Genomic DNA, 57,671 nt, shown 5'->3' with positions numbered 1-57,671 from the left:
AATAACCTAAAAAAAAATATCATATGAGCAATTCGAACAAACATGCATATTTCATCGGAGGCGGATTGGCAAGTCTTGCCGGTGCCGTGTATCTGTTAGAAGACGGAGGCTTTAAAGGCGAAAACATTCACATCATTGAAACCCTGCCGATTTTGGGCGGTAGCAACGATGGTGCGGGATCTAAAGAAAAAGGGTTCATCTGTCGTGGCGGGCGTATGCTCAACGAAGAAACCTATGAAAACTTTTGGGAATTAACATCCCGTATCCCTTCTCTGGATGTCCCGAACATTTCCGTAAAAGACGAAATTCTGGCATTTGACCACGCGAATCCTACCAATGCGAAGGCGCGGTTGATTGACAAGAACGGAAACATTTTACCCGTAACGGATATGGGTTTCAACACTCAGGACCGGATGAAATTTTTGAAATTGTTTTTTGCCGATGAAAATGATTTAGACAACATTACCATTCGTGATTGGTTTGACGATCATTTTTTTACGACCAACTTCTGGTATATGTGGCAAACCACTTTTGCCTGGCAGGAATGGAGCAGTATTTTTGAATTTCAACGCTATATGAAACGTATGCTGTTGGAATTTTCAAGAATCGAAACACTCGAAGGAGTTACCAGAACACCATACAACCAATATGAATCCGTTATCTTGCCGTTGAAGGCATTTCTGGACCAGCATAAAGTGGACTTTTCATTAAGAAAAACCGTTACCGATTTGGATTTTGCCGATGATGATGGCATTACCGTAACGGAAATAGAATGCATCAATGCAGAAGGAAAAACAGAAAAAATAACCGTGAATGAAGGCGATTTGGTATTCTTTACCAACGGATGCATTACAGACAATTCTAATAACGGCGATTATTACACGCCTGCAAAATATTTGCCGTCAAATCCGCCAAGTTTTGCATTATGGCGTAAAATTGCCAACAAGAAACCCGGCACGTTGGGTAACCCAGACCCGTTCTTTACCAAACCGGACGAAACAAAATGGTATTCATTTACGCCAACATTCAAAGGAAATAAATTTCTGAAACTTATTGAAGAATACACTGGAAACAAACCGGGCAGCGGAGCTTTGATGACGTTTAAAGATTCATCGTGGCGAATGTCAATTGTGGTGGCCGCACAACCGCATTTCAAAGCGCAAGGCGATGATACTACCATCCTTTGGGGCTACGGATTATATCCAGATGCAGTGGGAGATTATGTGAAAAAGCCGATGATTGATTGCACGGGCGAAGAAATTTTGACAGAGTTGATTCATCATTTGCATTTTGAAAAACACGAACAGGAAATAAAAGATAGCGTTATCAATGTTATTCCGTGTATGATGCCTTATATCGATGCTTTGTTTCAGCCGCACGCTAAAGCAGACCGCCCTGCAGTTGTTCCTGAAGGCAGCACCAACCTAGCAATGATTAGTCAGTTTGTAGAAATACCGGAAGATATGGTTTTCACAGAAGAATATTCGGTTCGTGCAGCACGTATCGCGGTATATACCCTACTCGGCCTCGATAAAAAAGTAACACCAGTAACAGAACACTGGAAAAAACCAGACGTTTTGGCAAAAGCCATCCATACCTCTTACAGAAATTAAATATAAAAAAAGAGCTGCCTTTACACTTTATCGAAGTTCTTTCTTGCTAAAGGCGTATCTCTTTAACCTATAAAAGAGATTGTCTATAATAACCAATTTATCTAACTTTATTCTGCTCTTGCTTTTATCAAGGGCAGAATTTTTATTTTTGTACAAAATCAACCGACTATGGCAAAACATACACCAGGCTATATAAAAAGGCAGAAAATTGCCAACTCAGGTACGCACAATCTTTTTTATGAATTATTCGAACCAATAAATGAACCTCCAAAGGCTACTGTCCTTATACTACACGGGATGCAGGAGCATAGCGGTCGTTATAAAAATTTTGCAGAATATCTGGCGAACAACGGTTTTGCAGTTCTATTATATGACCATCTGGGACACGGAAAAACGGCGGAAAATCGGGAAGAACTTGGCTATTTTCAAAAAGAAAATCCCAAGCAGCAACTGATAGACGATGCCGCAACGATGGCTGCATTTTTAGAAAACAACTATCCTAACATTTCTCACTTTTTACTAGGTCATTCTATGGGGTCTTTCATTGCAAGATGCTTACTTCAGAATCAGGAAGCTGATTTTAAGGGCGCGGTCATCGTGGGAACGGGAGGAAAAATCAACGGAATCGGTTTGGCTAAATTTTTCCTGTCCATTAAGAATATTATTGCCCCAAAACACAGGAGCAAATTCATCAACCAAACTTTTTCAAAAATTAATAATCAACATTTTAAAGGCGAGAAAGATGGCGACCTTAACAGTTGGCTGAGCCTCAGCAAATCCAACCGTGAATCATTTTGCCGGGACAGCCTATGCGGAGTACCTTTTACCAATAATGGTTTTTACGCATTAGTTTCTCTAAACCAACAGGCAACGGAAAGAAAATGGGCAGAAAAAATACCAAAAGAATTTCCCTTTCTTTTTGTAAGCGGAGCTGATGATCCGATAGGAAACTTCGGAAAAGGGGTTGAAAAAACGGTAACACAAATGCAAAAAGATGGATTTACAGATGTTAATGCAAAAATTTATCCTGCTATGCGGCACGAAATACTTAATGAAGATATTAAAGAATCTGTCTATGAAAGTATAAAAGATTGGCTCTATGAAAAAATATCATAACCAAAAAAGTATTTTAATTAAAAATAATTGATTAATAATTAAAATACTTAGTTTATAATGGAAATTTAGCATTTATCAAGCTTTTAAAAAATCCTTGCTTTGCCATTCTGGATCAGGATATTTGTAAAAACCTTCGCCGGATTGCTGACCAAGTTTTCCTTTGTCGATAAGTTCGGCTTTTAGCTTTTCTGCTATTTTCTGTGTTAGTTCTCCCGGGATTTCTTTTAAGATGTTATAATTGGTGTTCATCCCATTCAAATCTAAAATGGCCATTGGTCCAAAAGGAGCACCTGTTGCAATTCTCCAGGTTTTATCAATGGTTGCAGGATCGGCAACGTCATTCGCCCACAGCGCAAGGCCAGCCACCAAAAGCGGAATCAACAAAGAATCCAGAACGTAGCCCGATTTTTCCTTCTTCAGTTCCACGGGAAGCATAGCAATGGATTTTGCAAACTCTACAATCTCGTTATAAACCGTTGGGTCGGTTTGATCAGAACCCATTATTTCTGCTGTATTGCGAACCATTATATGATTGGCAAAATGTAAATGGATGAATTTTTCTGGACGATTGGTAAATGTGCTTAATCTGCTCGGCAAAAGTGTGGATGAGTTGCTCGCAAAAATGGTTTTTTCCGGCGCGTGCTCAGAAGCTTTTTCCCAGAAATCTTTTTTGATATCGATGCTTTCCGGAACGGCTTCTATCAATAAATCAGCATCTTGTAAAGAAGCTTTCAAATCTGTCGAATAAGTGAGATTATTTTTGGTATTTTCGATTTTTTCTTCATCAGCTTTCAGGTAGTTTTTATATTCTTCAGCCAAGACATCAAAACGGTTTTTTGCCTTACTTAAAGCTTCATCATTAACATCATAAACCGTGACTTCATAGCCGAAATAAGCGCATTGCACGGCAATCTGAAAACCGAGAACACCACTTCCAGCCACCACAATATTTTTGATTCTGATTTTAGATAAATCGGCTTCCGGCACTTTCAAAAAATCTGGGCTTTGCCACGAAGGATTTGGATATTTGTAAAAGCCTTCGCCAGTAGAAATTCCCAGTTTATTTTGGTCTATGAAGGTTGATTTAAGTTTATCCAGCACAATCTCATCATCTGTTTTGCCCTTCTCTACTTGCAGTTTGTAAATGTTGTATGGTGTCGTCAATCCGATAATATCATACAAAGCCATTGGTCCGTAAGGCGAACCAGTTCCCAGCATCCAGGTTTTGTCTATGGTTTCTGGCGTAGCATAATCGCCAATCCAAAGCTGCATTCCGGCATTCAGAAATGGATTTAATAAAGAATTGAGCACATAACCTGGAACTTCTTTTTTTACCAAAATAGGCACCATCCCTATCGCCTTTGAAAAATCGACTATTTCCTCAGATATTTTTTCGTCGGTTCCTGGATGTGGCATAATTTCCGCCGTATTTCGCAACCATATTTGATTGGCAAAATGCAGGTTAAGGTATTGAGCAGGTCTTCCTGTCACCTCTGCAAACTGACTTGGCAACAAGGTGGATGAATTACTTACAAAAATGGTTTTCTCCGGTGCAATCGCGGAGAGTTGCTTATAAAATTCCGTTTTTATTTTAATATCTTCTGGCACTGCTTCTATCAAAAGATCGGCATCTTTCACAGCAAATGCCAAATCGGATGAATAGTGCAGTCTTTCCCTCGCTTCTGTAATTTGTTCTTCGGTGGCGCCAAGATCCTTTTTATGACTTTCGGCCAAGCCGTCGAACTTTGCTTTCGCCTTTTCCAACACTTCATCACTGATATCGTAAACAGTGGTTTCAAATCCGTGAATTGCTGTTTGAAAAGCAATTTGGAATCCTAAAACACCACTTCCGGCTACCGTTACATTTTTTATTTTGCTCATAATTTTGGTTGATTTTTGGTAATTAACTTTACGGAACTAGGACTCAGCAATCTTCATTTTCAATTATAATTGATAAAACTCCGGACTGAATGCTTCCTCCAAATTCTTTGGTTCTTTACGTTTTTTGTGGTTTAGCTCGTGTCGTGAGGTTGAAGATGTTACATACGCTGATTGCCGTGAACGCTGTAAATTTCCGATCGGTGAATTCTCTTCGATGGTTCTGAACGGTGTAAAAGACAGATTTTCCATAATTTCAAAATTACCATCCTCTGGAACCGTTTGTTTTGGTATTGTGATTTTTGCCACCGTACGGAATGGTGATAATTCCTGCGACCATTCTTTTGTAAGGTCATTCACAGGCATTTCTTTCAGGTTTTTGCAAAGTTGTATTTGCAACTCAAACGTAAGGTTTTTTTGAGCTATTTCTTTGATAATTCCTTTTCTGTACGGCCATTCTGCGCTGTCTAGATCAATATCTTTTTCCGTGATGGCGTTCGTGGTCTGCTCAGTTGGGATCACTCTTACTTTGGCGATATAATCACCGTGGCGTACCGCTCCCATACTGTAAAATTCATAAAGAAAACTGTTGATTGAAGGGATTTTTTTAAAAGTTTTAAGAGCGCCCAATTCCTTCAAAGCCTCAAAATTTGGAAATGCTTTTTTATTTTCGGTGACCCAAAGTGTGGCAAATTCCAATTTTCCCAAGGCTCCCTTTTCAAAGAAATCATTTAGCTTTAAAAAAAGCTTTGAAATGAAAACATAATGTTCTGCCGAGTTACAGAAAAACACGGGATTATTAATCAGGTTAAAATCAACATTGGGAGAATCTTCCTCTCCGGGAGATAATTTTTTGCCATCTATCCCAAAAATCTTTAAAGCAAATCCTTGTGCATTACCGCTTAGTTTATCGGGCAAAACTCTGGACGAACCATTGGAAAAGCGAACTACTGCCTGGTGTTTTCCGGGTTTCGCATAAATGCCCTGCGCCAGTTCTTCGGGCAGATTATCCAAAATTTCAACCTCTGCTTTCAGCACTGCATAGCCATTGGCGTGCGCATCTCTGGTATGATGGGTCGCCCTGCTTAGGTTTGGCGTATTTTTGATGTATTCGCGGATATCGTTATTAATGGTGGTAATATACTCATCGAAATTTTCTGGAATTTCTTCCACTTCGTAACTGTACTTGATGTATTCTTCCATAGTGCTTTTTTTTATTTTAATTCGCTAATCCATTTTAAAGCAGAAATGCTTGGGATAAAACAATATTCGCCGCCTTTCACGATGTTGTAGGTCTGCAAACCACGGTATCTTTTGATGAGGGGTTCTCCAGGTGCAGAAAACAGTGCGTCTTCGTCCTGTACACCGATCATAGGATCTTTTTCTGTTCCCAGATTTTGGGCGTTACCATCGTTTGCCCATTGTTTTTGAAGAAATTCCAGTGTTCCCATTGCATCGGCACTAATGCCAATAAAATACTGTCCACGTTCCTTACCGTCATTTTTAGTTACCTCCGGCGGAACAATGTCGCCAAAAGTTACACTTTTTCTGATGATCCTGTGCAAACGTTCATCCTCCAAAACAAAAGATTTGGAATCTCTTGGGTTCATCCTGCGGATATGCGAACTGAACGGACACTTTTTACCGTACTCATCATTCTTGAAAGAAAAATCATTGTTTTTTTGCATATCATCTCCTAGCGATTTATCATCCTTTTCGGGAGCTAAAACCAAAGGTGCACCACTTCGCCAGCGACCTACCATTTTAGCAGCCAAGAGCTCTCCCTCTTCCGGCGAAGAAGAATTTTCTTTAACGAACTGATTAAATTCCGCCACTTGGCTCTGGTACTTTCTGAAAACCATAAAAGAACCGTTCTTTCCTAAAACTTCAGGTTGTGGAAATGGCTTTATGAAGCCTGCTTCTCCAGGATAGCCCATTATAAATTCGCCTGCTTTAAGTGGACGATCAAATCCGGGCGGCACATCTATCCCACTGCCTTCAATCTCCGGATTACTGATGCCATCCCTGAATCCGAATACATTTTTAACCTCTTCAGATACGGCGAAATCGTGGCTCATTATTACTTCTACGCCGCTGTTATTCGCCAATTTAGAACGAAATTCCTCCAGCTTGCTTTTCCACGCCTCTTCATTGTTGGCGATAATTGCCGCTGCGATGTGAATATGTGATCTTCTAAAAACCTTTTCCCAGTTTTTAGGGTCATTGACTCCAATGTCATACAGAAACCGGGAACGTTCTGCCATTCCTTCCTTGAAGGATTCGGGGAAAGTCTCAAGCGACTCTTTAGGCACGCCGATTTTTTCCAGACCTTTATAAGTGAACGTCAACGTAACCGATGCCCCTTCATTCTTATGCCAGTCTTCCGCAGAACTCACAATCGGCAAGAGTTTTTGGAGCATTTGTCTGGCTGCCACAGCATCTTTGATTTCAATAATACCCATTGTTCCGAAATATGGTATAGGTCGGCTTCTGAGAATTAAGGCCTGTATTTCATTCAGCTCAATTTCTACTTTATTGGGATTAAAAATCCGCTTTAAAAATTCCAGTGCCATAGATTAGATTTTATTTGCTTCGTCAATTGCCTTATTCAGTCCTTTAATGATTTTATCATTTCTCCTTATATCATTCACCGTAAGATGCGGAACACCAACATACCAGCCGGTCGCGGTAATCTGATGGTCTAGAATGAACTGCTTTACACTCGGGTTTTTTATGCCTGGCCAGCCTTCAACATTCCCAAAAATGATGTCCATCAGCTGCGGAATTTTTGTAGCGAAATCATCAATATAAGCATCCCAATCACCATCGTAAGCCGTGCAGAAAAGAATCTTGGTATCGTTATCAAACAAAACTATACGAAGATCATGCAGCGTTCCTACTTTGGTTGCACCTTTCAGATCTCCGCCTGCAATTTCCATTATGGTTTTGAGATTTTCTGCACCTCCGGGTTTTAGGTCTGCCATCGCAGTTAACTCAGATACACGACCGGATCTTAACCCTTTTTTTCCGGCAGATGTAGTGGAATGGTCGTAACCATCATCGATACCTTCACTGAAATTCGCCTTTGCTAGCTGGGCAGCCAATTTTACTTTGTCTATAAAACTCATAATTAAGATTTTTATTAATGATTTATATTATTTTGTAAATCAACAATAATTTTGAGGAGAATTGTACAAATGTTATGCCATAGCAATCTATCGTAATGTACCGAAATTCGTATTTTATGTACTGAAACTATGAATTTTTAAGCTTTATTAAAATACTTCAATTGACAAATGATAAAATCTTATGTCTACTCATTTTTTAATTATTGACAGAATTAATTACCTTTAAATATGGCAACACCCAAAAAGAAACCGACCTATAGCATTTAAAAGAAACTCGACTGTATCTATTCAGTGTACGTTTTGCTAATTCAATTCCAATAAGCTTCTCCTCACGGTCATTATGGTCTTTGAAAATACAGATTAAAGTTCGTAGCCGCTCACATTTACTTAACAATTTATTTCTTAAGCATTATTACAGGTAACAGCGTCGTCCGTTCTCAACAAAGTATTGTAGGCGTCGTAAATTTTTAGCGCAAAAGTTTTGAAATATGAGTTGTACGATTTGGTATCTTCTGACGAACCGACTAATCCCTGCGCTCTAGATTCGCTAATTTCTATTAAATTCTATAGGTAACTGAAATAAATCATTTCTTTAGTCACTAATCTTAAAAAAATACTCTTAGAAAGACCGAATTGATCATTGACCTATTTTATCAAATCTTTTTAGGAAACTGAATGGTAACTTTTATTCTGTTGAATTAGTCCACTTGAACAGATATAAAACATAAAACGCTTTAAAAACTATGTTTTAAAGCGTTTTGAACTATTTTGCTGTAATAGTTGCGATCCGGACGGGACTTGTTCATATTTGAAAAACTCCCTATCCATAAGCTTTATATCGTTCTCTTATTTTTAGGTCACCGAATAGGTCACTTTTTAAACAAGATTTAAGATTGTTTGTTTTTACTGGTGCAAATATAGGTCTTTTTTTAGTTTTACCAAAAAAAAGACAATTTTTCAAGACTAAATTTAACTAGTCGTTCCTTAACAAAACCCACTATTTAATTTATTTTTAAAAACAGGATTAGAAAACAGCATAATTTGTATCTTATAAAATAAGAAAATAATTTTCTGTTTCAGTAGTTCCATCATTTTCTTCATGTTCCAAGCGGTTGCAGCTAGTAATGCATTGATTTGTGGTCCCGTTTCTCCCATGAAGTAATTTTTTGCCAGCCTAAAATCGGTTTTTAAATGTCCGATGATAGGTTCTATTGCCGCTCTGGTTCTAAATTTTTTGCGCTTTGTCTGCTTTTGATAAGCAGTGTCTTTTTTTCTTGGAGTGCTTGGGATGGAGATTTTCACGCCCTTTATTTCTGATTTTCCTCTGCCACCTCTATCGTAAAGGAGTTCTTTTGGGAGCTTTTGACCACCGGTTTCCATCTGTTCCAAAAGTGGTTCTATGGTGTGACCATCGTAAGGAGTTTGCAAAAATGCTTTAATCCCGAGAATGATTTTCTTGCCTTTGTTGGCGGTGGTTATCAAACCTACCTTATTCCCAAATTCATACTGGCTATGCGCTTTTCCTTTGGCAATACATCGGGTAAAAGGCTTGTGAATGCTGTAAATTTTATCGGCATCGTTTCTTTTTTGTGTGACAACCTTGGTGTACAATGTCATTAAATCTTTATAAAATTCTTGCTGTTCTGCATTAAAATTCCGTTGCAATTCACGAATCAGTCTCATGGCGATGGTTTTGAGCTGTCTTTGAGATTTCCTTGCCGCTTTTGCCCGCTTGGGATGTTTTCCGTTGTAGGTGTTGCGCACCATTTGTTTGCTGACTTTTGTGTAGCGTTGTCTTTGTTTTATGCCTTCATTTCCGGCTATTTTGTTGCAATAATCGATCACTTTTTTGCACAATTTTGCATCGGTAGGAAAAGAGGTATTATTCTCCTGAACGGTAGTATCGGACAAAACAAAATTTGAGGTGTTCGTCTTGGCATCGTGCATTCTTACGCTGTAGGCAAAGATTTTTTCGATGCCTTTTTCGCCAATTCTTTTTCGGAAATGAACAAAATTACTCGGGTCACAAGGAAATTCGTGTTCAAAGAAAACCCTGCCACAAAAATGCTGCATATAAGGATTCATGATCCAGGCTTTTTCCAACGTCTCATCGCCCAAATTATACAAATGTTTCAGTAGCAAACAACCCACCATAAACCGAATCGGATGGCTCGGATTGCCCACTTTGGAATACAAGGGCGAAAATTCTTTCTCAAAATAATTCCAATCTATTTTTTCTGAAAGTAGAACAAGTTCATGCTCGTGGTCAATAAAATCCACCAACATTGGGCGGAATAATTCTGGCTTCTTTTCTGGATTTTTCCCCAACATATTTGCAAGGTTTTAAAGCTTTAAGATACAAATTCTTGCAATAAAAAACAAGCTATTTTAAACCCAAAATACTAATAATCAGTAAATTATAGGTGGTTTAAGGAGAGACTATTTATATAAATAGGTTTTGTAGAAGATACTTTTTCTGTATCTCATATTTTTGCAGTGATTTTTTTTCAATATTTATTTTTTCGTCAATAGTTGATAATAATTTCTCTATTTTATCTTGTTCTTCCGAAGAAGGACAGAAAATAGTAGACTCTCCGTAGTCTTTGAAGTAAATGTGTGGGATTCCAGAACCAACTTTGTATTTTTCAAAGTTAAAAAATTTCAGGCAGAAGAAAATATATCTTAAATTAATTTCAGACTTTGCAGTTAAATAGTTTAGAGTACCAATAACCGAAAATTTATCCGCTCCAAATTGCACCTTTCCAACTCCAGAGCCATCTTTGATTATTAAAACGGCATCTTCATTAATTTGTGGATTTTCCGTAAATGCAATAACACCTGTAGCTCCATAAACTGGATAAACTCCATTTTTATCAATTACATTCGATTCTGTTAATGATGATGAATAACAAGAAACACAATCACTTAATTTTTTATTTGGCACTTGCTTTAGAATTAGTTTTTGACAAAGCCCTTTAATTAGGGATTTTATTTCCTTTGTGATTACGCTTCGCTATCAACTATACGAACAAATTCTTAATCAAGAAAATGAATATGTTCAAGTTAAGGATACTTTAAACTATGAACAGCCAACTAAATATTTGGTAACAAATACGGATTATTCATCTGATATTTCACTAATTCCAGTTCTAACAGCAAATAAAGCTTTTGTATTAGGATATACCAATGAAGAATTTGGTATTTATGACAAAGGTCAATGTATCATTTTCGATGATTTTACAATGGATATAAAGTTTGTTAATTTTTTATTCAAAGTAAAATCTTCAGCAATTAAAATACTGACAGCGAAACCAAATGTTAACCTAAAATTTATATTTGAGTATTTGTCATTTTTAAATCTATCATCAAATGAACACAAACGGCATTATATCTCCGAAATTGAGCCTATGGAAATGCAATTACCAAATTATATTCAACAAACATATGTTGCAGATTTTCTATCAAGTATTGACGATAAAATAAAAACTGAATTTGAAATTCATACGCTATTACTTAAGCAGAAACAATACTTGTTAGCTAATTTATTTATATAAATAAGTTAGCTAACAAGTATCTCTTTTGTTCTTCAAATTTATGCAATAGTTGGCTTTCAATATCAATCTTTGAATCTATAGATGAAAGGTAATCAGCAATCTTTTTTTGCTCTTCAATACAAGGTAAATCAAATTTAATTCTCGCAAAATTGTCGTAGAAAAGATAATCTCTTACTCCTCCTTCAACATTTTTTAAAACTTCTCTATTAAAAAAATCTGTCTTTAGATATTGATATAGAAAGTTGTCATTTACGGTGTTATCTGTTTTAAAACAAACATACAATGAACTGATAATAATATTCTCTAAGTTTTCACTATAGCCAATAGATCCCACATTAATTCTTGCTGGATTATAGGCAAAGGTGTTCTTGTCAATTATTTTGTATAATTTAATATCGTAGCCTCTATCTTCGCTATCAACTCCCTCGAATTGCTCACTTTGCGGAACGAATCCTAATTTGTTATTTATAGAATAAACAGGAAGCTTTTCGTTATTTTTATTTCTCTTATTTATAAGAGTTGTAACCTCTCCCAACTTTTTAGTATTCCAATCTATATAGTTTTCATTGTTTCCATTTTTAAATCTCAATTGACGTAAGAATAATTTCTTACTAATCGTAATCTTTAATAATTTCAACTCCTCAATTATTTTGTTTTGGGTTTGAATTCTTTCGTCAATTAGTAACAGAAATGACGAAATCTTTTCTTGTTCTTGGATTGATGGAATGACTATTGGTAACAATTTATATTCTTCCGCATTAATCCCTGGTTGCCCTGAGCGCATTGACATTGTTAGTACCCATCTTTGATATTTTTCGGTTAGTGTTTGTGAAAAAATAAAATATGGGTCTTCATCTCTCACATTAAGACGAATTAAAAAGCCTGCAAAGTAAATCTTACCATCCTTATCATTATATAGATAAGACTTTCCGACACTCGCTCCTGTCCTTGCAAAAAGTATATCTCCCTTATGTAACAAGTACTTATTGTCTAACTCTCCATCTGGAGATGATAACGGATTAGGACAAAATAATCTAGTTTGTTCGTCGATATCTGTGATTCGTATATACTGATTTTCGCCATCATAATTAGTTGCAGCAGCATTCATACCGTACATAACATTTGTTGCTACTTCCCCCAACTTCTTAGTTTCCCATTCCTCAGTAAATTCAGGAAATCTCAAATTAGGAACGTTACCTACTTTTAATTTTTTATTTATCATCTCGATGATTCAATTTTCGTTAGTAAAAACATTAAGGATGTAAAAAATTAAAAAACAAGTCCCAATTCTTTGAAGTACACATCGATCTCTTTGTCCAGTTCCGCTCGTTTAGCTTCTAAAGATTTGATTTCCTGCATTACGGATTGGATATCGATTTCTTCTTCAGCTTCAAACGTATCTACGTAGCGAGGAATATTGAGATTATATTCATTCTCTTCAACTTCTTTCAAAGTAGCTAAGTGACTGTATTTCTCAATAGTCGTTCTGTTACGATAGGTTTCCACAATCTTATCGATATGTTCTTCCCGCAACATATTTTGGTTCTTTACTTTCTCGAATTCTTTGCTGGCATCAATAAATAAAATATGGTCAGGATCTTCCTTACACTTTTTAAATACCAGAATACAAGTCGGAATACTTGTTCCGTAGAAAATATTGGCAGGTAAGCCGATGACTGCATCCAAATAATTTTTCTGTTCAATCAGGTATTTGCGGATGTGCAGTTCTGCTGCGCCACGGAACAACACGCCATGAGGCAGAACAATAGCCATTGTTCCATTTTCTGCCAAATGATAGATCATATGTTGAACAAATGCAAAGTCAGCTTTGCTTGATGGTGCTAATTTTCCATATTGGCTAAAACGGTCATCATTTAAAAATAATGGATTGGCACTCCATTTCGCTGAAAAAGGAGGATTTGCGACAATTGCTTCAAATGGCATATCGTTTAGATGCTGCGGATGTTCCAGAGTATCTTCCTGCTTAATGTCAAATTTCAGATAATGTACTCCATGCAATATCATATTCATTCGAGCAAGATTGTAGGTGGTGCGGTTCATTTCTTGTCCGTAGAAATTATTGACATCTTTTACTTCTCTTGCAACACGTAATAATAATGATCCTGAACCACAAGTTGGGTCATATACCGATTTTAAACGATTTTTACCCGTTGTAACAATTTTTGCAAGAATTTTGGATACTTCTTGAGGTGTATAAAACTCTCCTGCTTTTTTTCCTGCACCGCTGGCAAACTGACCGATCAAATATTCATAAGCATCACCCAATACATCTAATTCTGTGTCATTCAATTTGAAGTCAATTTCATCGAGATGCTTCAAAACTTTTACGATAAGTGTATTTCTCGCATCAGCAGTTCTACCCAGATTATTACTATTCAAATCCATATCAGAGAACAAGTCCTCAAAGTCTTCTTCACTTTGTGTACCCATTGTGCTGAGCTGGATATTGGTCAGGATTTTTTGTAAATCTTCAAGAATAAAATTGTTATCACCTCTTTTGGTAATTTCGCTAAATAGCTCAGAAGGTTTTAAAAAATACCCTAATGTTTCCAGAGCTTCTTCTCGAATGGCTTCAATATATTCTAAACCTTTGGGCGTATCTTCTTTGATATCTCTGAATTGGATTTGATCTTCTTCCAAAATGGAATTCGCATAGATTTCCATTTTTTCAGCCAAATATTTATAAAAAATAAATCCCAAAATATAATCTCGGAATTCATCTGCATTCATTTTTCCACGTAACGTATTGGCTATATTCCAGAGCTGTTGCTCTAATATTTTCTTCTGTTCTTCTGACATTGAAATAAGCGTTATTTGATTAGGGATTTTTAATCCTTAAGAATCCACTAAAATAGTAAACTTTTAGATTCTAAAAACTATACTTTCTATTAAAAGGCAGATAGATATTGGCAAGCAGAAAATAAAGTCCAGATTGCAAATCTCTCATTATTGTTTGTTACAAAATCTATGTCCTAAATCCAATACTTGGTCTATCATTAGCGTTATTACTTTCTCCATCCATTTTTGCTTTTATGACCAAGTAACTATTTAACTCCTGTAATGAAATTGACGGTTTATTGTTTCGAATTGTCTCCAAAACAACGATTTTTGTAATTCGTGTATTTTCTTTTAAAGCCTTTCTTGAAGCCTCATCACATAAAAATTTGATGTCGCTTGATACGTAATTTTCAGTGGCTTTGGCTAATTCTTCGTAGTTCAAACCGATTTCTGTTGGACGCTTTTTTAAGTACAATTCAAACATCAATTTACGGGCTTCAAAGTCAGGTGGTGGCAAGTAAATATGTTTATCCAATCTCCCTGAACGCAAAACTGCTGGGTCAATAGCATTGGGTCTATTAGTAGCACCAACAATAAAAATTCCGTCTTCTCCGCAATTATTCATCTGTGCTAAAAATTCATTGACTGCACTTGTGTTCATATGACTGATGTTGGATGTGTCTCGACTAGGTACAAGAGCATCTAATTCATCTATGAAAATAATGCTTGGTGCATTTTGCCTTGCTTCATCAAACAAATTTTTGATATTTTCCTGTGAAGCATTGACAAACTTACTTTGAATATCAGAAGGTTTTATCTGATAAAAATTAAAACCAATTTCTTCTGCCATTTTCTCAGCAAAAAACGTTTTGCCACAACCAGGCGGACCATACAATAACATTCCATTGGGAATGGTCAAGCCATATTCTGCATATCGCTCTTTATCGTTCAAAGCATCTATTACATCTAACTGTATAGTTTCTTTCAATTCTTGCATTCCTGCTATGGCTGAAAATCCTTTGCCCTTTTTCTTTTCTTTAAATTGAATTTTTGTAGCTTTTTCTTCAGGAACAGAAAGTTCAACTTCTAATTCTCCGTTTAAAGCCTGTATAAATTCTTTGGCTGATTTAAAACGGTTTTCCGCTTTTGGCTGTAATGCTTTCACGATAATACGCTGCGTTTGTTCGTCTATTTTATCCGAAAATTTTAAAGGTTTTTTCCGTTCCTCCAAAATCGTTTCTTCCAACTGTATTTTATCGGATTTGTATTTGGATATTTCTACGAAGTAAGGTGGCAAGCCTGTCAATAAATGATAATACAAAGCACCAACCGAATAAATATCGCTTTTGAAAGAAAAGACCTTGTTAAAAGTTTCGTTAGCTGTATAAAACAAATTCAAACCGTCTTTCAAAAATTCTTTGTTGGATTGTTGCAAAAAACGAGCGTAGCCAAAATCTATGATTTTTGGAATGGCAACCTTACCTGATAAATCCAACATTATGTTTTGGTTTGTAATATCGTTATGAATGATTTGTTTGTTGTGCAAATAATTCAAACCATTTAGAACACTCAAAATGATACTTTTTGCTTCATACGGACTTAGTGTATTTTCACGCTTCATTTTGTCGGCTAAAGTTTCTCCACTAATAAAATCTAAAACTGCATAAGCATTTTTACGACTGTCAATAATAGTATTTCCGCTATCGTTGTACCTAACCAAATTGGGGTGTTTGACTTGCTTTAAAAGTTCAATTTCTAAAATATCTCCATTATCCGTAAACTGTGTACGATGTAATTTGGCAAGGTCAAATAGTTTGAGAAACTTCGTTTCTTTCGCTTCGTTTTGCACACGATACGTTTCGGCATAGCTTCCTTTTTTCAGAAAGAAGCTAACCGAATATTTATTGTCAATAGTTTGACCTTTGGATAATATAGATTTACTCATTTTTTATTATTTTTCGCTAAACTTACCAACAATCCAACGCCTACAATCACATCTACAATATTCCATAATTCTCGTCCTAGTGCAATTTTGAAAAACGGTTGAAATAGGAATGCTAATGCTCCATAGATAAACATTTCGGTTTGTCTGCTTTGCTGACTAGCTTGATAAGCCAAAACAGCAAAGCTGATTAACGCTATAAAATGCATCAGTTGATAATAACCATACGGCATATCCAAAAGGCAACCAAACATTAAAAAGGCTAAGCCTATTTTTATGATTTTTTCCATTCTATAATGCTTCTTCGGAATTACTGGTTTTTCTAACCAACCAAAACAGAATCGTCTCCGCTTGGTCTTTCCTCATTTGGCAACAAATTGATTAAGTCAACAACAATTGGATGTAAGTCATCTGTATTGGGGTTTTCTCCGATTTGTTGTAAGCCTTCATTTAATAATTGTCTTGCTCTATTACTGTCCTTCCAATGGTATGAAGCAAAATGTTGATTGTGTTGTCTGATGAAATTAATAAGTTGATATACTAATGTCATTTGGAAAAATACTGAATGGATTTCTTCTGCCAATGCTTTACCTAATTTGATGTCTTGTGATTTCAAAACTTCTTCTAATTGATTTCGCAACTGATTAACAACTTGTGTTGAACGGTCGTTTCCTAAATCTTTATTGGCTTTTTCTAATCTGTAAAATTCTTCTTTTAGTTCTTCTTCCAGTTTTGGCCATTCTGTTGTTTCGCTTAATTCGTCAATAGTTTTAAGCGTTTTCCTAAGATTAGTCAATACTTCTTGTTTTCCATCCACATCGTTTTTGCTGTTTTCAAACTTTCTCTCCAGTTCGGCTATTTCAGTTTCTGCCTTTTGGACTTTATCATCGCTTATTCCTTCGTCTTTTAGTTCTTCAATGCTTCCTTTTGCTTTGCGGATTTCATTAGAAAGCCAACTGGTTTCTACTGACTGAACGGTATCAGTTGGAACTTCGATTTCTGACGTATGGTCTAAATATGGGAAATATGCCTGAATAGAAACTTTTTGCGACTTATCTATGCTAATCGTTAAATCTACATCGCTGTTATCGGGTAATAATGCAGGTAAATCTGCTCCGCTAATTATGATGTCATAAACGTGTTCATTATAGATGGCTCTCGTTCCATCAGCACCGTGTTCGCCTTGATATAACGGAATTTTGATAAAATCAGAATCCATTCCGGGGCGAATTTGTTTCTGAGTTTTTAATCCATTTGCTGTACCTGTTGCAGGTAAAGATTTATTTTGTTCCAATCCTGAAACTTGCCTAAATTCAATTTTCCCTGTTTCTCTTTTTTTAATCTCGATACCCCAATTAAGTGTAAGTCCTTGCATTGAGTTCAAACCCCCAATTCCTTGAATTATTGTAAACTCTTTGGGTTCACTTTCTAAAAGATTTCCTTTGTCATCAAATAATGTTACTTCAAAACCATTAGTTTTACCTTCTATAAGTTGTGTTTCAATTACTTCTCCAATTTCGTTTATTTCAACTTTTCCGCTTGACCACGCTTTGTCACTTCGTGTAATTTCTGCGAAAACTTTTTCAGGAATTGTTCCTTCTGTTTTATCAATTAGAATTTTTAGCGTAACAAATTCTTCTAACTCAACAGTGGAAGCTTCGTGTCCTATTTCGATTTGAATTTTGGATTTATCTCTTGTCTGCTCTTTTATTTCTTCTGAAATACTTACTGTAGATGCATACAAAGCAGCACCTTTTGATACTACTGTCATTGGGTCAACGGTAGTGTCAGGTTTGCAAATTTGCTTCTCCAACATTTTTCTGATAATTGGAGAAAAAGTCGGACCTCCAACTAAAATCAAGGAATCTAAAGACGAACCTTTTAGGTTGTTACGCTCTAAAAGTTTTTTTGAAATATCAACAGCCTTTTGAAAAACAGGCGATAAAACATTTTCTAAATCTGCTTGTGTTATCGTTAAATCAATTTCGATATCTTCTCCATCATCATCAGTTCCTGCGCCTTCCTCTTTGTATAAATTGAATTCATTTTTAAAGGAAAGCTCATTTTTCAATTCTTCTGCAAACGGCTTTAATGCTTCACGGTATTTTGCTTTTTTATGGTCATCATTTAAAATACCATTAATCGAAAAATTCTCTTGAATATGTGGAATGATAATTTCGTCAACAACAGCCAAATCTAAATTTTTACCACCTAAATAATTATCTCCTTCGGTATCAGCAACTTTCATAATACCGTCTTCCACTTTCAATAAAGCTGCATCAAAAGTTCCCCCACCAAAATCGAAAACTAACCAAAAACCGTCTTTGTTCTTATTATCTAAACCATAAGCCATTGCAGCCGCAACAGGTTCTTGCAAAACTTCTGCATGTTCAAATCCTGCTAACTTTGCAGCACGCCTTGTAGCATCAATTTGATTGTTTTTGAAAGCGGCAGGAACTGTAATTACTACTGCATTTACAGCTTCATCAGTTACAAATGATTTCAACGTTTTTAAAACTTCTGCGGACAATTCTTCTGAACTTAAATCTTTATCCAAGTTGGAACTGAAATATTTCCTATCTGTTCCCATTGTTCTTTTGAACTCGATAAATGCATTGGGCTCAATATCTTTTGATAAACTAGCTTCTTGCTCGCTTCTGTAAACTGCGAACGCCTTTTTTCCTGCTAAAACACCTTTTTTGTTGTAAGCTATACAAGACGGCATTGTGTCGTCCAGACCATTAACTTTAATTATTTTTGCCTCTCCGTTTTCAATTCTTGAAATAGCGGAATTGGTTGTACCTAAGTCGATACCGTAATCTATTTTAGTTCTTGCCATTATAGTTTGGGAATATTTTAGTTTTGCGATACATCTACTTGTGCTCTTTGAATAAGAACATCATTATAATTTACTTGTGGTTTGATAACTGCCGTGATAACCTTTCTTCCTTCTGTTAGATTTTCGTCTGTTATGAAGTTAATGACGTCAATATTCATTCTCTCGTCATAGTCTTTGTTAAGAAGATTGACCATTTCATAACCATTGGAAGCAAAGTTTGCCTGAATTCTTTCTATACCTTTTACAAGTGGTTTTAATCCTTTGGTATCATCATCCATTTTGGATATGTTCTTTTGCATTCTTACAATCTCGTCAGCGACTTTCAAAGCTAAAGAATGGTCGATTTCAATGTTAGAATTAGTAGGAGTAATTTGTTTTTCCTCTTGTTTCAATTTTAATTGCGACTCCAAAACTTCTACCAGTTTGCTATCTAACTTAATGCTTTCTTCTTCCAAAGCTGTTTTGGTATTTTTGATTTGAGTTTCTACGTCAGTTTTACTGTTGGCAATACGTTTTCCTAATAACCAATAGATAATTCCGCCTAAAAGTAATGTTGCCAATGTCGCAATTATCCAATACAAACGATTGGTGCTTACATCTTTGTCTAACTTGGAGATGCTATCTTTTGCGGTTGTTTCTGTCTGTTGGATTTTTGTACCCAAATCGTCTGCAATCGATTTAATATTTTGAACATTTTGACTTGTCTCCGTTTTAAGGCTGTCAATCTGCTTTTCTTGATTTTCAGTTTTTACGGAAAGAGTAGACAATTCTGATTTATACTGATTGATTACAGATTGTTGATTGTTTAGTTTTTGTTTTAAAACAGAAATTTCCTGCTGTTGCTTTTGCAGTTCTGTATTTTGTTCCTGTGCGAAAAGTGTTGTTGCACAAAATAGTATTGGAATGAGTATAGTTTTTTTCATTTATTTATTCATTAGAGTTTGCTTAGCTTTTTTGATTTTATCTTGAACAGCCTTTACTTCTTTCTGTTTAGTTTCAGAAGACCTAAACCACTGAAATTTTTCAACTTCTTTCAATTCGTTTTCAAAAAAATGAACACTTTTGGTAAGCTCAGTCTTCTTTGCAGGAGACCAATCAACTTGAAAAGTTTTAGTATAGATTTTGTAATGATCTACATAAATTTCAATTTTATGTTCGCCAACCATATAGCTACATTCTTTAGCATTTCCATAACCACCGAGGTCAATCACACTGCTTTGAGGTGTTATTGTTAGGTCATTGACACTTGTATATCCTTTTGGAGAAGTTTTTGAATTATTACTGTATTTTCCTTCTGGATTTATGTATTTCTTATAGATGGAAATCTTTTGTGTTCCTGTTGAGCGAACTTTTAATTTTATTCCAACATATCTAATATCCTCTATAAAAAATGGTTTTTCAATAATTTTTGAGTTTGAATCTGTATTTGAAATCTCTGCGGACAGAATTTCAAAAGATAATTTCGGAGCAATTTTTTTATAAATCTCAATTATGCGTGAAATTGTGGCAGATTTTAACGAGTTGTTTTCTGTCCAATTAATTAATTCCCAAAACTCTTTTTTAGCCTCAGATTTATCACTTTCTTTGATTTTCTTTAAATTCTTATCTGTTAAAATTCCAGACAACAAATCATTTACGTTTCCCCAATTTATTGAGTTTCTAATATTATCCTTTACTGCACCCCAATTTATAGACTTATGCCCTAACTTTATTAATACGTCATTTTTCTCAAGGTCTCTGACTTCTTGGTTAATTTTCCTCTCATTATCTTCATACATTAGTTTAACAGACTTTAGAACTTCTACAATTTGAGAAAGTTCTTGGTCTTTCATTTCTTCAAGTGTACTAATATTTTCTTTTACCTTGTTTTTCGTAGCATCATTTATGGCTACACTTTCGGCTAATTTTGCCAACTTCATAGCTTCTTCAAGATAATTACCGCTTTTTTCCTGTTCCTGGCTTTCGTTGAAGTAATCAACAGAGCACTGTAAAATCTCTTTCGCAATATTATCACCCAATATTTTGTATTGTAAATTAGCATTACCTACAATTGATTTTAATAGTGCTAATTCGCTTTTGGTGTTAGTGTATAAATCTGTTCCAAATTTATATGCATTGCCTTTGTTATTTAATCGCTTTTTATTGCATTGTTCAATTTGAACTTCAATTTTATGAACAGGTTCTTCCGTAAATTTTTTGGAAAGATATTTTTGAGCAGTTCCGTTACAATTGCTAAACAGCTCCATTGCTTCTGAAGTTGAATATTTGCCTTTGAATAGTGTTAGTAATTCATCAATTAATAGTTCAATTTGCTTCGGCGTATCAATAGAAAAAGTCTCGTCAGCAACTGTATGAACAAAATCTTTGAAATTTTCCGATTCAATTAGTTTTATTTTGGTAGTAATTCCTCGTTTTAAATCTTCTTTAGAATGTCCCAACAAATAAAGCGTACTGATATTATTGAAAGCTGAATAATTTTTTGAGTTAACCTCTTTGTCATTGCTTAATTTTTCCCAAATTTCAAAAGCTTTTTCTTTGTTTCCGCTTATCAGATGTTGGATTGCGGTATTATCAATGGGATTGAGATTGAGAAACCAAAATAGAGAATAGAAAACTTTATTCTGATTTTGTTCGATGTCAGAAAAAGCTTTATCGATAATGGTACTACTCCTTGACAAGGATGATAGAAAAGGGAAATCATATTCAGAAGAAATCTCTTTTCCTACTTCACTGAATCTCTTGATTTTACTTTTTTGTTTCAGAATATCTTTCTCGGAACTATTGGCGAGAATCCCTGCAATTCTGTATGGATTATTTATAATTGATTTCATTATAATTTCTACGGTCTGGCAATTTAAATTAGTTTTTTTAAATTTTCTTACGGGTTTCCGTAAAGATAAAAAAAATAACGTGAGCTAATTCCCCTTGCTCGTATCTGCGGTGGTCGAATACCGATAGCACAAAGCAAAAAGGAACGCCCACGCTTTACCGTAGGCGTTTCCACTCTTACTTTCCTGTGCTATTTGAAATTTTCGACCTTTCAGATACAGGAATTTATAAAGCGAAACGCTATAATTATATATCTATTTTTCTTTTATTTAACTCATTAAAACTTGTTTTGTTCTTCTGCAAAGATATGAAAAATACGTCAGGGATTTGACGTGTGAAGTATCTACAAAGTCTATTTTACAATCTTCTCCCTTTCTTCTTTTTCTTCATTTGTTTAGCAAACTGTTCTTCCTCGTAGTCTTCGCCTTGTGCATTAGGTAGCAAGCTGAATAATCCTAAATCGTAATTAGCCGAATGTTCATTTGAAAGAAATTCAAAAAGGTCTTTCGTTGGAGAATAGTCCAATGTACTTGTATTGAAAACAGGGTTATCCTGTATTTTCAGTTCGGGTTTATTTCCGTTGTTCCACCACTGGTTAAACATATTTGCCGACAGGCTTCTATCTAATTGCGAACCGTTCCAAATACTTCGGCTTTCGTGGTCGATGAACGTGATACCGTAAATCCGTCCGCTTTCATTTTTACGGACAATCGTATTGATACCTTGCTCTACAAGTTGCTTTTTAAATTCCGTTTCGTTGTTTGTGGTGTGTATCGCAAGCTCCACCGTGTTTTTCAGAACAGACCTTGCAGGGGTGGTTTTCATTTTCTCTTTGGACTGCTCAAAGTGCTTTTGAAGTTCTGCAACGCCTGCATCTTTTCCGAAAAGTGATGCTTTAAATGGATTACTTACTTTGTTTCCGTTTTCGTCCAATGCCACATACACCAATCCGTTTACGGTCTGTCCGTTCCGTTCACCTTTGACTTGCTCCGCTGTGATGTTGAAAAGAGAAAGTAACGCATTGTAGCTACCCATAGTTGAAAAGTTGTAATACTTGGGCAGATGCCTTACTACCGAAGCAATCTGACTTTTAATGTCGCCATTTTTATGATTTACAGGCTTGAAAACTTTATTGGCTTGTTTCTGCTCTTGTTCGGTTGCTTTGTGCAGGTTGTATTTCTGTTCTAAATTCCGACAAATAGCCATTGAACGTGGATGGTCGTAATCATCAGGGATTTTCTTTCCGTCAATTCCCACGCAGGTCGAAACGATATGGATATGCGTGCGGTCAATATCCGTATGCTTGAAAACTATGTAAGGTTGGTTGCCGTAGCCCATACGTTCCATATATTCTTGTGCCATATCCGTAAACTGCTCATCGCTAACCTTATCCGCAGGATCTGGGTTCAGCGATATATGCCGTACCGTCTTTTCTGTTTTGATATTAGCAGACAGATATGGTTCAAAGCATTTATTAAAATAGGCAACGGAATACTTACCGTCCACCGTGTCAGGTATCTTGTTCAGCAATAAAACCGCTCCGTTTTCCTTATCCACTTTTTGTTGATTGTACAAAATCGCTCCATACATATTGCCTCCTTTTCCAATTTTTGCAATCATAACTTTACTCTTTTTTCAAATACTTCTCTTCAAATTCCTGTGTCAAACGGATGACTTCTTTTGTGACTTGTACCAATTCAATGGTTTCTTTTTCCAATTTAAAAAGGTATGTTCCTGCTTTTTTCTCTGAAAAATTGCGGTACAATATCTTCACAACCTGATTATAATTTGTTCCGATTGCTCGGAACTGGCTAAAAAATCGGGTCAATTTTTCGTGATAATCTAATGCATCCATATCAATTTTTACGGTCTTTACCGTCTTCTGAAAGATGCAAGCGGTAATAAAATGAGCAATGACTTTCATTTCTGACTGGTCAAAGAGAGCAAGAAATTTAGCATTATCCTCCGCATTCAGGTTGATAGAATACCGATGAACCGCAGGGTCAATCTTTGGTTTTCTTCCTGATTTCTTAATCTGTTTTCTGTTTTTCTCTTCCATAATAATCCATTTTAATTTTTAAACAAACGGGCGACTTCGGAGCCGTTTCCAGCCCCCTGCAAGGGCAAGTGCTTTTGAGGTGCCGAAATTCATTTCGAGTACCTCAAAAGATAACTTGCTCTGAACAGGAGTTCAGAAAAATCCGTTTTACAAACGGATTGGAGTTAGCCGAAAAAATCAACTGCTCCGATTACAAAGTTCGATAAGACTATTTGAATAACAGCTACTTACAATTACGCCAAATAAAGCCAATGAACGCCAAATAGTGCCACCACTATACGGTTTGGAACTGCTTTTATTTCCTTTGTATATAGTTAGTTGGCTGATTGGTTATATCCTTATTAAAGTAAATAAATAGCATAAATCCTGACAGCTAATCTGCGTGATTGAATGCAGACTAATTACAAATTTTTGAGTTAATGAACTAGCCAATTAAGAGTATGCATGTGCATAGGTGGATAGTTGGTTACATAGATACAACTGTATATACAGCTGATTGCTTAGTTAAGCAAACAGTTAATTGGATATAATATTAAAAATAAGAGATATGATAAACGAAGAAAACAAAAATCAGCAACCCGAAAAAGAGGATTTCTCTATTGAAAATTTCCTAACTGATGAAAAGAAGCAACCTTTGACGGAACAACAGGCAGTAACACATCGTGCAGATTTTGCTAAACCCGAAGTAGACGAGGAAGCGATGATGCTTGTAATGGCTGGAGAAGAACCTAAGGAAACGGAAGATACAAAACCGACATCAAGTAACGCAAAAAGAACTGTTTCAAAACCAAAGAAGCTAAACAAAGAGGACTATTGCGAACAGTTTTTTAAAATCCCGACTACAACGGCAAGCAGGGGGAAATCGGTCTATGTAAGGCAGGAGCATCACGAAACATTTAACAGGCTTATCAATATTATGGGCATAGACAAGCTGACAATTTATGCGTATCTAGACAATATTATCGAATACCACTTTCAGGAGTTCGGGGAATTGATTAACGAAATCTACAACGAAAAACACAAGCCGTTGTTTTTATAACCGTTCTTTGGTCAGGATGCGTAACTCCCCATTAAAATTGTTTCCAAAAGAAAAAAACAGAAAAAAAAGAAAGCCATTACAACAAGGCGGACAAGGGGAAAAGCCAAAAGGAAACGGAATAAATCCCGAAGGGTGGCAGGGCAAACACAACAACTCGGCGAAGCCTCCTTTTTTGTCCTGCCATTATGCCGTAGTCTTTTGGCGGTGCGGTGCGATGGCTGTCAGCCTTAATTTTGCTACCTTTTTGTTCTTTTTTAATCAATTCCAATCAAAGAAAGGGTGCAAAAAACACGTAAGGGCTAAGGATAGGGTATTTTTGGTATGCTTTCCTTTATCCGTACAAAACTCTTTAAATGTGTGAGGGCTTTGCGAGGAAAATTTAAAGTGTTTTAAGGATTACTTTCTATTTATATCGTGCCAACATAAGCCAAATACTGCCACGTAATGCCAAATGAAAACAATACATTCCTTTGGGTTCTATATTGAGGAAAATTTTGAACCTATGGCACAAAAAGTAATAACCGACAAAGAGCGTAAAGAAAAAGAACTGTCCAATAAAAAAGAGGATGCACCTTTTATGCAGGTCGATAAGCATAGCGACCCGATTTCCAATTTCATTACAAACCTTAAACGTCAATTCAGAGATACAAAGGGTTTAGGTCTAGGCAAGCTGTTCGGGGGCAAACGTGTTGAACAACAAAAACAAACTGCCGAACCTGAAAGCATAATAGGTGCTACAAAAACGATGGTGCATTCGGATTTCAAAAACAATGAAAAAAGTCAGACTGTACAGAAAAACAAAAAGACTGCTTCGAAGACAGACAATGTAATCAAACCACAACAGGCTCGCCCGAAAAACAATAAACCAAAATTGGGATTATAGCCGAGTATTTGGCAACTGCACGCCAAATACCGCCATCGGATGCAACATTAGAATAACCTATGGCAATAGCTTTTATTTTCGAGGTTTAAATGATGCAGATATGGAAATAACAGTTTTAGACATTCAGATTTTAAAGGCACTGCATAGGGAAGTAAAGGAAGTTTCTCTATTGATTGCAGAAATGACTGCACCCTACAAAGCATTACAACAGGCAACGAAATGGCTCGACCAACAGGAAGCTTGTCAACTTCTCAATATTAGCAAAAGAACGTTGCAGACTTACAGGGCAAAAGGCATTCTTGGGGCAACGCAAATCAATCGGAAAACATATTTCAGATTGTCCGAAGTGGAGTTACTTATGCAGGGAGAGCGACCATTAAAAAAGCAAAATAAATGAAACAGATTGGAAATTCAAACGAGGATATGCTTGCTCTGCTCGAAGCTGTGGTAGGCATCAAAAATGAACTGCTGTATATCAGGGAATATTTCCACCCACTCTTAAAAGGGGAAATCTACCTTTCAGGCGAACAGGTTTGCGAGATGCTACACATTAGCAAACGGACGTTGCAACAGTACAGAGATGACGGACTGATACCTTTTATCAAACTCGAACGGAAAATCTTGTTTCGTGAAAGCGATATTATTAAGGTATTGGAAGATAACTATCAGCGTTAGCCGATTGTCTGAAACTGTAACCGTATCAGTCAATTAAAGAAACAGCCCACTGCTTAAAGCGGTGGGCTGTTTTTTTTCATTTATTTTAAGTATATTACTTGGACAGTCCAAATTATGTCTGTGTCATTCCAGTCAATATTTGTTCAAGTAGCTCTACCCTGTCCTGCAAATCAATTCCATCTTCAGACTGAGGAACAATATAGCACCCCTTATTGTCAATGATTCCACTTTTTTCCAAATCGTCCAATAAAGTATTTGCAGTTCTCTCTGTCATACCATTCTCAAATAAAAAACCATTTGGTACTGAACAAATAAAAACCTTTTTACGTTTATGAGAGAAAACCAGTTTTGCTCCATAATTATCAAGACTGATATTTTTAATTCTTTTTGAACTTGTCAACTCTCTTAAAAACGGATCCCAATGCCATCCGTTAAACTGTCTCTCTTTCATTTTCCAGATACAATAATCATTACCTTCCCAAAAGAAATAATAACCTTGGTTACAATTCTCCCTAAATGAAGAATATTTCATAAAGTAATATCTCCAGTCTTTTGGTTTATCGGAATAATCGGAAAGAATTTCTTCAATTTTTTGCTGAATTGAAACCGATTGATTGGCTATGAAGAAATCTAAACATTCTAAAACGACTGTTCCTGTTTTTTTGTGAAAATGTGATTTATTATATCCTGGTGTTGTTAGAAAGTTTCTGACCACACGACTTTTATCTGACATTAAATTGGTCAACGTACCATCGTCCTGTGAATAATCTCCGAAACTCAATAAAAGATTACTCTTAGTATTAAAATCTGAAATAATTTCATTTTCATCAAATAGTCCTAAAAATTTCTCTGCTCTATTTTTAAAATCTCCAACTAAGGGGAATAAAGAAATACTTCCTCTAAATATCTCGCTATCTTCAAGTTTCAGAAGAAATTCTTTACTCGTGGGTGTTTGATTTATATACTCATTTTTAGATTTTTCTTCTTCGATTTGGTCAGTTTTAAATGTTTTGAAAACTGCTAAATCTCCGTTTTTAATAAAGTGTTCAGCTTCGGAAAAACTATTTCCTAAAACAGATTCACGTAGTTCATTTTCGGAGTTTACGACTAAATTACGTAAGGTTCTTATTTGTTTATTAAAAGTATTACTTGGTGTTTTGAGATGTGTAAAACAAGCTAACAGTAAAATTTGTTCGGGAAAAGATAAACCTCTGTAATCTGAATAGTGAAACAAACAGCGCTTTAAAAGATTCGTGTCTTTGTGTTGAAAAAACAACCTTGTCTTGTCAGAATCAAAGTCATCTTTTTCAATATAGAATAAGTTATTCCAAAAGGCAGGTTCTTGTTGTTCTTGTTTGCATATAGCGTCTAATGTGTCAAACAAAAAATTTTGATTCTCAATAGTGCCGTAAATGGTTTTTAGTAATTCGGGAGATTCTACCGTATTTGCATATCGCAAATCATTTGAGTCTTTCAAATCATCTTTGAAAGAAATTATCGAAGTGATAAAATTAAAAAGGTTGAGAAAGGAGTTATCAACTGTTAAAGCAATGTCGTCATCTTCTGATAATGATCCCAATTCAAAAATGATATGCCAGACAGTATCAGCCCAAATCCCGTCAATAGATTCCTCAAAGCGCTTTCTTTGTTTTGGTTCTGAAATTATCTCTGCAAATCCAGCCTTAAAATATTCAAATTCGGTTAAGGGCTTTCCACGAGAGTTCATTTTTATGTACAAATCGTCAGTTAAACCAACTTTGTCCATATCTAATTTGTAGAAATAGAACGGTGAATTTCCGATAACTTTCCATACAGAATTTATGTTTAAGTCACTATATCTTAACTCAATATCCTTGAGTACAACAAGCATTGCCTGAATGCTTGGGTCGAAGTCCCAAGTTTCAAAATACCAAGGCTGATTTGTAATTTCCTCGTTGATATGATTGTGTGAAAATTCGGGCTTAAACCTAATCAAATTTCTATAAAACTCGGTGGTACTGTGTCTTGTTTCATATAGAAAGTTAGCAAGAAAAGTTACCTCGTCATCTGAAATATTTTCTTTTACAGAAACAAACCAATACAACAACCAAAGTGTTGTTAATCTTTGTTGACCGTCAATGGGTACAAAAGTTATTTGATTGTTAGAATCTTGTTCATTGAATCCGTAAATAAAATCAAGCTCAATCTCAACATCTGGATTTAACTGTTTCTTGAAAATAAAGTCAAATAAAACGTCTAAAAAGTCTTTTCGAATTTTATTGGTTTTATTGTCTGTTCGTCCTTGTGCATAATCTCGTTGAATAATTGGTATTTCAACCTTATTGCGTAATATTTCAATGTAATTATTTCTCATTTTCTTCAACTATTTCAGGTTTGTATAGTTTTACACATTTACGGATTTCGTTTGAGTAAGCATCTCGTTCGTCTTTTGTCCAAACAGAATAATGTTGACCATTGTTGGATGCATAATATTTCAGAAAAATCCGTTTGGTAGCCAATGGAATAAAAGTTCCTGTTCTGTCCAATTCAATAATTTTTCTACGTTTTACCTCAAAAACAGAATTGCTCAACGAAATATTTTCAGTAAGTCCGAGTAATGCCATATTTTGAATTTTATGTAAATATTCGTTCTCATTGCTGTTTTCAGATGGGATGAGTCTTAAAATCCGTTCACTCAATGATTTAAAATCTTCGTACCTATATGTCTTTTCATCAATTGAGTCAGCTTCTGCAATAATTTTCTTTGCTTTCTCTTTATCAGTAGCCACATTCAATAATATGTTGGTGTGTGAGCGAAGCCAACTGAACCATTCCTCCCTTTTGTTCTCGTTTATTCCTTCAATATTTTGTGCGTGAATGTGTTCCAAGCTTTTTGTAATGCTTTTGTACATTTCAAAAGGAAAAAATTCATTACTATTTTTATTGGCTCTCGTTAGCTCAATATTGGTTAAAAGTAAAACTTTAATAATTTTTTCGTGGTCGCTTCTTTTGTCGTAACTTAGGTCTTCCCAATCATCGTCAATTCCGTTTGAAATTAGCTGATCTATTTCTTTTTCAAAATTTTGCTTCGTGTTAGTTTTTTTGATTTGTATCAAATTACCAATAGGTGTTCCAGTACTAATGAGATAGCCAATTTTATGATAGAGATTTTTGTTAGAATACCAATAAGCCAAGGAACGGTAGATTTCTTCTAGCTCAATCCATTTTTTCCAAAGAGAATCGGCAGTTTCTTTTTCATCAAAAAAGTGAATAAAACTGAATAAAGGGTCTTTCTCATTTGGTGTTTTCTTGGCAACTATATCAAACAGATATTCAATTTTATTGCTGAATTTATCTGATTTTTCGTTTGAAACAAAAGCCCAGAATTTCGGATTGTTAAGTTGGTTTTCAATTTCATCCCATATTTGGACTAATTGTGTTCTGCGTTTAATTTTGTCATCCTCTGGCATTCCTTTAAAACTGTCGGAATTAACAAATTTTGCTTTAATCAATTCAGCACTTGTAAGCGGTATTTTCCCACGATTTAAACGAGTAAAAAGCTCTTCGCTCTTTTGTTCTGTATCTTTTATCTCATACCAAATTACTTGTATACTCCACTCAGGAAGTTGTATTTCTCCTTTGTCGTTTGGCAAAATACTTGGCAGAATGATTTTTAGCATTTCATCTTTAACTTGCCTTGGAATCCCTTTATTACCGTCTTCGAACCATTCCTTAATACATTTATACGCCTCGCTCATATAGTATAAGTCGGGTTTGGTATTGTTAACTTGGTTGGATTCCAAAAAGATCTTGGATTCAAGTCTTGTTTTGTAATAAATGGAATAAAGATTATCGGGATAGCCTTCGGATTTCAAATTATTCTGAAGGTATTCTAACGTTAAGTAGGTAACAATACGATGAAGGGTTGTTAAGCGTTGTTGTCCGTCAATAAGTTCAAAGCCTTGTATGCTATTTCCGTTGATGTCTTGCCAATCCGCTTTTCTTACCACTACGGGTTGTAAGCAATAGAATGTGTTTCTGTTATTAGTTTCTTGCCTGTATTCCCAAATATCATTAAGTAATTGTAATACATTTGTTTTTGTCCATCTGTAACCTCGTTGGTATTCTGGGATATAAAAATTATACCCTAAAAGCTCGGTTATGCTCAATGTTTTAATTTTATTTTCTTGCATAATTTGTCAAATAATCCATTTTTTTTGTCAGTAAGAAAGATGCTTCAATCGAAAATTTATCGTTTTGATCTTACTATTAAAGCGATATTTTATCCCTCGATTACTTTGAAACATCCTTGTATTTTTTAAAATCCATACAGTGCTAATAAAGTATGTTTTCGGTAGTCGCTAAATTACAAAAAAAGTCAAGGCTGGACTCCTTGACTTTTCTTGATTAGTTTTAAATATCTGTTTAAAGTTGTGAAACAAAAGAGCTTTCCATCCCCTTAAATTTGTGTGATACTTTTTGCATATCCTTACCTACTTTCTCGTTGAGTATCTTGGCATAAATTTGCGTTGTGGCAATGTTTTTATGCCCTAACATTTTGCTCAAACTCTCTAACGGAACTCCCTCGCTCAAAAATAGCGTGGCAAACGTATGGCGTGCCAAGTGAAAGGTTACTTTCTTTTCTTTCAGGCAGTCAATCAGTTGTGATGTTCTCTTTAGTCTATCATTACAGACTGTATTTGATGGTACAGGAAATACCTTTCCGTCTTTTGAAAATCCTGCATATTTTTCGATAATCATTTTGGGGATATCCAACAGCATCACGTTTGACGATGTGGCTGTTTTTTTCCTACGTATGATAATCCACTGGTTACCGTCAAAGAAATCCTGAATATTGCTGTTTCTAAGCCCTTTCATATCTGAATAGGAAAGACCAGTAAAGCAACTGAAAACAAACAGGTCTTTAACCAATTCGTCTTTCTTTTTCTCGCAGTTGAACATTACAAGCTGTTCCAACTCGCTTCGTAACAGATAACCTCTGTCTTTGTCCTTTTTGGTATTCTTGTATTCGCTGAACGGATTAAAAGCAAGGTGCTTTCTGCTCATTGCCAATCGGCAAAGCGTGGTAAATCCAATCATATACAGCCAAATGGTGTTGTGTGTCAAACTTTGGTCGTCACGCAGGTAATAATCAAAGTCCTGCACAAAGTCAGATGTAACGTCGTTGAATGATAAGTCAGAGCAACCGTATTTTGTAAATGCAAAATTTCGTAGGTGTTTCAAAAGTGTTTTGTACTTACTGCGTGTACCATTGACCCGAAGTCCATTATTGACCTTTTTCTCATAGTCAGAAAGGAACTGTTCATAGAATTTGAAAAAGGTCAGTTCTCCGCTTTCCATCCCAAGAACGGCATTTTTAAGTTTGGTACTGTTTACAACTCCCTCATTCTTTAAAATTTTGGAATAGCATTCTTCGATACCCAAACGAATTTTATCAAGTTTGCTGTTTGTGTCTTGGGCTTCTCGGCTTTTTCCCAAAACTCTGCCATACTTCAAATCCCAATTCGATACGGAAATATCCAACTTGGTGCTAAATGCAGATTGTTTGCCGTTTACAGTAATCCTGCACATAACCGTAACTTTTCCGTTTTTCTTTGGGGCGTTTTTTTTAAGGTAGAACAATACCTTAAATGTTGATTTTTTTGTCGTTTCCATACTCACAATTCTTAATGATAAAATTAAACCTATGTGAGCTACGGAACAATATGAAAAACTATGCAAAAAGCTGAAATACAGCATTTTAAAACAATTACTTCTGATATTTAAAAGTAACGTTTTAGTAACCTTACTTTTGTCTATCGTTGCTTTTTCCTGCTTTTTACCTCATTAACAAAAAATCAAAAAAACGATTGTAAAGCCTTTATTTACAATCGTTTTACCTGTTATTAATCTTTAGTGTATTTTTACTGAAAATTTTATTTTAAAGTTTTCAGGAAAAAGTTGTATTGGTTGAATACTAAATTTTATAAGGAAAATCAAAAGATTAAAATGACTGATAAGTAAACAGTGTTTATCGTCTTTTTTTATTTTCTTTTTAAATGTGTTTACTTTGAACAGATTACTATGGTCAATTTTTCAAGATTCTACACTTTAGCTCATCACAAATACACAAGGGATATTACTTGTATAAACGCAGCGTTATCAGACTAATATTAAGCTGATAACATTCCATTCAAATTAATGAACGATGAGTCATATCGATGGATGCCTAAAATGCAATGGTAACAACAGAATAATTATCTTGTGCCTCTTTGAGAAATTGGCTTTCTAGTTCTTGCAAGCCATTTCCTTTCTTAATATATTCAAGTATCTGTTCGACAGAAATAGTATTATGCACCCCATCTGAACAAATAATAAAAATGTCATCTTCTGAAAACCGGATGGACTGATATCCGATACTAGATTCAGAAGGTTTTCCTGATATAGATCTAGTTACGATATGTTTATATCGCTCTAAAGATTTCTCTTCTTTTATGCTGTCGGATTCTAATAGGCTATTTATTAGTGTATGACTCTTGGTCTGAAACAAAACTTTATCCTTACTTACTAGGTAAACCATTACGTCTCCAACCCAAAAAAAATGGGAGATATTTTTATTTACAATAATACCGCCTATCGTAGCACCAGATTTAATATTATTTTTGATATTGAATTGTTTGATCGCCAAATTGGCTTTTTGAACAGCTTGCTGTATATTTTGTTCATTGATGTTGTCAGCATAATTGAGGAATGTAAAGATGTTCTCAGAAACAATCTTTGCAGCTTCATCTCCTCTATCATAACCACCCATACCGTCAGCAATAAGAAAAAAAGAAGCACCAGACTCTAACTTGTCAATGCAGATAAAATCTTGATTACTTTCTCTTTTTCCTGTTCCTGTTATCTGTTGCATTTTCATTAGTTTCCTGTGGCCTTTTTTGTTGCTCCTCCGTGATTAGTAACTCTTGGTCTTGTACTTATTTTTACCGGCTTTGTTGTTATACTTTGTTCAGATGCTTTGGAAGCCCATAGGAAGCCTTCACCAGGTTTCAAGACACTCATATCAGCAGAAGTCAAACTATTCAATTGAGTCAAGGATTTTTGAATATGCTTTAACCATTGTGGAGAGTTAAACTTATGGAGTAATACAATACTGCTTAATTCAATGATTTCATTTGGTAAGCTTGGTGGATCTTGACTAGCAATCATTATACTGACTCCTTTGTGCCTCATTTCTCGAATTGCTGTAACTATATTATTGGTCAAGTCCTTATTGTCCATATATTTATGAGCTTCGTCAAAAACAATGAACTTGTTAAAATGCTTGTCATTAAAAGTTTTTACCCCTGAAAAAATATTAAGCATAATCACAAATAACCCTAACGCTTCGTCCTTAACAATAAACTCATCTCGTAAATCTACAATGACTAATCTCCCCGGTTTCAAAACTCCTTTAAGAAAGAAACTATCATCAATATATTCTTGGGCAAAACTAAGTTTCTGCCTAGCTAAAGATTTTTGAGTGTTTGAAAGTAGTTCAGATGTCTCCACACTTTCTCTTAATCCTTCCAACGTAATATTTCGACGTTGTTCTTTCATCATAAATTTCAATTGTTTAATATATGATGAGTCGTTTCCCACTGCACCTAATAAAAACATCCAGTCTTGAACATTCAGCTCTTTAGAGTTAAAGGCTATAGGTTCAACCTGAATCGATGGAAATTCTTCTCTACGCTCGTCAACTTTATCCGAAGGAGTTAATATAACAACATCTTCTATCTTATCTGGTTCAGCACTATATAATTCTTTTAATTTCTCTAACTCAGTTGGGTTAGTATTAGCATTAATCATCGAAGTAAATTCCGGTTCGTAGTCCATACTTTCACTATAATGGAATATAACGCCCGCTAAAGGAGAAGGAAGCTTATTGATGTTCGAAAATTGCTTTAACACCATTTCGCTAATCGTACCGATTGTATAACTTTTTCCTCCACCTTGAACTCCAAATAAACTTATGGTATTGGTTTCGGACAGATCTATAGCAATTTTTTTGTTATGTATTGATGTACCGATAATTCCAAACTGATTAGAAACGCTATTTTTTCCTACAATAATATCAAATTCAGGTGTATTGTAAGTTGTGTCATTCTTTTCGGGAACAACTTGATTACTCTTTTCCTCTTCGTTAGATTCTGTTGGTCGGTCAATTGTAGATTCGTTATTATCCTTTTCAAAAGAGTCTTCTACGTCCTTTTCAGTTGAGTCCTGAATGTCTTGATTGCCTTTTTTCTGTTCGTCAGAAGATACCTTAAGTTTTGACTTAAACTTCTGTATAAATGGCTTTAACTTGTTGTTAGATTCGAATGCAGAAACCAATTCTTTATTAAGTTCTGTATCCTCCAATCTCTTAGTATTCAAATCAGAATCCGGATCTAAAATATCACTTATTAGTTTATGACCAAAAGTAAAAATGGTTGTATTGTCATCGAAATTTTGCTTTTGATGTTTTTGTTCAAAAGAAAAGTCGAAGATAAATCCTAATCGGATGAATTTTATTTCAAATCCATTATTAAGAGTTTGAATAAAATCAATATAGCTATTATAAGCATTTTCAGACAGATAATTATATCTATAAGCTCTTTCAATATAAAAGCTGAATAACGATTTTAATTCCTTGTTTTTTATTTCACGGTCTAAACGATCATTACTCTTGTAATCATTTGGATCAAAGTGATATTTGATTGTAGCAATTGTATTATCAATTTGCTCAATCATTCTCGTCTTTAATTCTTCTCGTTCTGCTATTCCTAAAGAACTTCTACATTTTATTTCTAAAACAGCTATTTTTATTTCTCTTTTCTCCTTGTTTATCGTAATAAACAAATTGTCTGCACGACTTTTAGAGTTTGTATTCAGGCTCTCAAAAAGATTTTGATGCAAATCAATCGGAATAAGAAATGCATTCTCCAACAAACCTTTTTTCTCCAAAACTCTTTTAGAAAAAGCGGTACCTATAGCTTCAAAAGCTTTGTTTTTTGAAGAGTTTAGTTGCAATACCAAAGAACTACTGATTGCTCTTAAATCTTCAAGAATAGTTTGGATCTTACTTCGGCTTTCAGCACTTTCCATATTTAATCCGAAAGATTCAAAATGAGGACTTAATAATCCTATTATCTCACTTGAAGGCTTAGTGGTAAGATAAGAGGAAATACCCGACACTTCTTCGCCAGGAACATAGTCTAATAGAAAAGGAATTTTCCCATTTTCAGAAGGCTGATCAAAAACTTGAGGACCTAAGTTTTTATCAAATGTAATTACCCAATCCGAATATTCGTGTAAATGTGCTAATAACACTTGATCTCTGTTCGTCAAACTTAATTGTGTAGCAGGAACAGCCTCTGTAGCATGGAAAGCCAAAGAACCTGACGTAAAAACCTGATACGAATTGTAAAGTTTATTAATCAGATTTTCTTTTGTATTTTCAATTTTGACATAATTATTCCAAGTTATTTTTTCAGGCTCCTGAATGATTTCAACATCAGTTGCTGGGTCAATAATTAAGCTGTTCAGATAAGCAGATTTATAGAATCTGTACGGTTTGTATAAAGTGATTTTTGTTGCAAATGGATTGACTAAAAAACTAATATGAGCATTGTAAATCTCTGGATTTTGTACAAAATCATTGATATTGTTAATAGAAAATCTCAATTTAGGAAACAATCTATTTTTTGAAGGCTGAGAAAATAGTTCGGCTTCTTCACTAATGTTTGTTTCAGGATTAAGTAAAGCTTTTAAAGCCAATCCGTGTTCAATCAATGATTCTTGTCCTACAAAAATTCGAACTTCAAACTTGGTATTGTAGTATTCAGGATACTTACTCACATCTACAAATGCATCAGCAAACACCTCAGCATCACCAACATTAAATAAATTAATGATTAGCATATCTGTATATGGATGTTGTATTAAAAAATTCTTTAGATGTTTAATTACTAATGTTTTACTAACATCATTATGAACGATATTTCCAGGATCAATATTCAATAAATGTTTAAAATAGTGTTTTAATTGATGTGAAATAGGAACAAGCGAATCATTTGGATTCAGTGTAAATACATTAATATAAATTCCCCAGCCGAAACTTAGTTCTCCAAGGTATTCATAGTTCATTAATTGACTGGGATCAACTAATACCAATGGATTGTTGCTCGGAATCAATTCTCCTAAAAATAAGTTTTCCAAAGATTGCCATTCCTTGATATGGTCATTATATTGAAGTGTCTTATTAAACCATTCCTCGAATTGGTCAATAAGATTCATAAACCAAGTCAACCTAAGTGGGTGAAGTGGCGATAATAAAACCGCAGAAACAGAACCTTCAGTTGGTAATTTTGTTTTAATTTTTACCGTATCCAAAAACTGGACTTCTGCGTAAAGAAGCTTGATATTTTCCTTGTCTTCTTCTGAAACTTCGGATTTTTCAATCTTTTTATTAAGATTTACTAACCAATTATTGTAATGTTCTAAATAGGCATTAATATCCTCTTTTAAATCGTAAAGATTTGTAGTTTCCAACACACCGTTCTCAGAATTATTTGAGTTTTTGATTTTCTCAAAAACAACTTTTCGTGATTCTAATAACTTCTTTGGAGCTATATCTGTCAAACTACTAATCCTGTATTCAATATTTTGTAATCCCAGCGTAGTGTTATTATTACTAATGGTCACGTTCGTAAAACCAAAGTGTTGACTATTATTCAGAATCTCATTTTCTATCAATCTTAGCTTTGATGACAACATAATTTGATAATTATGCTTATTTGAATAATTGATATGAAAGATAGATGATAATTTAAGTTTATCATCATTTAGCCAAGTGTTAGATTGATCGCTTGGAGTAGGACTATTTATAACAGTGTCTTGTCTCAGACCATCAATATTGTATTTGAAAAATGCTTGAAGAACATTGTTCAACTTATCTTTACGTATTGTTTCTTCTTTTTCGGTATTACTGTCAACTGCATAGTCGAAATCCTCCGAATCGCATTTCAATTTATAACGAAGTTCTTTTTTACTTTCAGGAGAAAATTCATTCTCTTCCCACTCTCGTTGTATCGAATCTTCATAAAAATCATCATTTACATTTAAAACATTCCCCAATTCATCTTCCGCTAATACTTTAAAAAAATATGAACCTTCCTCAATATTATTCGCATTGAGTTCTATTTTAGCTTCTCGATAGGCTTGTTTAGCATTTGTATTTTTTAATTTTCTAATCGTGATTATTTCTTGACCTGAAAAACCATCCACAGCCATTAAAACAACCCTGAAGTATTTCAATTCTTCAATATCTTTTGGTTCAGGTGTAGTTTTAAAACGAATAGTAACTTTTGGGTTAGAAGTCCCATCAGATAGAAGAACTTTTTTACCTTCCTCAATAGTAAAATCTGTTGATCGAATTTCAACAATTTCCAATTTTACTTCTTTAAAATTAAGACTTGGAATTTCCCATTTATCAAACCATAATTTGGGGTATTTTTCTCCAATTAACGCTACAAGCCTATTCAATGAAGTAATATCCTCTTCATCTTTGAATAACTGTATAAAATCTTTTTGAAGTGAATCTTTTTTTATTTGAAGCTCATCAACTCGGTCATAAACAGGTTTATTAAAAGATGCAAGTATATTACAACTTGTAATATTTAGATTAAGTCTTGAACGAATCAGATTCTCGTCTTCAACCAATTTAAGATCTGGCAACAAGTCTAAATAAAACAGATTTCGCCCAATACTTTCTTTTGTAAATAACTCCATTTCTAATGCTAAAAGATAGCTCAACAAGCTTGTTCGATTAGAGTTACCAATATAGTTAATCACGGTGCGAACAAATGCAGACAGCTCCTCTGGAATTTTATTCTGAAGTTTGGCAGCTAAAATAGGCTCTATGCGTTCCAAAGAAATTTCTTTAAACGTAGCATTGCCATAAGAATCTTCTGCAGCGGTTCTGCTATTTGAAGGAACAAGAATAAGCAATGGTTTTTTCTGCTGATTTCGCAATTCGATTAGTTTCGTTGCAGAAATATAATAATTACCTTGTTGTGTTTCATCAACAATATAAGTATCTAAGTTCTTGAAATGTGTTGCAATAACTTCCCAAAGCGAAAATAATTGCTCATTCCCCAGACCTGTAATTTTCATACAATGTCCCGGTTTAGCATTCTCGAACTCATTTTTGTATAGTTCTACAATTAGTTCGATGATGTATTGATAGTAACGTGTTAAAATATTGACGTTCATTATTTTTTAATTATGATAGTTCGTAACGAGGCCTTATTTTTTGCAGGATGTATGCATCACTTAAATCATTATAAAAGCCTATCTGCCTCAATTTTATTTTAAAGGCTTCTACATTTTCTTTAAACGCTAAGTGAGTATGAAGATCCGTGTTTTGAAAACGTTCTTCCTCTAATCCATTTATAATTAATCCATAACGTTCTTTCAGATTATTCATCAATTCTTCAATAGACAAGCTTTGAGTAATAAACTTATCGCCTTCCAAATGCAAAACCTGTATTTGAACCAAAGCTTCTAATAATCTGGTTCCAAGCATATATCTTCGAGGATATTTTTTACTTCTTCCTTGAGCTAAAAATCCTCTTTCGCTATTTTTTTGTGATAAACTGTCTAATAATTCTATGTGATCCTTCTGTAAGCGTTTTCCTCTCACTTTTAAAAGTAATTCAACGTATCTATCAAAATAGGTCGTTTCATATTTTACCATTTCGGCGAGTAAGTCTTTATCATCTTCGTCTTGCTCATTATAGACGATATCCCAATACGCCTCAAACTTCGTTTCGTATTGATTCAACTCATTTTTAAGAACTTCCAACGCTTTTTCTATGCTATCCGAATTGGATTCGTCTAACTTTAGTTTTTGGATAATACTATTAATTTTAAATGTAGCTTTGATGTATTTGTATAGTGAATTATATGTTTTTTCCGCTTCAGCTATTGCAATAGAAGAAACTTTACTTTCAAAATCGTCTGTAGCATCAATCACAATATTCCAATCATCAACAACATCTTTTGTTCCCACCTCAATCATTTTTGGCAATAAATAAATGACTTTATTTATATACAAAGCGAGGTGAAATGAAGTAATTGTTTTCAGATAATCAATCAAAATATTTCTCGGGATTTTGGATTTATACACCAACAATCTTCGAACATCATCGCAAAATAATTCTGCTTGTTCTATTAAAAGAGGTTTTACTTTATTGAGCGTTGTGTTACTCTCCATAAAGCCAGGATTCACATTCTTTATCAAATATAAAATTCCCAAACTATCTACGTCCAATTCTTTTGATTGAAGTAATGTGTTGGTTGTTTTATCCCATCCCTCAGCTAAAAAATTCCGAAGATCTTCTTTTACAATTGGGTTTTGTCCTAACATCAGGTAAACTTGATCTGCTGTAAAATAATCTCTTGTATTGGGAACATTTCTTACCCGATAACTTTCAAGATGGATAGGTCTTAACGAAGATATTTTTTCTTTTTCAGAATTCCCACGGTTTACCATATTGACAAGATTGGTACGTAACCAAAGCTCTACCGCTTCGGGATTTTCTTTAAAACCTTCCAATTCATTACTTTCTTCCAGTTTTTGGAAAATGTTTTTTAGTTTATCAAGTTCAATAAAAACACTGTCACCCCTTCTTGTTCGTTGTTTAGGACGAATACCTTCATGCTTTAAAAGCATAAAAAGATTGACCAAGGTATTATCTATTCTAATCGTTTTGGCATCAGCCGTAAAAAGGAGTTCATTTCTAAATGTACTTTCCTGTTTGTTTAGTTTGATTGCCATAGTTAATAGGTTAATTTTTTAATAGCGATTTTGTTATGATTCTTTTTGATCGAATAAAATAGAAGATTATCTGGTGTTACTACAATCTCATCGTAATTCAGATTCTCTAATAGGTTTTTAAACACAATCAATTCAATGAATTTACCTCGCAAATCATTCAACGAAGGGCTAAAACCTTTCTTAATAAAGTAAAGCATTTCATACAAATCTAATGAAATAGCTAACTCAATATGTTTATTTATTTTATGCCTAAAAATTAAGCTATCCGGTTCGTATTCCAGATATTTAATCAAATGGTCTGTGCGATTTACTATCAGTTCAAAATCGCCTAAGGGAAACATTTTAAAAGATTTTCCTCGAACATCTTTTACATCGGTCGAAGCAAGAATTAGATTTTCTTTATCCAACGAATCATTATCACATCCCTCGTTTAAAGAGACCGCTCTTGAAATTACCTGTTTTGTTGTTTCTTCGATTGTAGATTGGGACAATATAGAAACGAAGTCAAAAATAGATTTGTAAGGTAAACGTAATAAATACGAAGGCTTTAAACCTTTATTAGTCAGTTTTTCAGTAGTTTCTTCTGTAGAGATATCTTCCTTAAACCAACTTGTTTTTCCTTCAAAATAATGATGCCTAACAAACGCTTTATGCTTTTCCCTTATCGTTTGAATCAATTCTGGAGTCTGCTCATGTGCTGGAATAAAGTTTTTTTGTTCGTTAAAACTATCTAATAAATTAGATTCTCTTTCCGCAAATACAACATAGTCTTTTGGATTATGATTACTAAAAAACAACTCTCTGTCCAAATGTGGAATCGCAACTTCGCCAACCTCTGTTTCTCTTAAAAGCTTTATTAGGCGATCCTTATTTCCATTATCTTCCAAAATAGGATTGGTGATATTGAAATAATAATATTGCCAATATTTTTCAGGGTTTGAACCTTTTAACAATTCTATCTGCGATATTTCTTCACAAGAAACATCACGAGTAAGCATAAAGGCTATAAAAGAGCGTATATCACGCATTGTGATATGCAATTCGCGTTTTAAACTAACGGTTCTGATCAACCATTCTAAACGATTGATGACTGTTTCTCCAGAAGCCGAATCGTTTAAGGTATCAACATTGTACTTAATAAAACAATCTTTTGCTAATTCACAAGTTTCACATTTTGCCCACAGTGATTTTTGTGTCAATGCTTTTACTTGATTTTTAAATAAACTACCTTCCCCCGAATCATCCGCAACCACAGAACGAAGATTCAAATTGACAATCATTATACCTTCTGGAAGTTCTGTATGACCTTCTTCGTAAAAGTAATCTTCGATTAACTTAGCCAATTTATGATGCTTATTAGAAGTCTTTAAAAACTCGACTAAGCGTCCCTCATTTATCGCAATGATACGCCCTTCTGCTACTTGAGTGTACTGCTTAATATCTTCAAAAGGTTGAAAGAATTTTTCTAAAACGTCATTATTTATTTTGTTTTCTTCATCTTGAGAACCGTCATAGTTACTTTCATAACTTATGCCATTTATTTTAAATCTCGCTCCATTATGATGCGCAAAATGTTCAACATCTTTTACGGAAGGGTGTTGTTCGATCTTCTTAATAAATGCAGTCTTACCGTCTCCTGCATTTCCCGTAATAATAAGCAGTTTGTACTGTCCATCTACAATAGCCGGAATAAGACTTTTATCCAGCTTGGTAGGTGTGTACGTCTGTTCATCCAATTGATGCGCATTGCTGTTTACTCTTGTTCCAAAATTTCCATATTTCGATTGGCTATACAATGAGTTGATATATTGAATAATATCAACATCGGTTGTTATAGTCGTCGTATCTTTTGATTTCGTTTCCGGTGCAATATCTTCTAAAATCTGATCTTCAATGGCAATCAATGCATCGAACATTTCCCGTGCACTTTGAAAGCGTTGTGAAGCATCGGTAGCAATAGCTTTCAATAAAAAGGAAGCAAACTTATCCGATATTCGATGTTCAATTTCTTTAGGATTATTCGGCTGCCTACTTGCCATAGGTGTTTTTGAAGGATGCCACGGATATTGTTTACAAAGCAACTCATACAAAGTTACGCCGAGTGCAAAAGTATCTGTAGATAAATCCCAATTTACCTTATAGTTATCAATGATTTGATCGGGCGCTAAATAGGGAATTGTTCCAACAAATTCACTATTTTTCAAAGTAGAAGAAGCTACATTAAAATCTACTAAGACAAAGCGTTCTCCCTTATCCCAAATGATATTTTGCGGTTTGATATCTCGGTGTATAACAGGTTTTTCTTTAGATTGCATATCTACCAAAGCAGAAAGAATCTCTTTACCCACTTGATATATCTTATGAATAGGAAGTTTGGCATCTGTACGAGCATAATCACTTAGATTCTCCCCATCCAAATATTCCATTACAGTAAAAAACTGCCCCGAAGCGGCTTCATCATTCCATTTGAATTTTACTATATTGGGATGATTCAATTTCACCAATGCCTCGTATTCATCTTTTACAGAACTGAAGTTTACACTTTCATTAAAGAGTTTCAAAGCATAATAAACGTCTTGAATACGATGTTTAACTTTAAATACTTTAGAATAACCTCCTTTACCCAATACTTTGTGAATTGAATAACTGCCAATAGAATCACCTTCTTTTAACTCCTCAAAAGTTGATGGTTTTACAACAGTAGCAATCACAGGTGATGCATCTGCAATAGATTTGCTTTCTATGGCATTGGCGATAATATCTTGTAAGGTTTCTACACTTTCAATTCGTTTTAAGTCATCTGTTAAAATGGTTTGTGAGCAGATTTCATCAATCCATTTAGGCAAGTTGGGATTGATGTATGTTGGGAGTAAATCTGCTTTCAGTTTACCACCCATTTTATCCAAATCGTAAGGCGTTTTGAATGGTTCTTTGTCCGTAAACAACCAATAGATCAAAACCCCTAATGAATAAATATCCGAAACCGCACTGGCATCATTCACAGTCAGTTCCAAAGGATGATAAGCTGTTGCGTTATTTTGATTGATGGTTGGCATAACGGTATATCCTTCTTCACTGTGATCAATGAAATAAGATTTACCAAAATTACCCAGATAAGCATAACCACTACTCAAATAAATATTATCCGGATTGATATCTCTATGAAAAATACTCTCTTTATGGGCTTCTTTTAATGCCACAATTACATTGTTAATGATATCAATCTTTTCTTTGAATGTAAAGGTTTTGACACGAGCTTCTGAACGTAAGGAGTTTTCTTCCAAAAAATCAGAAATTTCATAGAAGAGATGATTGACCTCGTCGATGCGAAACTCTACATTCAGGATAAATGGTTTCGCTTTTAACTTATTGAGTGCGTGATATTGGTTCTTGATTTTATCTTCCCGTTTCTTCAGTTCTTCGGCAGATAAACCGCTTACCTGCAAAGCATATTCTTTAATTCTACGACGTACCGAAGTAACACCTTTTGGTTTTACCAAATATTCCGTAAAATTTGGTTCCTGCTGAATGATTTCCAACACTTCATAACCTTCAATTTCTCTTTTTTGTTCTGGAGATTTCTTGGATTGCTGACCGATTAAGAATTGCATTATTTCTTGTTGAATGTCAGCAATATCATCTTCTGATTTGCCAATGCTGTACGGATCGGTAATAAAATGAGTCAATTTCTTGTTTAATCCAAAGGTAAGCTTTTGTGCTTCGTGGGAAATAATAGGAGGATAAGTATTGTCAAAAGAAAAGGTAAGCATATTTTGAATCCACGCTTTTCCCCAAGCAAAGTTGGCTTCTTTAAGTTTGGATGCTAATATCGCTGTTTTTTGCCTACCTGTTTTTAGCGGATTAGGCATTTGTCTATCATTCAGATACCAATAATGGTCATCTCCTTCAATACGCCCTTTCCAATCTTTGTTTTCAATATTGTAAATACCATGCGGAGCTACCACAAGTAAATCGTATTCCCAGTATTGGATACGATTATTTTTGGGATTGGTAGAAGCAATCTCCACATTTGGGATTAAATAGTAATTATCCGGAAGATGTATCTCCAGATAATCTAGCAATCTCTTTTCCCCGGCATTAACGACCGATTCGAAATAAGGCGGTTTTATGATACTTGCCATAGGTCAATTTCTTTTTCTATTAAAGCAATGGCTTGGTTTTCTTTGACAATAGCTTCGTAAAAGTCTGTGTGAGCTTTACGAACATTCTTGTCTATATAATTCATTTGATCTATATCCATTAGCGGGACAGGTATTTTTGCCAATAGGTTTGGGATTGGTCTGCAAAGTTTTGTGCCAGTTTGCGTTGATCTAATCAATCGGAAGCCGTAATCAGAATTAAGCCAAGCAAACAAGTATCCTGAAGGAATTTCTTCATTAGTTTTCATTCTTATAAATTCTCCTGAAATTAATTGGCTCTCTAATTCTTCGTTTGCAAAAATTGCTCTACAAAAAGTCTCTCCTTCTCCCAAAGTTCCAACTCCTGCTATTAGAACTTCTCCATATTCAACCAACTTGACATTTCCCACAAAATGGCGAGATAATACTTTCCCTTTCTTGTGAATATCAAAAATATCAGACTGATTAAGTAGTTTGATCCCATTTATGGAGTTTGTTTCTAAACGCCTAAATGAACCTGTGGAAAAGAATTTATTTTGATTTAAGCAATTCTCTAAATTCAAATATTTCTTTTTTTGAATTGTATTAATAATTTTCTCAATTCTCTTTGAATAGTTAAATGCATTGATAGAAATAGAAGTAATTTCTTTGGCCTTTCTAACAAAAGTTGAAACATCTCTTCCAATAGCATGATTACCGAAATACTCGTAATCCTCTTTTTCTAAATTCGGCAAATCAAGGCTTTTCTTTAAAAAGGCTTCAACTTTATTCAACAATCTATTCGCTTCAACTCTTAATTCAGATGCCTCCACTATAAGCTGATGAATTTGCTGTTGTTTTTCTTCTGATAAGATAGGAATAGGTAACCTAGATAATGTATTAGGCTCAATTCGGGGAACAACGGAACCGTAAATATATGATTGCATATAATTGTAGGCTGTTTTTGAAGCTAAATAAGCATATAGATAGCCATAAGGTAATTTTGTATCATCTGGATTTACTCGAATAATATCTTGAGAACCTATTACGCCTTCTAAATCTTTTGTTATAAGTCTCACATTACCTACTGTTCCAGCACAACTCACCAAAATCTGACCTTCTTTCAGACTCATTTCTTCCTGTCTTGGTGTATATTTCTTAGAAATTATCTTCGCTACATCAAGAGGGTTTGTATTCATCATATGTTGCGCAGAAATATATGGATATCCATATTTTGTATCATCAACAAACATTCTTTTGAATATACCTCCCGTAAAAACAGAAGCAGACACATTTCCTAAACTATCAAAAGGAAATTCATTATAGATTGCTTTCTCTATTCTTATCTTACCATAATTCATATGATAGCTTGGTTTAAGAATATGAGAGTTACCTATAATTATTCTGGATTTTACCTGACTTACTTCCATTTTATCTATTTTAAAAATTCTAAATATGCTTTTGAAATTTTAGGCAAATCATCATCCAACAGCCGTTGTTTTTCAACACGAGTTTTTACAATTGGCTTCCCATCTTCCGGTCGATAGGCTACATATTTATTCTCCACCGGGAAAATAATTTCAGCTCCATCTTCATCTCGTAAATAGATTGGATTACCTCTTCGGTCTTTTCCTAACTTTTCGGCTATTGCCATAAATACGTCATAATCTTCTTCTCCTTCGTGGGCAATATTTCTTTCATTGGCAGATTTCTTTTGTAAGAACAAAAGAGAGGCTTGTACGCCAACTTGTGGGAGAAATGCCTCCACAGCTAAATCTACCGAAGCTAATATTTTGAACTTATCTAATATCCATTCTCTAACAGGCAAGGTATTGGGATTACCTAAAATACCATCTGGCAATACGATAGCCATTTTTCCGTCTTCTTTCAAAAAATTGTAACAGGCTTCTATAAACAACACTTCTGGGGCATTAGAATATTTGGATAATTCATAATGAATCGCAATATCTTCATCGACCTTTACTTTTGCTCCAAATGGAGGATTGGTAAATATGATGTCAAATTTCCCTCTGGCACTATTACCGTAAATACCCTCATTATCTTTCATTGCCTTTAAACTCCGATTGATTGCTTTTTCAATTTTCTCAATTTCTGTAGGATGCTCCCAGTTAGGATAAGCCAAAGAATTGACGTGAAAAATATTAGCGTGTCCGTCACCTGCCATTACCATATTCATTCGAGCCGCTTTCTTTAAATCCGGATCAAAATCAAAACCGAATATGCTGTTTTCTGCATATTCGCGAACTCTTTCGTTTACTTCGTAGGTGTTATATTTTGCAGCAAGTAATACTTCATCCGTAATTTCTGGATATAGTTTTTCTGCTATTTGTTTGCGAACATGATCCAATACCATGACCAAAAAACCTCCCGAACCGCAGGCAGGATCCAACACTCGTGTATTTTCATTTGGATTCATCATTTCTACCATCGCTTTGATGATGTTGCGAGGTGTGAAAAACTGACCAGCTTCTTGTTTCAGGGTATTACTTACAATGGTTTCATAAGCTAAACCTTTTACATCTACAGAAGCATCAAGGAAGGAGTATTTTGCCAATTCCCCTGCAATAAATGCAATTCCTTTGTCGGTTAATTCTATTGCTTCATTCCCATCAAATACATCCGAAAAAGTGCCTTCTGTTTTTAATTCTTCAAAAATTTTCTTAATTCTTTCTGCAACGGCTTTTCTACCTTCAACAGTATTTTGTTCTTTTACACCCACCCAAAAATAACGACGATAAGAAATACCGTCTGGCTGAGGCATAAAACGTCTTTTCTCATCATACAATTTACAGAAAATAAGATAGAGCAATTGCCAAAACGCATCTTTCTTCCGACCTTCATTTCCATAAATATAATCGTGCGAACGCTTAAAAACTTTGATTAACGAATCGTTTGCAGGCTTACGGCTATGCGAACGGTCTCCACGGTTTAAATCATCTAGGGTTTCGCCCAATCCCGGGAAATCAGATAAATCGGTAAAAGTATAATCAAAACCTATCTCGTCATCTTCTTTTTGTAAATACTTGATATCCGTGCCGTTTGTCCATAATCCGAATTCACAATTATCAGCGGCAGCCAAAGCATTCTCCAACGTAATAGTTACGCCTTTTTTCTTGTCGTTTTCCTTTATCTTTTCGTCCTGTACAATAGCAATTCGGATAATTTGATCTTGTTCGTGTGATTTCCCTTTTTCAAAAATAACGAGTTCAATCTTTTGTTTTTTATTTTTTCCGGTATCCGGATCGGTATAAATAATATTAAAATCCCGTTCCATATCGGTCAGATCAAAACCATACTCTTCGTTAAGCATACGGATTATGGACTGTAGGTTATTTTCCTGTGATGTTGCTTTTCTCGGTTTTTCCGTAAGAATACACATCACTTGATTGTCTTCTAATATTTGTTCTATTGTATTATTGATTCCCATTATTTTATTTTCTGGTTAAGAATTTGAAAGCAACATAGTATGTCTTCAAATTTGATATGATTTGTTTCTAGTATTTGATTGAATAAAATACTGTCTTCTTTTGCATTTATTTCTTTCTCCATAATCGCTTTTAATTTTGCTTTGTTATCTTCATTGTCAGATAAGAGCATATTGATATCTATACCTAATAGAGCTGCTCCAGCTTTTGTTATAGTAAAATTTTTTATATCATACACTTCTTCGTAATACTCCGCTGCGGCTCTTTCTTCGTGAATATTGAGATAGTTCAATAGAATAAATCCCATATCATCCGCGTCTTTATTACCTTTATGATGCCTGTCTTTCCAAGCAACCAATTTCAAAATAAAAATTCCTGCCAATGAAACAATATCAATCTCCAATGTGTCATCTATCTTAACCCTGACCAAATCCTTTTCTGCTTCTTCAAAACCCAATACGGTCATTGCAAAAGACTGGTCAGGCGGCCAGAATATTTTGTCTTCAGCAGTTGTAATCCCACCATACGGAACTATATCTAATTGAAAATCATTTAGATATAAAAACCGTTGTTGCTGTTTTGGATCTTTTTTAAAATCAGGCAGTTGCGTTATTTCGTATTCAATAGTTTTGAATTCCTCCCATTTATCCACAGCTATGGCAATATCTATGTCTTGAGTTCTTCTACCAGATCTTTCTCCGTGAAGTTCCATAATGATATCCCTTGCAGTTGCTCCGATGACGAAAAATTTGATTTCCAATTTTTGAAATACAGGGATTAATTCTGTCAACAATTTTTTTAATAATGGATGCTCCAGTTTTTCACTTGATATGTTATAATCCATTCTCTAGAATAATTTTAGCCGTTTCTATATTTCTATTATTACCGGTTCCTAATAAATCTGCATATACAACCAAAGGAGGAGCAGCATTTTCATTTTTTAAATAAAGACTATCTGTCCAGAATCTGCTATACAATTCAATGTTTCCTGCTTCGTCCGGAACAAGTTTCAAATCTTTTGCAACTTTGCTTATCTCTTCGTCTGTATATATAATATAATCCTTTGGTTTTAAATGTCCGGTTAAAAGTTCACCACCAGGCTCGCCTCCGCAATAGAGTTTCATATTATTATTTATAATATTATTTGTATTAAACTCATTTCCTAAAGCCCGCATTTTTCTTTTAAAAGTGCGAGGCTTTAAAAGCTCATTATATGCTATTACCCATCGCTCAATTATTTCATCCTGATTTTTTAGAACTCTTTTGTTTCTTGTTTTTAACAAGTAGTGGCTTTCTTCTAATTCTTTTAAAATATTACTTACAGATCCTAAAGCAATCCCTGTTTTTTCTGCCAATTCTCTATAGGAAAATTGTAGTGTTTCAGGATTAGAGACAAGTAGTAGTAGTAGTTTTAATCCCGCTTCTTGAAATGCTCGGGTTTGATTAGTTTTTTTATTTATTTTTCCTTTCTTACCTTCTATATATATAAAGAAGTTGTTAGCTTTTAAAAAAGCATTTCCGGAAGCATCTAAGTAATTGATGTTATTTTCTTTAAGCTCTAATGCTGTTTTTTTAGTTAAGTAGTCAGCAATGACTACATTGCTTTTTGCATGATTAATTTCTTTCAAACTAGACATAATGATTCCATAATTTGCATTTTTTGCATTTTTCTTTGCAATACAATAAAATGTTTGTTCATTGATTTGAAGCACTACATCATAGCCTTCCCTAAAACTTTCAATGGCAATAGGAAGGCCTGTTATTTCTTCTAATGAAGCAACAGCTTCATAAACAAAATCATTATCTCTATACATTTTCTTGTTCAATAAAATTAAGCGTTCAGCAGGAATGAACATTCAAAAATAGTGAACAAAAATAGATTAAACAAACTTTTAGAGAGAAAAGTACTTTAAATTTTTCTACCGCCTTTCTTCTTTTTTTTCATCCAATTAGCAAACAACTATTCCTCCTAATTCACACCTGTGCCTCGGGTAAAAAGCTGAATAAACTAATATCAGAATTAGAAATGCTATTGTGAAAGAAACTCCAAAAGGTCGTTAGCTGGTAAATTGTTTTATATTGATTTTGGAAACAAGGAAACTTAATTACCTGAAAAAAGATGAAGTGAAAGAATCTCTACATATTTAACACTATCTTTTTCTTCCCACAGTCGATACATTTTCCAGATTTATGCTTTCTCTCGGTAATAGTATTACGTCGACAGAATTTTTAATCGCCATATAATCAGCAGTATTTACTTTCAGTAAAGCATTATGCAGAATTAAATTTTCATCTGCTCTTTCTTTTACATAATTTATAAGCTCATTCATTTTGAGTTGCTTTGCTTTTTCCTCCGTATATTGAGTAATTAAATTATCTTTTATCTCCGGAAGCTCTTCCAGTTTTTTATCCAGCTCCGCTATTTTATCCTCTGTAGCCCTTGTTTGCTTCTCAATTTCTGTAACATTCACTCCTTTTTCAGCTAAATTCTGGATTGCTTTTTGAACCTCATCTTTTGCGAGATCAATCGTTTTTTGATACGACGGAAGCTGGTTTTTCCAATATTCTGAGTCCTCTCCTTCTTCTTTAGAATACCCTAAAATCCTGTTATAACTATACTCTGCTTTGGTCACTCCCTCCTGAACTTTGATAAAATCCTCGTATTTCCTTAATACAAAGGCACTATCCGCAAGGTGTTTGTTTTTCTCACTTTCAATCCGTTTTTTCATCAGTTCAATCTCAATATTAGCCCTTGTTTCCGGATTGGTAATGATTGATGTCTTGAGCTCCTGGGTACTGATATCCGAAACATCCAATACATCCGCCCCTTTTTTCATGGCTTCTAAATATCGTGCCTGTTTAGCCTGCAATTTTTGAAGCATAAAGACATCAATACTGTCATTGGTTAGCATAAAATTGACTCGCACATTTTCATTTTTATTCCCTTGTCTCCATATTCTTCCTTCCACCTGTCGTAAAGAAGTAAAATTATACGGTAAAGAAAGCAGATAAAGATCGGTTGTGTTTTCCTGAAGGTTCATTCCTTCCTGAATGGCTTCGCTGCCTATAATAATTTTAATCTTCCCAGAATTAAAATCATCCTGGATTTTTAACCTGTTAGGTTTACTTGTTGCTCCGGTAATGATTCCAATCTCTTCAGGTTTATAACCAATTTTCTGTACAAGATATTCTTTCAATTTAGGAAATTCTGCAACTGCTAGTTCTGAATAAATAATCTGTCCTGAATCCGGAATGTCTTTTTTATTCTGCCGGATCAGCTCCATCATCTGCCTTAGCTTCGGAGAGTTCTCTATAAATTCCTGCAGAGAAGGCTCTTCTCCATCATAATAAGGTGACAAATACGGAGAAATGGCAATCAACCTTGCATTAAGGATATGGGTAAGAATCGCTCCTTTCTCCGTTTCACTAAAGCTTTCATTAAGCAAATCATATTGCTCTTTCGTCAGGTCATTCTGTTCAATCTTGTATTCTTTATTGATTTTGTTGGGACGCTTCAATTCTGGGTTGTCTTCTTCTCCTTTGATGTCAATGAATTCAGAAAGCAGCTGCTGAAACAAAGAATTATTCTTAAACCTACGGACATTCGCTTTGAATTTCACATCACCTTTAGCATCAATTTCCATATCATTATCTGCCTCCATAAAGGTTTCAAAAAATGTATTGACATTGAAGTAACCGGACTCTTCCAAGCGTTTATTAGCGATCAGGGATAAAATGGAATAATACTCCAAAGGCTTGTTTGTAAAAGGGGTAGCAGAAAGCAGTGTAACATTCCTGCCATCATTCTTATCCTGAATGTATTGCGCCGCCATCCAGGTATTGATTCCCAGTTTTGAGGTCTGCTGGTTTTGGCTCCTGAAATCCGAAGCAAATCTACGGTCTTCTACTCTAACCTTCCCTACGATATGATTGGCATTATGGACTTCATCATAAGTAAGATGGTCAAAGCCAAAATCTTCCCAATCATAGATTTTACCACGTTTCATTTTTCCCTCCAGTTCTTTTTCTTTCTCCAGTTCTTTCTGAAAATCCCTTTCGCTAATGGAATTAACACTTTTTAGTTCACTTTCTGAAATGTAAGAAAATCGGGAAGCCAGCTCCTGGGTAATATTTTCAGAAAAACCGATATTATTAAAGCCTTCATAGGTAACTATGGTAATCTCTCCGTCCTTATTATCAAACTTTGAGAGATCATAGTCTTTACCCAGGTTTCCCAGTATATTCACTTTCGCATGAGGAATGGTTTCAAAAATTGTTTCCACCCATTGTTTGAGAATACTCTCGTTGGGAATAACAATTAAAGGTCTTTTTGCATTTCCACGCTCCATAGCTTCGTGCATAGATAAGATTCCGGATAAAGTTTTCCCAAAACCAACCTCGTGAGCTAATAATCCAACTCCTTTTGTGGTTTGTCTTCCGATTCCAGCTTTCTGAACTTCCGTTAGTTTTAGTTCTCTTCCTTTGAAATTAAGATGAATTTTAGAGAACAGCGGAAACTTGGAATAATCAGGAACATGGATATTATTATAGTTTCTGTTAAAGTCATTTACGAAACGCTGTCTTAGTTCATCCGATAACTCTTCTCTCAAAAATTTATAAAACAAATCGTTAGCAGCAGCTTTTCTCCTTTCACGGACGAGAGCATTTCTTTCTTTATCGCTTCCCGTAACGGTTTCATTATCCACAAAGCCTCGGACTTCCCATGACGATGACCCCGCAAAGGCATCGCTGGGTAAACTGCTTACAAAATCCTTAAATTTCTCTGCTAATGTATAATTTTCAATGACCGGCTCTGTGCTTTTTGTAATTGAATTATATCGTAACCTTTCAATAGTCCCTAAATTAAACTGATGAATGAATTCATGGTTAGGGCTGATATAAATTTCATCAAGGGATTTAGGCTTGGGTAAAACGCTTTCTAATAAGAATTTTTGCTTTTCGTATTGATTTTCCGTTCCCCCAATAGCATATTTATCTGCAAAGTCTCTTTCCAATTGTTCCAACTTTGCACAAATATTCCCTTCGGCATAGTAAAAATCATGTACCCATTTTCCGTCTATATAGTTGGCAAATTGATAGTGCTTTCCTCGATTATGTAAAGTTCCGTCATATGAGGTCTCCCTGAAAGCTTCGACCTGTTCGTTTGAAAGCTCAGAGCTGTTTTGAAGTGATGTATTTACAATATCATCGGATTTGAGGAATTGATACTTTAGAACTCCTTTTTTAAGCTCCGGTTTGGTCTGAATTCTATACTCTGTAGTTTTTTCATTTTGAGACTGAATAATTTTCTTCGCTTTTTGGAGGATTTCATCAATTAGGCTTTGATCGAATTTCTTTGGCTCGCTGGCAATTTGGGATTGAATCTTAGCATACTTCTCAATCTCCTTTATAACGGCCGGAGATTTGAATTTTACAGAATTAAGTGATGAAAGTACCTGTTCAACCTTTTCCTGGACTTCAGTAAGATTTATCTCACCAGGCTCAGAATCTACAATACCCTCCTGGTGGGTCTCCGTTTCATTATTTTTTAAGATGATTTTAGGTTCTTCTTCAGCTTCCAGGAATAAATCTTCAAAAAGATTCCCGATTCTTTCGGTTTCTTTTTTGCCTCTCAGCTGGTCAATTCTTATTAAAGCATCCTCTAAATTTCCGTGAATATAGTTTTCCTGACGTCCAAACCGATTGGTTTTCTGCCGGGTTTCACCCAGAATTTTTTCCGGATTAATTTCAAAATAGCTGGAAATATCTGTGGAAATTTTCTGAGGGTCTTTTCTTAGAATAATAATATCCGTACCAATGGCAGTTCCGGCAAAAGCACCGCTGGGCAAGCGGTATCCCTTCATTAATTCGGCATTGTTCAATTGGTTTTGACGGTTGAGCCAGCCCGAAGGCAGTACCATCGCCAAAATGCCACCGGGTTTTAAGGAATCTAAAGAACGTTTGACAAAATAATCTTCATATTTTGAGATTTTCGGCTCTTCACCCAAACCTTTATATAATCCCCGATGTTCTCCGTAAGGTGGGTTACCAATAACCAGATCATATTTTTCGGAAAATCCTTTTTTGCCACCTTTCTCATCAATAAATTCCGTTTCAAAGGAACGAAGATGGATATCAGCTTCGGGATGAAGGATTTTTGCTATTCTGGCTGTGGTTTCGTTGATTTCAAAAGCCGTAATACTGGTTTTTATACCCAAATCTTTTGCAGCATGGAGAAAGTTTCCTGTTCCTACACTGGGTTCCAATATTGAAATTTCCTGACGGCTTTTAAATCGGTCTTTGATTAAATTGCGGACGGCATCCACAATCCTTGAATCGGTGTAGTATTCATCTAAAATCCCTCTGCCTTCTTTCGCTGTTCCACCGCTTTTGAACTGCCTACAAATATCTTTCAGTTCATCAGTAGGGCTAAGATTTTCATTTAGAGAAATTTTGTGATTCCCCGAAACAAAGCAAGCTGCGGAAACCACTTCTGCAACTTGCTCGTTGGTCAGCTTCTGACCTCTATACTTTGAAATGAGAATATCTAAATCCTCATTATTTTTATTGGATAAATCTAATCCTGATCTATTGGATAAAGTTCTCCCGGATACGATTCCGCCCACGGAATGTTTTCTTCCTTCATTTTCTTCATCATTCTGCGGTTGTGCTCTGTCATTGGATCTTTCTCTTGTTCCTCTGTTTCCAGAATCGTTCCGCTTTGTGCCTTCAAATCCATTTCCAGCATGGTGGCTGCCCATAGCTTGTCCTCCCGGGTGATTTCCGTTTTGCTCGGATTGGCTGCTTTGGAGAGGCTTTCCAGAATTTCGTTCAGAAAGTTCGGATCCCACGTACTGAGTGTTGGGAATTCCGTTTCGTTTATTATTAAGGTTTGCATCTTCTGAATTTTTTGGTTCGACTAAAATAGTATTTTTATTTTGAAGATCTAGTTTGTTTTCTAAATACTCACTTAGGCTTTGATTACCGTTTTCTGAGATTCCATATAAGGGACGAATGTCCTTTATATTTTTCCCGTTTAATTCATTAAGGATTTTCAGGGTCATCATATTTCCTGTCCGATCTCCATCCAGGCAAAGGAATATTTTCCCCTCATAGTTCTGATACCTGTTAATAAACTTTTTGGTATTTGCACCGGAATGAATGGCAACAAGGGTTCTGTTATTATTCTGATTATTTAATTTCAGCAGTTCCAGGAATGAATGCCTGTCCTTACTGCTGTTAAAAACAATCAGTTCATTTTTATTCCCTTCTATTACGGAAATATCATCGATATTATATGCTAGCTGATTTTCATTCACTTTCCCGTTTTTTTTCAAAATGATTAAATTCAAAAAGTTCTTTCGCAGTATCATCCCAGTTTTTTCTGGGCAGTAATTGAAGCGTTACAAAAACGTCCTCTTTTTTATTGTAAGAATCAATACGTTCCAACCGTCCATGATAATCCTTTTCGGCATGTCTGTACAGCGAATAAGGTAAAATAGTGTCTGTCGGATAGATATAAAATCTTGTGTACGTCCAGGGAGAATTAATCTCAAAACGTTTGTATTTCTTATGGAATAAAACCGTGTCTGGCAGATTTCTTCTGTTCCTGTAGTTGGGAATCCATTCTTTTGAAAACACAGCTCCTTCTTTCTTTTTCCAAACCAGAAAAGGCTGTTGTTTCCTGGAAAGATCAGAAAAGATGAGATTACGCTCCATGAGGTCAATGGGATAACAGAGTGAATCCCTGATATAATACACCTGTCTGTTAATTTCAGGAAATGAAAGGTCAGGAACATATTCTATAAGCTGATCCTGAGAATAATTTATTTTCGATACATGAAAACTCTGCATGTTGTCCAGCCCCTTGGACGCATTAAAATAGACATTGGAAATCAAATCAATTCCGCCTTTCTCGGATTTGATTTCTTTGTGACAGGAACTGATAGTGAAAAGAAAAAGCAAGTATGGCAGTATTAAACTTATTTTCATATGGGTAGATTTTAAAAAAGCGGCAAATCATCATCAGACTTACCGCTTTCAGATAATAGGTAGGAAATTTTATCGTTTGATGCTTTGCTCTCTTACATTGGCTTTATCATGTTCTCTCTCATCTTCCAAACCCTGTAAAGGCTTGTTGGTATTGATCCTGTTCATATCCTGATCATACAGGTTCAGATTTTTGTACTGGGGATTAAGAACCGCTTTTCCCTCTATAACCCCTTCATCCAATTCAAACTTCACCTTAACCACGTTGCCTTTTTCCAAAGATTTTATCGTATTCTCCTTATATTCAGGCTTATCAAAGACCAGATTGGACTTTTCTACAATTTCAGCGGTATCAATACCATAGTTTTTATAAAAATTCTGGAAATTATAATTTCCTTTTTCTGTTTTAGGCTCTTTAAAGTCGAGCTTGACAAAAGCAGGCTCCAACTGGTCTGTTTTCGGATTGTGAAATTCTATTTTCACAGAACGTCCTTCCAGAAGATTAACAGCCTCTTTAGCAGTAAAGGTGCTTTCTTTACTCACATAAAAATTGTGGGAAAAGCTTTCATTTTTTTCATTTTTCAACGTTGCCTGGTAGGAATTAAAGAAAACACCTCCTTTTTCGCTTTTGTTGAATTTTAAAATAAAATCTACGGTATTTCCGGGCAATGCTTTGTCGGAGTATGTCTTGATTTCAAACTGCTGTTTGCTAGACTCAATACCTTTTTCCAGGTCTTTGTGAAGTTCTTCTGCTTCTCCAAAACCAAGGTATTTTAACTGGTCTTTTAGGTATTGAACCTGATCGAATTCTTTTGTTGTTTCCATAATGTTGGGATTTTGATTGTTATTAATTGATTTATGATGAATCAGGGCCAGAAGTCTTTTTATTTCACTATCAATAAAAGACATAGCAATGATATCATCGTTCACTTGTTCTATTTTATACTGGTCTTTCTTTAGCTTTAATAGATTTTCTAATTCGCCATCTGACAGATTCATTAATTCACTGCTGCTATACCCTTCGATGGTAGTTTCCACATGGGGATTATTTTTTTCCATTTGAAGGGACGATGTTATTTCATACATTTTCCTATCATTATTAGCATGAATTACTGACTGATCTGTATTAATGGCTTTAATTGTTGCTTTAGTTTCAGCAGAAAACCGATTAGAAAGGTCATACAGTAAGGCTTTGAATGCATCCGGTCTTCTTTCGACATTGGAATCATGGATCATATGAATATCAAAATTGTACCTGTCAAAAACTAAATATGCATTTTCTAAAAAAAGATTATATTTTTCTATCTTTAGCTTATAGGATTCCTTTGCTTTCTCATAAGAAGATTCTCCCCTATCATAAGACTCATCTCTGAAGTCGTAAAAATCAGGCTGTAGTGGTCGTTCTGTAAAAATGTATGTCAGAACTTCCTTTCTTAACTGTTCATCTGCATTTTGAAGAAATAATGCCAGCTCCAACGTCTTAATAGATTTCGGATGGGTAAAATCAAACATACTTTCCTGCTCATTTTCATAATATTGAGTAAGCATATCCTTGAGTTCATCAAGCTTCGATTCTCTGTTCTCTACACTACCTAAATTCTCTTGTATAACATTTCGAGTACCGGGATAAAAACTCAGATTATCTTTAACAAGTTCATTCCTGATATTTTTTATTTTTTCTTCACTGGGTACTGATTCTCTACTTTCAGGATAAGAAACATTCATGTCATTTTTAGAATTTTTATACCCAAGAATCTCTAAAAACTTGATTTCTCTCACCGTAAAGACTCTCTCACCATCCTGAAAAAAATGTTCAGGTGATGTATTTTCTTTTTCTTTTACAAAATCTTTATAAGCCCGGGTTAGAGGAGTAATATTCTTATCATACCAGCTTAGATCATTTGTTGTTCGCATAATGCCT

General features: G+C 34.9%; 36 protein-coding genes (1 of these 36 only partly in view). 7 read left to right on the top strand and 29 right to left on the bottom strand.

Annotated elements, in window-relative coordinates; translation table 11 throughout:
* The first annotated feature begins 23 nt into the window (after nt 1-23).
* Both QWT87_RS04935 and QWT87_RS04930 read left to right on the top strand, forming a co-directional pair.
* Entirely contained in the window at nt 24-1,613 is a 1,590-nt protein-coding gene (locus QWT87_RS04935) for an oleate hydratase (RefSeq protein ID WP_302714265.1), read from the top strand.
* A gap of 168 nt (nt 1,614-1,781) precedes the next feature.
* Nucleotides 1,782-2,729 (top strand): alpha/beta fold hydrolase, encoded by a 948-nt coding sequence (locus QWT87_RS04930; protein WP_302714263.1) that lies wholly within the window; start codon nt 1,782-1,784, stop codon nt 2,727-2,729.
* 75 nt (nt 2,730-2,804) lie between these two features.
* On the opposite strand, the gene QWT87_RS21245 is transcribed toward QWT87_RS04930, so the two are convergent.
* The 6 genes from QWT87_RS21245 to QWT87_RS04895 all read right to left on the bottom strand — a co-directional run bounded on the left by QWT87_RS21245 (nt 2,805) and on the right by QWT87_RS04895 (nt 10,679).
* The gene (locus QWT87_RS21245; protein ID WP_337250569.1) at nt 2,805-4,610 is read right to left on the bottom strand and encodes a 3-hydroxyacyl-CoA dehydrogenase; all 1,806 of its coding nucleotides are present in this window, start codon (nt 4,608-4,610) and stop codon (nt 2,805-2,807) included.
* Between the two features lie 63 nt (nt 4,611-4,673).
* Nucleotides 4,674-5,810: a catalase family protein gene (locus QWT87_RS04915; protein WP_302714261.1), complete on the bottom strand. Its 1,137-nt coding sequence runs from the start codon at nt 5,808-5,810 to the stop codon at nt 4,674-4,676.
* A gap of 11 nt (nt 5,811-5,821) precedes the next feature.
* A complete protein-coding gene (locus QWT87_RS04910; RefSeq protein WP_302714259.1) occupies nt 5,822-7,180 on the bottom strand; it encodes a Dyp-type peroxidase in 1,359 nt (452 codons plus the stop codon).
* Between the two features lie 3 nt (nt 7,181-7,183).
* Nucleotides 7,184-7,735 (bottom strand): hypothetical protein, encoded by a 552-nt coding sequence (locus tag QWT87_RS04905; RefSeq protein ID WP_265145217.1) that lies wholly within the window; start codon nt 7,733-7,735, stop codon nt 7,184-7,186.
* 984 nt (nt 7,736-8,719) lie between these two features.
* Nucleotides 8,720-10,066: an IS5 family transposase gene (locus QWT87_RS04900; protein ID WP_112373584.1), complete on the bottom strand. Its 1,347-nt coding sequence runs from the start codon at nt 10,064-10,066 to the stop codon at nt 8,720-8,722.
* Nucleotides 10,067-10,178: 112 nt separating this feature from the next.
* Nucleotides 10,179-10,679 (bottom strand): restriction endonuclease subunit S, encoded by a 501-nt coding sequence (locus QWT87_RS04895; RefSeq protein WP_221406065.1) that lies wholly within the window; start codon nt 10,677-10,679, stop codon nt 10,179-10,181.
* A gap of 55 nt (nt 10,680-10,734) precedes the next feature.
* Here QWT87_RS04895 and QWT87_RS04890 point away from each other — a divergent pair, with 55 nt between their 5' ends.
* Nucleotides 10,735-11,289 (top strand): restriction endonuclease subunit S domain-containing protein, encoded by a 555-nt coding sequence (locus QWT87_RS04890; protein WP_074719374.1) that lies wholly within the window; start codon nt 10,735-10,737, stop codon nt 11,287-11,289.
* Here the strand turns inward: QWT87_RS04890 and QWT87_RS04885 are convergent.
* From QWT87_RS04885 to mobA, 9 genes are all read right to left on the bottom strand, one after another.
* The gene (locus QWT87_RS04885; protein ID WP_302714247.1) at nt 11,282-12,511 is read right to left on the bottom strand and encodes a restriction endonuclease subunit S; all 1,230 of its coding nucleotides are present in this window, start codon (nt 12,509-12,511) and stop codon (nt 11,282-11,284) included. The genes QWT87_RS04890 and QWT87_RS04885 overlap by 8 nt on opposite strands.
* A gap of 47 nt (nt 12,512-12,558) precedes the next feature.
* Nucleotides 12,559-14,109 carry a type I restriction-modification system subunit M gene (locus QWT87_RS04880; RefSeq protein WP_185208976.1) on the bottom strand — a complete coding sequence of 517 codons (1,551 nt, stop codon included), beginning with the start codon at nt 14,107-14,109 and terminating at the stop codon, nt 12,559-12,561.
* Nucleotides 14,110-14,275: 166 nt separating this feature from the next.
* Nucleotides 14,276-16,033 carry a protein kinase domain-containing protein gene (locus QWT87_RS04875; RefSeq protein ID WP_185208974.1) on the bottom strand — a complete coding sequence of 586 codons (1,758 nt, stop codon included), beginning with the start codon at nt 16,031-16,033 and terminating at the stop codon, nt 14,276-14,278.
* Nucleotides 16,030-16,320, bottom strand: a complete 291-nt coding sequence (locus QWT87_RS04870) for a DUF6804 family protein (protein ID WP_185208972.1) — start codon at nt 16,318-16,320, stop codon at nt 16,030-16,032. Before QWT87_RS04870 ends, QWT87_RS04875 begins: the two co-directional genes overlap by 4 nt.
* 32 nt (nt 16,321-16,352) lie before the next feature.
* Nucleotides 16,353-18,869: an Hsp70 family protein gene (locus tag QWT87_RS04865; protein WP_185208970.1), complete on the bottom strand. Its 2,517-nt coding sequence runs from the start codon at nt 18,867-18,869 to the stop codon at nt 16,353-16,355.
* 17 nt (nt 18,870-18,886) lie between these two features.
* On the bottom strand, nt 18,887-19,792 hold the full coding sequence (locus tag QWT87_RS04860; protein WP_185208968.1) for a hypothetical protein: 906 nt from the start codon (nt 19,790-19,792) through the stop codon (nt 18,887-18,889).
* The gene (locus QWT87_RS04855) at nt 19,793-21,700 is read right to left on the bottom strand and encodes an exodeoxyribonuclease VII small subunit (protein ID WP_185208966.1); all 1,908 of its coding nucleotides are present in this window, start codon (nt 21,698-21,700) and stop codon (nt 19,793-19,795) included.
* Between the two features lie 355 nt (nt 21,701-22,055).
* Nucleotides 22,056-23,318 carry a conjugal transfer protein MobB gene (gene mobB / locus QWT87_RS04850; RefSeq protein ID WP_185208964.1) on the bottom strand — a complete coding sequence of 421 codons (1,263 nt, stop codon included), beginning with the start codon at nt 23,316-23,318 and terminating at the stop codon, nt 22,056-22,058.
* 4 nt (nt 23,319-23,322) lie between these two features.
* Entirely contained in the window at nt 23,323-23,757 is a 435-nt protein-coding gene (gene mobA, locus QWT87_RS04845; protein ID WP_185208962.1) for a conjugal transfer protein MobA, read from the bottom strand.
* 547 nt (nt 23,758-24,304) lie between these two features.
* On the opposite strand from mobA, the gene QWT87_RS04840 reads away from it, so the two are divergent.
* The 4 genes from QWT87_RS04840 (at nt 24,305) to QWT87_RS04825 (ending at nt 26,354) form a co-directional block, all read left to right on the top strand.
* Nucleotides 24,305-24,796, top strand: a complete 492-nt coding sequence (locus tag QWT87_RS04840; protein ID WP_185208959.1) for a DUF3408 domain-containing protein — start codon at nt 24,305-24,307, stop codon at nt 24,794-24,796.
* A gap of 502 nt (nt 24,797-25,298) precedes the next feature.
* On the top strand, nt 25,299-25,679 hold the full coding sequence (locus QWT87_RS04835; RefSeq protein WP_228457837.1) for a hypothetical protein: 381 nt from the start codon (nt 25,299-25,301) through the stop codon (nt 25,677-25,679).
* A gap of 100 nt (nt 25,680-25,779) precedes the next feature.
* On the top strand, nt 25,780-26,076 hold the full coding sequence (locus tag QWT87_RS04830; protein ID WP_078795240.1) for a helix-turn-helix domain-containing protein: 297 nt from the start codon (nt 25,780-25,782) through the stop codon (nt 26,074-26,076).
* Nucleotides 26,073-26,354, top strand: coding sequence for a helix-turn-helix domain-containing protein (locus QWT87_RS04825; RefSeq protein WP_034979496.1), 282 nt, complete (start codon nt 26,073-26,075; stop codon nt 26,352-26,354). Before QWT87_RS04830 ends, QWT87_RS04825 begins: the two co-directional genes overlap by 4 nt.
* 112 nt (nt 26,355-26,466) lie before the next feature.
* Here QWT87_RS04825 and QWT87_RS04820 read toward each other — a convergent pair whose 3' ends face one another.
* From QWT87_RS04820 to QWT87_RS04755, 14 genes are all read right to left on the bottom strand, one after another.
* Nucleotides 26,467-28,707: a DUF262 domain-containing protein gene (locus tag QWT87_RS04820; protein ID WP_185208954.1), complete on the bottom strand. Its 2,241-nt coding sequence runs from the start codon at nt 28,705-28,707 to the stop codon at nt 26,467-26,469.
* On the bottom strand, nt 28,697-30,526 hold the full coding sequence (locus QWT87_RS04815; RefSeq protein ID WP_185208952.1) for a DUF262 domain-containing protein: 1,830 nt from the start codon (nt 30,524-30,526) through the stop codon (nt 28,697-28,699). The genes QWT87_RS04820 and QWT87_RS04815 overlap by 11 nt, the downstream gene beginning before the upstream one ends.
* Before the next feature lie 232 nt (nt 30,527-30,758).
* Complete coding sequence (locus QWT87_RS04810; protein WP_185208950.1) at nt 30,759-32,009, bottom strand: site-specific integrase; 1,251 nt, start codon at nt 32,007-32,009, stop codon at nt 30,759-30,761.
* 553 nt (nt 32,010-32,562) lie between these two features.
* Nucleotides 32,563-33,252, bottom strand: a complete 690-nt coding sequence (locus QWT87_RS04805) for a PP2C family protein-serine/threonine phosphatase (RefSeq protein WP_098972117.1) — start codon at nt 33,250-33,252, stop codon at nt 32,563-32,565.
* A complete protein-coding gene (mads8, locus tag QWT87_RS04800) occupies nt 33,252-38,531 on the bottom strand; it encodes a methylation-associated defense system ATP-binding protein MAD8 (RefSeq protein ID WP_228426233.1) in 5,280 nt (1,759 codons plus the stop codon). Before mads8 ends, QWT87_RS04805 begins: the two co-directional genes overlap by 1 nt.
* A gap of 109 nt (nt 38,532-38,640) precedes the next feature.
* Nucleotides 38,641-40,197: a methylation-associated defense system protein MAD7 gene (gene mads7 / locus QWT87_RS04795; protein ID WP_098972121.1), complete on the bottom strand. Its 1,557-nt coding sequence runs from the start codon at nt 40,195-40,197 to the stop codon at nt 38,641-38,643.
* Nucleotides 40,198-40,199: 2 nt separating this feature from the next.
* On the bottom strand, nt 40,200-44,339 hold the full coding sequence (gene mads6 / locus QWT87_RS04790) for a methylation-associated defense system protein kinase MAD6 (protein WP_098972123.1): 4,140 nt from the start codon (nt 44,337-44,339) through the stop codon (nt 40,200-40,202).
* A complete protein-coding gene (gene mads5, locus QWT87_RS04785; protein ID WP_098972125.1) occupies nt 44,324-45,745 on the bottom strand; it encodes a methylation-associated defense system restriction endonuclease subunit S MAD5 in 1,422 nt (473 codons plus the stop codon). Before mads5 ends, mads6 begins: the two co-directional genes overlap by 16 nt.
* Nucleotides 45,746-45,750: 5 nt before the next feature.
* Entirely contained in the window at nt 45,751-47,763 is a 2,013-nt protein-coding gene (mads2, locus tag QWT87_RS04780) for a methylation-associated defense system DNA methyltransferase MAD2 (RefSeq protein WP_098972127.1), read from the bottom strand.
* On the bottom strand, nt 47,763-48,605 hold the full coding sequence (locus QWT87_RS04775) for a nucleotidyl transferase AbiEii/AbiGii toxin family protein (protein WP_098972129.1): 843 nt from the start codon (nt 48,603-48,605) through the stop codon (nt 47,763-47,765). Before QWT87_RS04775 ends, mads2 begins: the two co-directional genes overlap by 1 nt.
* Nucleotides 48,595-49,617, bottom strand: a complete 1,023-nt coding sequence (locus QWT87_RS04770; RefSeq protein WP_098972130.1) for a type IV toxin-antitoxin system AbiEi family antitoxin — start codon at nt 49,615-49,617, stop codon at nt 48,595-48,597. The genes QWT87_RS04775 and QWT87_RS04770 overlap by 11 nt, the downstream gene beginning before the upstream one ends.
* A 294-nt stretch (nt 49,618-49,911) precedes the next feature.
* Complete coding sequence (locus QWT87_RS04765) at nt 49,912-55,080, bottom strand: Eco57I restriction-modification methylase domain-containing protein (protein ID WP_302714220.1); 5,169 nt, start codon at nt 55,078-55,080, stop codon at nt 49,912-49,914.
* On the bottom strand, nt 55,073-55,753 hold the full coding sequence (locus tag QWT87_RS04760) for a hypothetical protein (RefSeq protein WP_098972134.1): 681 nt from the start codon (nt 55,751-55,753) through the stop codon (nt 55,073-55,075). The genes QWT87_RS04765 and QWT87_RS04760 overlap by 8 nt, the downstream gene beginning before the upstream one ends.
* A 69-nt stretch (nt 55,754-55,822) precedes the next feature.
* Nucleotides 55,823-57,671, bottom strand: partial view of a hypothetical protein gene (locus QWT87_RS04755; protein ID WP_185208948.1) — the 3' portion only. It continues 236 nt past the right edge of the window; only the last 1,849 of its 2,085 coding nucleotides appear in the window; its start codon lies off the right edge, out of view; the stop codon is at nt 55,823-55,825.

This window comes from Chryseobacterium urinae, from assembly GCF_030518295.1.
GTDB classification, from domain to species: Bacteria; Bacteroidota; Bacteroidia; order Flavobacteriales; family Weeksellaceae; genus Chryseobacterium; species Chryseobacterium mucoviscidosis.
This window is presented reverse-complemented; position numbering and strand designations above follow the sequence as displayed.

Coding starts and splice junctions, on each gene's coding strand:
- QWT87_RS04935 (WP_302714265.1), top strand. CDS start 24: ATGAGCAATTCGAACAAACATGCATATTTCATCGGAGGCGGATTGGCA.
- QWT87_RS04930 (WP_302714263.1), top strand. CDS start 1,782: ATGGCAAAACATACACCAGGCTATATAAAAAGGCAGAAAATTGCCAAC.
- QWT87_RS21245 (WP_337250569.1), bottom strand. CDS start 4,610: ATGAGCAAAATAAAAAATGTAACGGTAGCCGGAAGTGGTGTTTTAGGA.
- QWT87_RS04915 (WP_302714261.1), bottom strand. CDS start 5,810: ATGGAAGAATACATCAAGTACAGTTACGAAGTGGAAGAAATTCCAGAA.
- QWT87_RS04910 (WP_302714259.1), bottom strand. CDS start 7,180: ATGGCACTGGAATTTTTAAAGCGGATTTTTAATCCCAATAAAGTAGAA.
- QWT87_RS04905 (WP_265145217.1), bottom strand. CDS start 7,735: ATGAGTTTTATAGACAAAGTAAAATTGGCTGCCCAGCTAGCAAAGGCG.
- QWT87_RS04900 (WP_112373584.1), bottom strand. CDS start 10,066: ATGTTGGGGAAAAATCCAGAAAAGAAGCCAGAATTATTCCGCCCAATG.
- QWT87_RS04885 (WP_302714247.1), bottom strand. CDS start 12,511: ATGATAAATAAAAAATTAAAAGTAGGTAACGTTCCTAATTTGAGATTT.
- QWT87_RS04880 (WP_185208976.1), bottom strand. CDS start 14,109: ATGTCAGAAGAACAGAAGAAAATATTAGAGCAACAGCTCTGGAATATA.
- QWT87_RS04875 (WP_185208974.1), bottom strand. CDS start 16,033: ATGAGTAAATCTATATTATCCAAAGGTCAAACTATTGACAATAAATAT.
- QWT87_RS04870 (WP_185208972.1), bottom strand. CDS start 16,320: ATGGAAAAAATCATAAAAATAGGCTTAGCCTTTTTAATGTTTGGTTGC.
- QWT87_RS04865 (WP_185208970.1), bottom strand. CDS start 18,869: ATGGCAAGAACTAAAATAGATTACGGTATCGACTTAGGTACAACCAAT.
- QWT87_RS04860 (WP_185208968.1), bottom strand. CDS start 19,792: ATGAAAAAAACTATACTCATTCCAATACTATTTTGTGCAACAACACTT.
- QWT87_RS04855 (WP_185208966.1), bottom strand. CDS start 21,700: ATGAAATCAATTATAAATAATCCATACAGAATTGCAGGGATTCTCGCC.
- mobB (WP_185208964.1), bottom strand. CDS start 23,318: ATGATTGCAAAAATTGGAAAAGGAGGCAATATGTATGGAGCGATTTTG.
- mobA (WP_185208962.1), bottom strand. CDS start 23,757: ATGGAAGAGAAAAACAGAAAACAGATTAAGAAATCAGGAAGAAAACCA.
- QWT87_RS04840 (WP_185208959.1), top strand. CDS start 24,305: ATGATAAACGAAGAAAACAAAAATCAGCAACCCGAAAAAGAGGATTTC.
- QWT87_RS04835 (WP_228457837.1), top strand. CDS start 25,299: ATGGCACAAAAAGTAATAACCGACAAAGAGCGTAAAGAAAAAGAACTG.
- QWT87_RS04830 (WP_078795240.1), top strand. CDS start 25,780: ATGGAAATAACAGTTTTAGACATTCAGATTTTAAAGGCACTGCATAGG.
- QWT87_RS04825 (WP_034979496.1), top strand. CDS start 26,073: ATGAAACAGATTGGAAATTCAAACGAGGATATGCTTGCTCTGCTCGAA.
- QWT87_RS04820 (WP_185208954.1), bottom strand. CDS start 28,707: ATGAGAAATAATTACATTGAAATATTACGCAATAAGGTTGAAATACCA.
- QWT87_RS04815 (WP_185208952.1), bottom strand. CDS start 30,526: ATGCAAGAAAATAAAATTAAAACATTGAGCATAACCGAGCTTTTAGGG.
- QWT87_RS04810 (WP_185208950.1), bottom strand. CDS start 32,009: ATGGAAACGACAAAAAAATCAACATTTAAGGTATTGTTCTACCTTAAA.
- QWT87_RS04805 (WP_098972117.1), bottom strand. CDS start 33,252: ATGAAAATGCAACAGATAACAGGAACAGGAAAAAGAGAAAGTAATCAA.
- mads8 (WP_228426233.1), bottom strand. CDS start 38,531: ATGAAAATTACAGGTCTGGGGAATGAGCAATTATTTTCGCTTTGGGAA.
- mads7 (WP_098972121.1), bottom strand. CDS start 40,197: ATGGCAATCAAACTAAACAAACAGGAAAGTACATTTAGAAATGAACTC.
- mads6 (WP_098972123.1), bottom strand. CDS start 44,339: ATGGCAAGTATCATAAAACCGCCTTATTTCGAATCGGTCGTTAATGCC.
- mads5 (WP_098972125.1), bottom strand. CDS start 45,745: ATGGAAGTAAGTCAGGTAAAATCCAGAATAATTATAGGTAACTCTCAT.
- mads2 (WP_098972127.1), bottom strand. CDS start 47,763: ATGGGAATCAATAATACAATAGAACAAATATTAGAAGACAATCAAGTG.
- QWT87_RS04775 (WP_098972129.1), bottom strand. CDS start 48,605: ATGGATTATAACATATCAAGTGAAAAACTGGAGCATCCATTATTAAAA.
- QWT87_RS04770 (WP_098972130.1), bottom strand. CDS start 49,617: ATGTTCATTCCTGCTGAACGCTTAATTTTATTGAACAAGAAAATGTAT.
- QWT87_RS04760 (WP_098972134.1), bottom strand. CDS start 55,753: ATGAAAATAAGTTTAATACTGCCATACTTGCTTTTTCTTTTCACTATC.